The 57,671-nt window shown below is 32.9% G+C and carries 57 protein-coding genes and 1 tRNA gene (2 of these 58 cut by a window edge); 18 read left to right on the top strand and 40 right to left on the bottom strand.

Annotated elements, in window-relative coordinates; translation table 11 throughout:
* From KHA90_RS05180 to KHA90_RS05025, 32 genes are all read right to left on the bottom strand, one after another.
* On the bottom strand, positions 1–2,645 hold the 5' portion of the coding sequence (locus KHA90_RS05180; protein ID WP_213296094.1) for a 1-acyl-sn-glycerol-3-phosphate acyltransferase. It extends 1,036 nt beyond the left edge of the window; 2,645 of the gene's 3,681 nt are visible here — the first part of the coding sequence; the start codon lies at positions 2,643–2,645; the stop codon falls past the left edge of the window.
* Between the two features lie 193 nt (positions 2,646–2,838).
* Positions 2,839–4,026 (bottom strand): DUF2062 domain-containing protein, encoded by a 1,188-nt coding sequence (locus tag KHA90_RS05175; RefSeq protein WP_213296093.1) that lies wholly within the window; start codon positions 4,024–4,026, stop codon positions 2,839–2,841.
* 18 nt (positions 4,027–4,044) lie between these two features.
* Entirely contained in the window at positions 4,045–4,530 is a 486-nt protein-coding gene (locus KHA90_RS05170; RefSeq protein WP_213296091.1) for a hypothetical protein, read from the bottom strand.
* A gap of 2 nt (positions 4,531–4,532) precedes the next feature.
* Complete coding sequence (locus KHA90_RS05165) at positions 4,533–4,904, bottom strand: hotdog family protein (protein WP_213296089.1); 372 nt, start codon at positions 4,902–4,904, stop codon at positions 4,533–4,535.
* 6 nt (positions 4,905–4,910) lie between these two features.
* Positions 4,911–5,525: a porin family protein gene (locus tag KHA90_RS05160; protein WP_213296087.1), complete on the bottom strand. Its 615-nt coding sequence runs from the start codon at positions 5,523–5,525 to the stop codon at positions 4,911–4,913.
* A gap of 36 nt (positions 5,526–5,561) precedes the next feature.
* Entirely contained in the window at positions 5,562–6,197 is a 636-nt protein-coding gene (locus KHA90_RS05155; protein WP_213296084.1) for a hypothetical protein, read from the bottom strand.
* Complete coding sequence (locus KHA90_RS05150; protein WP_213296082.1) at positions 6,163–6,798, bottom strand: LolA family protein; 636 nt, start codon at positions 6,796–6,798, stop codon at positions 6,163–6,165. The genes KHA90_RS05155 and KHA90_RS05150 overlap by 35 nt, the downstream gene beginning before the upstream one ends.
* Before the next feature lie 150 nt (positions 6,799–6,948).
* A complete protein-coding gene (locus KHA90_RS05145; RefSeq protein ID WP_213296080.1) occupies positions 6,949–7,725 on the bottom strand; it encodes a polysaccharide deacetylase family protein in 777 nt (258 codons plus the stop codon).
* The gene (locus KHA90_RS05140) at positions 7,722–8,783 is read right to left on the bottom strand and encodes a beta-ketoacyl synthase N-terminal-like domain-containing protein (protein ID WP_213296078.1); all 1,062 of its coding nucleotides are present in this window, start codon (positions 8,781–8,783) and stop codon (positions 7,722–7,724) included. The genes KHA90_RS05145 and KHA90_RS05140 overlap by 4 nt, the downstream gene beginning before the upstream one ends.
* A gap of 1 nt (position 8,784) precedes the next feature.
* Complete coding sequence (locus KHA90_RS05135) at positions 8,785–9,981, bottom strand: beta-ketoacyl-[acyl-carrier-protein] synthase family protein (RefSeq protein WP_213296232.1); 1,197 nt, start codon at positions 9,979–9,981, stop codon at positions 8,785–8,787.
* A gap of 177 nt (positions 9,982–10,158) precedes the next feature.
* Positions 10,159–10,416: a phosphopantetheine-binding protein gene (locus KHA90_RS05130; RefSeq protein ID WP_012023174.1), complete on the bottom strand. Its 258-nt coding sequence runs from the start codon at positions 10,414–10,416 to the stop codon at positions 10,159–10,161.
* A 2-nt stretch (positions 10,417–10,418) separates the two neighbouring features.
* Positions 10,419–11,033 carry a beta-ketoacyl-[acyl-carrier-protein] synthase family protein gene (locus tag KHA90_RS05125; RefSeq protein ID WP_213296077.1) on the bottom strand — a complete coding sequence of 205 codons (615 nt, stop codon included), beginning with the start codon at positions 11,031–11,033 and terminating at the stop codon, positions 10,419–10,421.
* Positions 11,034–11,042: 9 nt separating this feature from the next.
* Positions 11,043–11,573, bottom strand: a complete 531-nt coding sequence (locus tag KHA90_RS05120; RefSeq protein ID WP_213296076.1) for a hypothetical protein — start codon at positions 11,571–11,573, stop codon at positions 11,043–11,045.
* Positions 11,574–11,595: 22 nt separating this feature from the next.
* Positions 11,596–12,279, bottom strand: a complete 684-nt coding sequence (locus KHA90_RS05115; RefSeq protein ID WP_213296074.1) for a hypothetical protein — start codon at positions 12,277–12,279, stop codon at positions 11,596–11,598.
* A gap of 124 nt (positions 12,280–12,403) precedes the next feature.
* Positions 12,404–13,546, bottom strand: coding sequence for a beta-ketoacyl-[acyl-carrier-protein] synthase family protein (locus KHA90_RS05110; RefSeq protein WP_213296072.1), 1,143 nt, complete (start codon positions 13,544–13,546; stop codon positions 12,404–12,406).
* 108 nt (positions 13,547–13,654) lie between these two features.
* On the bottom strand, positions 13,655–14,104 hold the full coding sequence (locus KHA90_RS05105) for an acyl-CoA thioesterase (RefSeq protein WP_213296070.1): 450 nt from the start codon (positions 14,102–14,104) through the stop codon (positions 13,655–13,657).
* Positions 14,079–15,368, bottom strand: coding sequence for an ABC transporter permease (locus KHA90_RS05100; protein ID WP_213296068.1), 1,290 nt, complete (start codon positions 15,366–15,368; stop codon positions 14,079–14,081). Before KHA90_RS05100 ends, KHA90_RS05105 begins: the two co-directional genes overlap by 26 nt.
* Entirely contained in the window at positions 15,358–16,056 is a 699-nt protein-coding gene (locus tag KHA90_RS05095) for an ABC transporter ATP-binding protein (protein ID WP_213296231.1), read from the bottom strand. Before KHA90_RS05095 ends, KHA90_RS05100 begins: the two co-directional genes overlap by 11 nt.
* 60 nt (positions 16,057–16,116) lie before the next feature.
* Positions 16,117–17,115, bottom strand: coding sequence for a BtrH N-terminal domain-containing protein (locus KHA90_RS05090; protein WP_213296066.1), 999 nt, complete (start codon positions 17,113–17,115; stop codon positions 16,117–16,119).
* Positions 17,115–17,519 (bottom strand): hypothetical protein, encoded by a 405-nt coding sequence (locus KHA90_RS05085; protein WP_213296064.1) that lies wholly within the window; start codon positions 17,517–17,519, stop codon positions 17,115–17,117. Before KHA90_RS05085 ends, KHA90_RS05090 begins: the two co-directional genes overlap by 1 nt.
* Before the next feature lie 15 nt (positions 17,520–17,534).
* The gene (locus KHA90_RS05080) at positions 17,535–17,843 is read right to left on the bottom strand and encodes a hypothetical protein (RefSeq protein WP_213296062.1); all 309 of its coding nucleotides are present in this window, start codon (positions 17,841–17,843) and stop codon (positions 17,535–17,537) included.
* On the bottom strand, positions 17,844–18,302 hold the full coding sequence (locus KHA90_RS05075; protein WP_213296060.1) for an ABC transporter permease: 459 nt from the start codon (positions 18,300–18,302) through the stop codon (positions 17,844–17,846).
* 8 nt (positions 18,303–18,310) lie between these two features.
* On the bottom strand, positions 18,311–18,742 hold the full coding sequence (locus tag KHA90_RS05070) for a hypothetical protein (protein ID WP_213296058.1): 432 nt from the start codon (positions 18,740–18,742) through the stop codon (positions 18,311–18,313).
* Positions 18,742–19,875, bottom strand: a complete 1,134-nt coding sequence (locus KHA90_RS05065) for a beta-ketoacyl-ACP synthase III (protein ID WP_213296055.1) — start codon at positions 19,873–19,875, stop codon at positions 18,742–18,744. Before KHA90_RS05065 ends, KHA90_RS05070 begins: the two co-directional genes overlap by 1 nt.
* A gap of 16 nt (positions 19,876–19,891) precedes the next feature.
* Positions 19,892–20,794, bottom strand: a complete 903-nt coding sequence (locus tag KHA90_RS05060; RefSeq protein WP_213296052.1) for an NADPH-dependent FMN reductase family protein — start codon at positions 20,792–20,794, stop codon at positions 19,892–19,894.
* A 44-nt stretch (positions 20,795–20,838) separates the two neighbouring features.
* Positions 20,839–22,479 carry a phytoene desaturase family protein gene (locus KHA90_RS05055; RefSeq protein ID WP_213296050.1) on the bottom strand — a complete coding sequence of 547 codons (1,641 nt, stop codon included), beginning with the start codon at positions 22,477–22,479 and terminating at the stop codon, positions 20,839–20,841.
* Between the two features lie 400 nt (positions 22,480–22,879).
* Entirely contained in the window at positions 22,880–23,758 is an 879-nt protein-coding gene (locus tag KHA90_RS05050) for an LpxL/LpxP family acyltransferase (protein ID WP_213296049.1), read from the bottom strand.
* The gene (locus KHA90_RS05045) at positions 23,758–24,012 is read right to left on the bottom strand and encodes an acyl carrier protein (protein ID WP_213296048.1); all 255 of its coding nucleotides are present in this window, start codon (positions 24,010–24,012) and stop codon (positions 23,758–23,760) included. Before KHA90_RS05045 ends, KHA90_RS05050 begins: the two co-directional genes overlap by 1 nt.
* Positions 24,005–25,240: a beta-ketoacyl-[acyl-carrier-protein] synthase family protein gene (locus KHA90_RS05040; protein WP_213296047.1), complete on the bottom strand. Its 1,236-nt coding sequence runs from the start codon at positions 25,238–25,240 to the stop codon at positions 24,005–24,007. Before KHA90_RS05040 ends, KHA90_RS05045 begins: the two co-directional genes overlap by 8 nt.
* Before the next feature lie 192 nt (positions 25,241–25,432).
* Positions 25,433–26,164, bottom strand: a complete 732-nt coding sequence (gene fabG / locus KHA90_RS05035; protein WP_213296046.1) for a 3-oxoacyl-ACP reductase FabG — start codon at positions 26,162–26,164, stop codon at positions 25,433–25,435.
* 123 nt (positions 26,165–26,287) lie between these two features.
* Entirely contained in the window at positions 26,288–27,514 is a 1,227-nt protein-coding gene (locus KHA90_RS05030; protein ID WP_213296045.1) for a WG repeat-containing protein, read from the bottom strand.
* A gap of 39 nt (positions 27,515–27,553) precedes the next feature.
* Entirely contained in the window at positions 27,554–29,074 is a 1,521-nt protein-coding gene (locus KHA90_RS05025) for an HAL/PAL/TAL family ammonia-lyase (protein WP_213296041.1), read from the bottom strand.
* A gap of 101 nt (positions 29,075–29,175) precedes the next feature.
* Here KHA90_RS05025 and KHA90_RS05020 point away from each other — a divergent pair, with 101 nt between their 5' ends.
* Complete coding sequence (locus tag KHA90_RS05020; RefSeq protein WP_213296039.1) at positions 29,176–30,435, top strand: NAD(P)/FAD-dependent oxidoreductase; 1,260 nt, start codon at positions 29,176–29,178, stop codon at positions 30,433–30,435.
* 42 nt (positions 30,436–30,477) lie between these two features.
* Here KHA90_RS05020 and KHA90_RS05015 read toward each other — a convergent pair whose 3' ends face one another.
* From KHA90_RS05015 to KHA90_RS04995, 5 genes are all read right to left on the bottom strand, one after another.
* Positions 30,478–31,083 (bottom strand): hypothetical protein, encoded by a 606-nt coding sequence (locus tag KHA90_RS05015; protein ID WP_213296037.1) that lies wholly within the window; start codon positions 31,081–31,083, stop codon positions 30,478–30,480.
* A gap of 407 nt (positions 31,084–31,490) precedes the next feature.
* On the bottom strand, positions 31,491–33,176 hold the full coding sequence (locus tag KHA90_RS05010) for a sodium/sugar symporter (protein ID WP_213296034.1): 1,686 nt from the start codon (positions 33,174–33,176) through the stop codon (positions 31,491–31,493).
* 132 nt (positions 33,177–33,308) lie between these two features.
* Positions 33,309–34,364, bottom strand: a complete 1,056-nt coding sequence (locus KHA90_RS05005; RefSeq protein ID WP_213296032.1) for a UDP-glucose--hexose-1-phosphate uridylyltransferase — start codon at positions 34,362–34,364, stop codon at positions 33,309–33,311.
* Between the two features lie 15 nt (positions 34,365–34,379).
* Complete coding sequence (galK, locus tag KHA90_RS05000) at positions 34,380–35,540, bottom strand: galactokinase (protein WP_213296030.1); 1,161 nt, start codon at positions 35,538–35,540, stop codon at positions 34,380–34,382.
* Between the two features lie 54 nt (positions 35,541–35,594).
* Entirely contained in the window at positions 35,595–36,650 is a 1,056-nt protein-coding gene (locus tag KHA90_RS04995; RefSeq protein ID WP_213296028.1) for an aldose epimerase family protein, read from the bottom strand.
* Between the two features lie 101 nt (positions 36,651–36,751).
* On the opposite strand from KHA90_RS04995, the gene KHA90_RS04990 reads away from it, so the two are divergent.
* Complete coding sequence (locus tag KHA90_RS04990; RefSeq protein WP_213296025.1) at positions 36,752–37,750, top strand: GntR family transcriptional regulator; 999 nt, start codon at positions 36,752–36,754, stop codon at positions 37,748–37,750.
* A 312-nt stretch (positions 37,751–38,062) separates the two neighbouring features.
* On the opposite strand, the gene KHA90_RS04985 is transcribed toward KHA90_RS04990, so the two are convergent.
* Entirely contained in the window at positions 38,063–38,752 is a 690-nt protein-coding gene (locus KHA90_RS04985; RefSeq protein ID WP_213296024.1) for an NUDIX hydrolase, read from the bottom strand.
* A 635-nt stretch (positions 38,753–39,387) separates the two neighbouring features.
* Here KHA90_RS04985 and KHA90_RS04980 point away from each other — a divergent pair.
* The 15 genes from KHA90_RS04980 (at position 39,388) to KHA90_RS04915 (ending at position 56,223) form a co-directional block, all read left to right on the top strand.
* Positions 39,388–40,935: an alpha-N-arabinofuranosidase gene (locus KHA90_RS04980; RefSeq protein ID WP_213296022.1), complete on the top strand. Its 1,548-nt coding sequence runs from the start codon at positions 39,388–39,390 to the stop codon at positions 40,933–40,935.
* A gap of 320 nt (positions 40,936–41,255) precedes the next feature.
* On the top strand, positions 41,256–42,947 hold the full coding sequence (locus KHA90_RS04975; RefSeq protein ID WP_213296021.1) for a ribulokinase: 1,692 nt from the start codon (positions 41,256–41,258) through the stop codon (positions 42,945–42,947).
* The gene (locus tag KHA90_RS04970) at positions 42,931–43,632 is read left to right on the top strand and encodes an L-ribulose-5-phosphate 4-epimerase (RefSeq protein ID WP_072957886.1); all 702 of its coding nucleotides are present in this window, start codon (positions 42,931–42,933) and stop codon (positions 43,630–43,632) included. Before KHA90_RS04975 ends, KHA90_RS04970 begins: the two co-directional genes overlap by 17 nt.
* 98 nt (positions 43,633–43,730) lie before the next feature.
* Entirely contained in the window at positions 43,731–45,239 is a 1,509-nt protein-coding gene (gene araA, locus KHA90_RS04965; protein WP_213296020.1) for an L-arabinose isomerase, read from the top strand.
* A gap of 105 nt (positions 45,240–45,344) precedes the next feature.
* Positions 45,345–46,529 (top strand): aldose epimerase family protein, encoded by a 1,185-nt coding sequence (locus tag KHA90_RS04960; protein ID WP_213296019.1) that lies wholly within the window; start codon positions 45,345–45,347, stop codon positions 46,527–46,529.
* Between the two features lie 225 nt (positions 46,530–46,754).
* Complete coding sequence (locus tag KHA90_RS04955) at positions 46,755–47,216, top strand: OsmC family protein (protein WP_213296018.1); 462 nt, start codon at positions 46,755–46,757, stop codon at positions 47,214–47,216.
* Between the two features lie 316 nt (positions 47,217–47,532).
* On the top strand, positions 47,533–48,858 hold the full coding sequence (locus KHA90_RS04950; RefSeq protein WP_213296017.1) for a phage integrase SAM-like domain-containing protein: 1,326 nt from the start codon (positions 47,533–47,535) through the stop codon (positions 48,856–48,858).
* Positions 48,842–49,090, top strand: a complete 249-nt coding sequence (locus KHA90_RS04945) for a hypothetical protein (protein WP_213296015.1) — start codon at positions 48,842–48,844, stop codon at positions 49,088–49,090. Before KHA90_RS04950 ends, KHA90_RS04945 begins: the two co-directional genes overlap by 17 nt.
* A gap of 148 nt (positions 49,091–49,238) precedes the next feature.
* The gene (locus KHA90_RS04940; protein ID WP_213296013.1) at positions 49,239–49,526 is read left to right on the top strand and encodes a helix-turn-helix domain-containing protein; all 288 of its coding nucleotides are present in this window, start codon (positions 49,239–49,241) and stop codon (positions 49,524–49,526) included.
* Between the two features lie 185 nt (positions 49,527–49,711).
* Positions 49,712–49,951: a hypothetical protein gene (locus tag KHA90_RS04935; RefSeq protein WP_213296011.1), complete on the top strand. Its 240-nt coding sequence runs from the start codon at positions 49,712–49,714 to the stop codon at positions 49,949–49,951.
* Positions 49,952–50,165: 214 nt separating this feature from the next.
* Positions 50,166–50,297: a hypothetical protein gene (locus tag KHA90_RS25610; protein ID WP_262899353.1), complete on the top strand. Its 132-nt coding sequence runs from the start codon at positions 50,166–50,168 to the stop codon at positions 50,295–50,297.
* Positions 50,298–50,727: 430 nt separating this feature from the next.
* Positions 50,728–53,571: a CHC2 zinc finger domain-containing protein gene (locus KHA90_RS04930; protein ID WP_213296009.1), complete on the top strand. Its 2,844-nt coding sequence runs from the start codon at positions 50,728–50,730 to the stop codon at positions 53,569–53,571.
* Between the two features lie 759 nt (positions 53,572–54,330).
* Positions 54,331–54,984, top strand: coding sequence for a type VI secretion system tube protein TssD (tssD, locus tag KHA90_RS04925; RefSeq protein WP_213296006.1), 654 nt, complete (start codon positions 54,331–54,333; stop codon positions 54,982–54,984).
* Positions 54,985–54,994: 10 nt separating this feature from the next.
* Entirely contained in the window at positions 54,995–55,771 is a 777-nt protein-coding gene (locus tag KHA90_RS04920; RefSeq protein WP_213296003.1) for a hypothetical protein, read from the top strand.
* Positions 55,772–55,773: 2 nt separating this feature from the next.
* Positions 55,774–56,223 (top strand): hypothetical protein, encoded by a 450-nt coding sequence (locus tag KHA90_RS04915; RefSeq protein ID WP_213296001.1) that lies wholly within the window; start codon positions 55,774–55,776, stop codon positions 56,221–56,223.
* Positions 56,224–56,264: 41 nt separating this feature from the next.
* On the opposite strand, the gene KHA90_RS04910 is transcribed toward KHA90_RS04915, so the two are convergent.
* Entirely contained in the window at positions 56,265–56,924 is a 660-nt protein-coding gene (locus tag KHA90_RS04910) for a hypothetical protein (protein WP_213295998.1), read from the bottom strand.
* A gap of 270 nt (positions 56,925–57,194) precedes the next feature.
* Positions 57,195–57,274 (bottom strand) — tRNA-Leu (locus tag KHA90_RS04905).
* 303 nt (positions 57,275–57,577) lie between these two features.
* Between KHA90_RS04905 and KHA90_RS04900 the strand changes: the two genes are divergently transcribed.
* A protein-coding gene (locus KHA90_RS04900) for a ribose-phosphate pyrophosphokinase (RefSeq protein ID WP_213295997.1) crosses the window boundary here: on the top strand, positions 57,578–57,671 show its beginning. Its footprint extends 848 nt past the window's final position; the window shows 94 of its 942 coding nt (coding positions 1–94); the start codon lies at positions 57,578–57,580; its stop codon lies off the right edge, out of view.

Here is a 57,671-nt window from a genome sequence, read left to right as displayed (position 1 = left end):
ACTTTTTTATGCAAAAACGGATTCGAATACAATACGGAATTCATGAATCTTGAAATGCAATAACGGAATGCTTTCATTTTCGTTTTTTCCTTTATCGGAAGAATTGGCATAATTGTCATACTAAAAATCGACATCAAAATTCCGCCAAGTCCGTAATAGGTAAATGAAATTACACCGTGAATAAAAGTTCGCAATACAAAAGGCGGATTTCCTTTTTTCGAACGATTTGATATGAATAATTTAAACAGAATTGGATAAAATATAAACGTAATTATCAACGCTGCAAAAACCCCAATTAATGAAACCGAAGAAATAGATCGCAACGCCGGATGACGTGCAAATATCATTGCGCCAATTCCTAAAATCGTGGTGATTACAGCTAAAATTATTGAAGTTCTATAAATCGCAATTTCGTTTTTTCCGGTTGTATATTCTTTTTGAAGCGCGCTCGTCATGAAAATACTAAAATCGACACCATGACCAAAAATCAGCGTACAAACAATCATGCTGAAAATGTTCATTTGAATACCAAAGATTCCCATAATTCCTGCCGTTACAATTCCCGTTAAAGCAATTGGGATACAACTTACAATGACCAATTCCAGTCTTCTGAAAAAGAAAAATAAAATCAGAATCACGGCAACAAATGAATAATTGACAAGCGAATTAAAATCGGTTTTTAAAGTACTAAAAAACGTTTCATTCATTTGCTGACGGTCAATTGCAATCAGATTATTTTTGGCTGAAGCCAATTTTACAAAAGCGTCACGTTGTTCCGATGTAACTTTTACTAAAGTAGAGATTGTAAAAAATCCATTCTTTTCCGTCACAAATTCTTTCAATTGTAAAGCCTGAATTTTTAAATATTCCTGTGCTGAAATAGGTTTGAAATCAAAATTTAAATGATCGAAAAAAGCATTATACGTTGTAGGTTTGAAACCGAGTTTTGAACCTTCGGCAATTAACTGCGATTCTAAAAGTTGCTTTTTATTAGAATCCCAAAACGAATTCCATTTGTCGATTTTTTGTTTTTGTTCCTTCTGCGAAAGCATAATTCCTCCAACGGAACTGAAATTTAATATTTTATTCGTTTGTTTTTCCTTCGATAAATCAGCAAAAAGCTGAGAGTTATTTTGCAAAACTTCCTCCATACTTTTCCCGTACGAAGCCACATAAATGGTTTTGGATGTTAAACTGGTACTTTCTTCCAAATCTTTTTCTGCTGCTTGGATCTCTTTTGGAACAAAATTCAATTGCGATAAATCATTATTGAACCCAACATTATTATAAGTGAAACAGCAAATGATGGTAATTAAAACACAAAAACCAATCAGATATTTATTGTTGTGAAACGAGAAATGAGCCAGTTTGTCAATTACATTTTTCTTGTGATCAAAATTATTTTCTTTCGGTTTATACAAATGCGGAACGATCAAAAGCGAGAAAAATGCCGAAGCCATTACAATTACGGCAGCAAAAATTCCTAAGTCGTTCAGCGCATCTGATTTTACAAAAAGCAAACATAAAAATGCAACCGCCGTTGTTGAGCTGCTCATAATGACGGGCATTGTAATGTCTTTGTACAACGTTTTTACATCGCTATTATGTTTGTAGTGCGTGAGAATATGTATGGAATAATCAATCGTGATCCCTAATAAAATGGAACCAATTCCGAGAGAAATCGCTGAAATTTGCTCCTTCACAAAATATAAAAAGGCTACGGCAAACAAAGCTCCAAATACTGTGGGAAGAAAAATGATTAACGGAATCCATACTTTTCGATAAAACAAAATCAAAATCAACATTAGCGTAATCATCGCAATTGTTGTCGTTAAGATAATATCACTTTTGATTTGATTTGCATTTGCAACCGCAATCAAAGCCGAACCAAAATAACTAATAGAAGTTTTGCTTTTGAATTTTTGATTTAGATTATCCTGAATCGATTTTAGTTTATTGGCAAAAATCGTGTTTTTTTCTGTTTCGCTTGATGGAATATTTGAGGTGATAAAAAGCAATAATTTCTTTTTGTCCTTTGTCATTACAAAACCATTATCAAGCGTAAAATCGTCACCAATATTCAGTTGCTGTAATTTTTTTAAGGCGATAAATGAAATCCCAAGCGGATCCTGCAGTATAAAATCTTTGGTAATAAATCCGGAAGGAGAAATAATCGATTTGTAATTTCCCTGAACCGTCGCTGCAATACTATCTTTTTGGAGTTTGTTTTCAATGGCAGCATAATCTTTATTCTCTAAAAAAAGCGGTAGATTATTGTAAACAAAATCAATAGTTTCCTGAATGTTTTCTTCGTCAATTTTTCCCTGAATTCCGGTGATATAAGGTTTGCAGGATTTGGCAACGCTGTCTGAAAAAATAGTTGCCATTTCTTTCAAATCTTCGTCAGTTCCGTTTTTATCGAGTTTGAAAATAACGGTGATTTTATCAGCAAAGTTGAGTTGTTTCAAAACTTTTGCAGTAACGTCAGATTTATCGTTTGTTGGGATAAGCTTGGTAATATCTTCTTCAAATTTTATTTGAGAAGCGAAAAAACCAAAAATAAAAAGCATTAAAACAGCCAAAACAACCGATAAAGTTTTTCGTCGGTTAACAAATAAGTGAATGGCGTAGAAGTATTGATGCATAATTATTTATTGTTGTTTTGTGCTATAGTTTTTTTTCGCCACGAATTTCACTAATTAATTCGTGCTAATTCGTGAAATTCGTTGCAACTTGACACAGATTGAAAAATCATTTAATCCTTTAATCTGTGGCATTTTTTCAGCAATTTATTTAAAAAAATAATTCGTGAAAATTCGTGAAATTCGTGGCAAAATTTTATTCAATATTCGTTTTATTCTTAGAACTAAAAGCCGTTAAAAGTAAATAACTCAAAAGACCAAAAGTCATCGCCAAAACGGATGCTAAAATAAGACTTCCCACGATATATTGTGTAGCATTTTTTTGAATATCATCAAGTGTTACCGAACTATCTAAAATTAAAGGAGCTTCATTAGATACAAAGTAACTTCCCATTTTTAAAGAACCATAAATAACAAAGGGAATAAAAGGCGGAAAACTCACATTTGAAGCCAGATAAGCGATTACTTTATTGAGCCTGAATAAAGCTGCAAACGTAAAAAGCAAGACAGTTTGAAATCCCCAAAAAGGAGAAATGCCTATAAAAATTCCCAAAGCAATGGCAGCAGATTTTTTAAAATTAGAATCTGAACTTTCTAAAATATCTTCGAGAAAGAATTTTTTAAATCCTTTTTTTTTTGCCCGCCTAAAGAAATCTCTTGGCTTGATATACAACAAAGCATTAATAACCAAAACGGTATTTAGAATACTGATTCGGGTAAAATCTTTGAAAGGGCGAAAATGGGAAACACGTTCTGCAGGATCGTACAAAATCTGAATTGGAATGTTTTTTACCACAATACCTTTCCAGGCAGAACGAACAATGACTTCAATTTCGAACTCAAATTTATTGGTATAAAATTGTTTCGGAATTAATTGTAAAGGATATAATCTAAATCCGGATTGTGTATCTTCTAATACAATTCCAGTTTCGAATTTAAACCAGAAATTCGAAAATTTATTTCCAAAACTACTTTTCTTCGGCACATTTTCCTGTGTCATATTTCGGCTTCCAATCAAAAGGCAATTCGGTTCTTTTTGAATTTCTTCGATAAAAACAGGGATATCGTCAGCAAAATGTTGTCCGTCAGAATCGATTGTGATGGCGTATTCAAAATTCAGTTCAATAGCTTTTCTAAAACCATTTCGGAGCGCTCTTCCTTTTCCTAAATTCTTAAGATGGTGAATTTGAGTCAGCTCCGAATATTGTTTTAAAATTTCGCTCGTCGAATCGGTTGAACCGTCATTAACGATAATAATATTTTGGGTGAAATCTAAAATAGAATCCAAGACTCTTTTGAGCGTTTTGTGATTATTGTACGTGGGAACAATTACACAAAAAGAGGTTGAATTAAGCAGATTCTGCTGTGATAAAGTAGGTTTCATTTAGTGTTTTTCGTGAGCTTATTTCACAAACTGTTTTTCTTTTTCAGAGAAACTTTTAGATTGTAAAACAAAGTCTTTTAGGTATTCTTTTAAAACACCGGTTTGTTCAGCGTAATGATCAGTAATGAACTTTTTATCTTCTTTAATATTTTTTTTGTAACCCGTAATTCCCGGAACATCTTCCTGAATACTCAATCGAATCATTCTGATTTCGATATTGTTTGGATCACTTTTTAAAGTAGCTTCAAGCAATTTTGCGCCTTCTTTAAAGCGGGAAATTTTGCTTCCTATTAAATTTTCAAATTTAGAATCGACTAAAATTGAAGCTGCTTTGTAAGCCACTAAAATTTTATCGTCGGTATTTGAAATTCCAACAAGTTTATCCGTAAATTCTTTTGCGTTCGCTTCTGATTTTGCAACATCAGGATACATTTTTCGGATAGCTGCCAAATCTGGATTTGCGGCAAAATTTATCCATAGAAGTAGTGAGAATAGTAATTTCATAATTATAATTTTTTGTACACATTGCTTAATTTCAAAGCAACCGTATCGTTAAAATATGTGGTGTTTTTCACCTTTACCAAATCATCTTCTGTGGTTGTAATGTCAAGTTCTAAACGCAACTCCGGATTCGTTTCCGGATTGATCAATGCCATGAATTTTACGTTCGTCAGTGTTTGTATCATCAACGAACTTTTAGTAATCGACTCTGTAAGTTCTTTAATAATCTGAATCATGCAAACGCCCGGCATAATTGGGTTTCCTGGAAAATGACCTTGAAAAACCTCATGATTGGCATTAACTAATATACGAAAATTAAATTTAGCATCTCCTGTTTTTTCTTCTGAAAGAACTTTATAAAAGTCTTTTAAAACCATATTTTTTTATTTTACTTTGAAAGTGTAACTAATACCAATCTGGAAAACCTGATTTAAAATTAGATCATTATAGTAATAATCATCGTTATCATATTCGATTCCGTCGTAGCCATAAATATCAATTAAACCTTGTTTAAATCTTGCTTCAAAAGTCAAACCGTTTGGCAATGAATAACCAACTCCGGCAACTATTGAAAAGTCAAAATCAATTGGGTCAAAACCATATCGACCAAAATTATCACTCGTTTTAAAATCAGCTGAAGGTCCGGCTAGAATATGAAAACCTTTTCCGCCAAAGTTGAATTTAGCAACAGCTCCAAGCGATAAATAATCCAGTTCATATTTTGCAGGCGTGCCAAAATCCGGGTTTTGAGCGCTATAATATCTTCCTTCAGAACCTTGTCTCGAATAAGTTAATTCTGGCTGAAGCGTAAAATATTTATTGAATTTTATCTCAACTAATCCACCAACATAAAAATCTGATTTCATGCCATTATCATCAATATTACTTAAACTCGACAGCGTTAAACCTCCACGAAGTCCAGGACTAACCGTCACTTGTGCATTTGACGTTACAATACCTATAAATAAAACAAAAGCAATTACGGTTAATTTTTTCATCTTGGTTTAATTTAAAGTTTATGATTAGTTTAAATTTTATTCTGATTTAAAATAATTCAGCTCAATTTTCAACTTAATATTTTGATGAACAATCTCGATCTTCTCGGCAAAAATATTGTTTTCTGAACTAAATGTCAGCGTAAATTTTTCTTTTGTTTGAGAAGAATGAATGACTTTTTCTAATTTATGATCCTTTTTTGACACAAAAAGATAATTGTCGCGTTTTCCATCTTTCGATTTATAAATATCAGCCGAATCATTTCCAAATTGTTCCTGAATCAGATATTCTTTTTTCAGAAGTAATCGAAAATCTTCTTTTAAAGTATTGATCAGAATCTTTCGGTCTAATTCTGAAACAATCGAATTGACTTTGAAATCAGTATCAGAAATTTCAAAATCTAACAATTTGTTGCCAAATTCTGTTGTAAAAACGATACGATGTGTTGTGTCATTTATTTTTTTAGCTATAAAAATCCCGCTGATTTCATTTCCATAAACCGTGATATTTGTTTTGTAAACATAATCGGTTTTTGAATCTGAAAAATAGGGAACCTGATAAGACGTTTTGTCTAATTTTTTAGGAGTATAATTTTTTGTGACCGAGCCACAAGAAACTAAAACAATCGCCAGAAAGCAATTAATTATTAAAAACTGAATCGTCGATTTTTGCATTGATCACTTTATTTTTAAGTACAATTCTAGTATAATCTTCAGATGATTCTAAAAGTTTTACCTGAACAACGGTTGCTTCTTCTTTATCAAAAGTCAGTTCAATTTGTTTGATGTGTTTTTTTAATGTAGCATCTTTCGGAACAAATTTCGCCAGATTTTGTCCCTTTATTTTAAAGTACGAAATTGTAAATTCTTTGTCATCAAACATATTTCCGCTCACGCTTCCAACGATTAATTTATTGATGCGGCCAAAGATTTTGCTGTTGCCAATATCAACCGCGCTTTTCTTTCCTTCGTCGTTAATCAGGATTTTTCCGTTTTTAAAAACAATACTGTAATTATATGGTTTTTTGTATTGCCATTGCAATAGACTTGGTTCCTTAAAAATCATTTTACCCGAAGTTTCAATGTCTTTCGATAAAAAATCCAAATGTTTGTATTGAACAAAATCAGTACTTAAGGTTTTGATTTTTTTTGAAACTACATTTACATCTTGTTTGAAAGCTGCAATTTCTGCGTCAGACATTTTTTGTTCCTGAGCAAATAAAGAAATGCCGGAAATGTTAAGTAAAAAAAAGAGAATATATATTTTAGTTTTCATAGATTGTTAAAAATTGTGCTTTAAAATATTTTTTGCCACTCCCGATAGCTATCGGGATAAAATGATTTGCACAGATTATTATTTAATTAAGCATTTGATAAAAATCCGTTTTTATCCGCGTCTTCGCTTTAGCGAATCAGTTTATCCGCGTCAAATTTCATAAGCATTAAGACTCAAAAGCTCTTCAATCGAAATCACTTCATAATTGTTTTGCTGTAAAAATTGCAAAAACTGTTCCAATACCAAAACTGAGTGTGATGCCGTATCATGCAAAAGTACGATTCCGCCGGGAGAAACACGTTTTATAATGCGATTGAAAATTAAACTTTGATTTTTTGTTCCGCCATCAAGCGACCGAATATTCCAGCCAATAACTTTATGTCCGGTTATTTTTAAAGCTCTCCTAATCGAAGGCGTTGTAACACCATAAGGCGGACGAAAGAAGTTTATTTTTTTTGAAGTAAATTTTTCAAGAAGGTCATCTGTTTTCTGAATTTCGGTTTTTATTTTTTTCGCATTATAAAAATCAAAAAAAGGTGAATGACTGTATGAATGATTTCCAACCAAATGACCTTCTAAAATAATTTGTTTTAGGATTTCAGGATGCGCTTCAATATTTTTTCCGATGCAAAAGAAAGTCGCTTTTACATCGTATTTTTTTAATAATGCTAAAACTTCTAAAGTAAATTCACTTGGTCCGTCATCAAAAGTAATCGCAATTTTTTTCTCTGTTTCTAAAGGATTATTGCAGAAAGCTTTTACATGATAATTTGAAGAAATTTGGGCAGAACCAAAAGCGTTAATTCCTAACCAAATCAAAACAATTGCGATAAACCATAATAAATTAATTGCTGTATAAAAGTTCAGAAGAACGAGTAATAGCAATAAAAAGATAAAGAATAACGAAATGTTTTTATGCGTTATCATTTTGAGATCAAAGTAAAACTATGATTTTTTCCGTTCAATTGATTGTACAATAAAATGGTATTATAAACTGGTTTTTCAACCGAATTTGCTTTAATGATTTCAGGAATTTCCTGAGTTTTGATAACTTTTGATGCCATCCATAAAGCAAAAGCCGAAGCTGTATCATATTCGCCGCTTAAATGTTTATAATACAATTGAGGTGTTGCTGCGAAAGCATTTTTAGCAATATCTTTATAATAAATATCCGAATCTACATTTCCGTTAAAACCTAAAATCAAAGCATCAATATTTGAAATTTGTAAATTATTTGCTTTTAAAAAGGCAACAATTTCAGTTTCAACTTCATTTGGATCTAAAGTATTTATAATCGCAACATCCAGAATTTCAGCATACGTACTTTCTTTTTTTTCATTTTCCAAAACAAAAAAACTAGCCCCTTCTCCGTAAATTGCGCCCGAAGTTTTTGAATTTAAAATGTTTGATGTTAAATTACTTTCGTCTTTTACGCGACCTGCCAATTTAAAAAGTGAGATGGTATAATCTCCGGTTTCATCAATTCCGCCCACTAAAATAGAGTTTGCTTCGTCTTCTTCAATTTGCATTTTAGCATCTAAAAGCGCCGATTCAAAAGAGACAACTCCGTTTACATACGTAAAATTATAGCCTTTACATTGTAATGTCAAAGCAATTTGAGCTCCAACCGTATTATGTGTTGACTGAATAAAAGAAGTTGGCGTTAAAAATTCTTCGTTATTATCCAGGATATTTTTCAGGAATTTTTCAGAATCTTCGATACATCCCAAGCCTGTTCCGGTAATAATGGCATCAATGTTTTCGACATTTGCGTCTTTCAACGCTAAAGCCGAAGCTACGATTCCGTTTTTCACGCCTTTTGCCATTCTTCTGCTGGCAGCGGGAGAAATGTAGTCTTTATAAACAGGCGAAATTACGGTAAGGACCGTTTCGTCTGTGTGTGGAATTGCTTCTTCTAAAAAAACAGTATCAAATGTTTTTTGAGTCGAAATACAGCCTACTCCATTTATATATGTTTTTTTCATTTTAACTTTTTGAAAATATAAGGGTGGAACAATTTCCTCCAAAACCAAAAGAGTTGGATAAAACGTGTTCAATGTTTTTATTTTTTGCGGCAGTTTGTGGTTGCAAATCGAATTCTTCCATTGGATTTTCGAAATTCAAATTGGGATAAACCACATTATTCTGAATCGACAAAACACTGTAAACAGCTTCAATTGCTGCTGCTGCAGCCAAAGTATGTCCGGTAAAAGGTTTTGTAGAACTAAAATCCGGAACTTTTTCATCCTGATAAATTCGCAACAAAGCTCTTCCTTCAGATAAATCATTGTTGGGAGTTGCGGTTCCGTGTACGTTGATATAGTCGATTTGAGAAGGTTTTAAACCTGAAACTTCAAACGCTTTTTTCATGGCTAAATAAGCGCCATCTCCGTTTTCTGAAGAAGCAGTTTGATGAAAAGCGTCATTTGCATTTCCGTAACCGGAAACACGAGCCAGTACTTTTTTGTTTTGTTTCGCTACAATTTCATCCGATTCTAAAACCAAATATGCCGCTGCTTCACCCAGGTTTAATCCTTTGCGTTCGTTGTCAAAAGGTTTGTTGAAATCATCTGATAAAATCATCAAAGTCTTAAATCCATTGATCGTAAATTTTGCCAAACCATCGGCTCCGCCAACAATAACTCGGTCTAATTTTCCGGTTTTGATCAATCTCGCACCCAACATAATCGAGTTTGCTGCAGACGAACAAGCCGTACTAATAGTCGTAACCATTCCTTTTAAACCTAATTCTTCGGCAATTTTTTCAGCCACATCGCCGCCGTCATGGCAGGCAATATATTTTACCAGTTCAGTATGTTTGAAATAATCGTAATAATGTTTTTCAGTCATGTCCATTCCGCCTACACTTGTAGCCGAAATAAGCCCGGTTCTGAATTCGTTTATCGATGTAATTCCGGCATTTTCGACAGCTTGTTTCGCTGCCAAAGTACCAATCATCGCCGTTCTCGAAAAGTTGTTATCTTCAGTAAGGTTCAATTCACTAACCAATTCTTCGTTGGTTTTTTTAATTTCTCCTACTTTAATAACATCTGCGTGAATTGTCGAAATATTTGTAATACGCGAAATGCCAATTTTATTTTCGATCAACGAAATATAATTTTCTTCGACTGAATTTCCAATCGAAGAGATAATTCCCATTCCCGTTATTGCAACACCTTTCATTTTAGACATGCTTAGATTTTTAGACTTTCTTAGACTTCTTAGATTGTTGGATTGTTGGATTTTTAGACTATTCTTTTTTACTTCGTAAAAGTTTTAAAAAACTATTTTGAAATTGATTTTTGAATATTCTTTTATCTAAGAAATCTAAAAATCTAAGAAGTCTAACGATCTAAAAATCTATTTAGTTCTGTTAGCGCTAATATAAGCCGCCATAGTTTCAATAGATTGGAAAATGGTTTTTCCTTCTTTCGGGTCAACCAGTTTAATTCCGTAATCTTTATCTAAAATCACAATTAATTCAAGTGCATCAATGGAGTCTAAACCTAAACCATCTCCAAACAAAGGATCGTTATCAGCAATGTCTTCGATTGTGATATCTTCAAGGTTTAATGTAGTAATGATTTTGTTTTTTAATTCTTCTTTTAATGCTTCCATGATTATTTATTATATAATGTATTGATATTTTCGTTTTTATATTTTGTGTTTTCTTCTTTGCTAATGGTGCAAAGAAAAGCTTTATAACTGTCATTAAAAAATTCTACCCAGCCACAAAGGACTGTATCAGCTTTATTTGTGTTTAACAGAATACCTGAATAGTTAAACAGAAATTCAGTATTGAAAGCATCAAATATAAAGAAAGAATTCTCACTTTTAAGCTGATGACGAATACTTATTTCGCCTAAACAAATATTTGGCAGCGTATACACAAAAACCGCCGGACTCGGAAAGTAGTTTTCTTTGTCGGAAATTGATTCCTGATACTTAACATCCGTATCTAAACTTGATGATTTATTAGCCAAAACCAACGCGATATTGTTTTCTTTTTCATCTGAAGTTATCGGGCTCAAAAGTAATTCAGATCCTAAAAAAGCCAGTTTGCTTAAAGCATCCATTTTGAAAAACTTTGGGTATTGAATGTCAAAATTACGATAGGCTTGTTTCGAGAAATCGCTGAAATCTGTTGAGTCTATTTTGAATACAGAAGTTCCGTTCAAAACAATTTCGTTGTTTTGGATGGTGATGTAGGATTGTATGTGAGTTTTTTGAGTCATTTATTTAATTTAACAGAGATTTTTAATATCTCTCTTTAAACTTATTTGAGAAAAAAGAACAGGTGTATTTAATTTGTTTTCTCTTATAATTGTGAAATAAATAATATTTTCTTTTAAAAGAAAAATTCTACTTATTTTATAATTTGGATTAAAATTGTACGTCATTTCTGTGTTGTAAATTATAACATTGTTTGAATTTCTATACTTTTCAAAGCCTTTTTTTTTACAATATTCATTAATTAATAATTTGTTTTCTTCGACATCGTGTTTACTTACAATTTTTATAAGTCTCTTTTCAGTTGCTTTTCTATAAAAAGAAAACACAAAGAAAATGCTTAAAATAAAAACCATATAATATTCAAATCCTGTTCTTGAATGATCACGATAAGGATCATAAAAAATTAAAAAAGGGCCAATAAAACCAGAAAAACAAAATAAATAAAAAACGAATGACCCAAATTTATCTAGCCAGCTTTCAGAATAAAATAATTTATTCTGTTCTATACTTTTTTTAACATTTAGGTTTTTTAAACTTCTCATTTTTAATCTATTTTGATTCAATTTAAGAAACCCAAGTACGAATAACTTTTTCAATTTTCAATTTTCCGGATTTCTTTTCAATTATAATTACAAATCCTCTTCCACATTTTCCGCCACCACAAGAAGCGCCAGCAGCTAAAATTCCTCTCTTTTTTGTTTTATTAAACTGAATTCTTGATACCCAAATAGTTCCAACGGGAAAGAGGACATTGCTTACATCATTTAAATTCCAATCTTTTTCATGAGGATATTTTGATGCTTTTTGAAAGTTAAACTTTTTATTATTTTCAAAAGCTTTTAAATCAAATTTGTATTCGTCTGTTCCTTTTGAAATATCATAGGTATATTCAGAAATATCAAGTTTTTTGATAATCATTTCAGTTTCAAAAGGACTGATTTTTGTTACATCATCATAAACACCAATTAAAATTCTTGTTTTATCATTTTTGATGCTGTCTCGATTACGCCAATATTCTTTTAATTCTTTATTAAATCCAATAGTATCTTCTTTATTAGTTTTAAAATCAATCCTTGGTGTTGGTGGGGGAAAAATAATTCTTCTATCCATATAAATAGAATCTACAATTTCAACAAAGACATTATTTAAGACATCTTTTTCAAATTGTAGTTCGTCAATTTTCTCCTTTTTACATCCAAAAGATGAAAGTAGGACAAGAACTATAAATATGACTTGAGATAATTTCATTTATTGCTTTTAGATACATTGAACTTGTAAGATTTACTTACAAGTTGGGTTTTTTCATTTGAACTGTTCGGATTTTCCGACAGTTCAAACTTTATCATATCTTAATCCGTGAAAATTTGTGTAATTAGTGTTTCATCTTTTCAAAAACCACAGCCGTATTACAACCTCCAAATCCTGAAGCTGTCTTCAAAAAATAATCAATATTTCTTTCTTCGTTTTTCTCAATAACATTTATAGATTCGCTTACGCCAATTTCATCAAAACCTTTCGATTCAAAAAGCATGTTTTGGTTTACTGATTCTATCGCAATTACCGTTTCCAGTAATCCCGAGGCGCCTAAGGTATGACCGTAAAATCCTTTTAAACTATTTATGGGAACGTTTTGTAAGCCTAAACGATTTAATGCAATCGCTTCCATTTCGTCGTTGAATGGCGTTGCGGTTCCGTGCGCTGAAATAAAATCAAGTTTATCAGGATCAATTTGAGCTTCTTTCAAAGCATTTTGAATACTTCTAAACAAACCTTCACCTGTTCTTGACGGACCTGAAATATGATTGGCATCGTTTATCGAACTGTCTCCAATCACTTTTATTTTAGCATTTTTGGCTTCCGCCGAAAGTAAAACAGCAGCTGTAGCTTCTCCTAAACTTACACCTGTTCTGTTTTTAGAATAGGGTTTACAAGGCAATTCGCTCATCGCCTGAAAAGAATTAAAACCCGATAAAACAAATTCTGAAACTTCATCTCCGGCAACAACAAAAATGTTATCATAAAGCTCGGACTGAATCATTCTTTTAGCAACTGAAACGGCTAAAATTCCAGAAACGCAAGCATTTGAAACGACAATAGGTTGTGTTTGAAATTTGAAGAAATTGGCAACATTTTGAGCTAAAACATCTAAATATGCATTATTGAAATTGTCGCCTGAATAGTCTTTTAAAGCCGTAATATTTCCTTTTGTGGTCGAAAGTATAAAAGCAGTTTTCGAATTTAATTCAACTCCCGAATTTTTGATAGTTGGCTCTAAAGCCAAAATCATCATTTTCTCTAAACGCGAATATTTTGTTTCAGTGCTAATTTTTTCAAAAGCACTGTTTATTTTTTCATTACTAATAATCGAAGCATAAAATGAATTTGGCATTAAAGAAATATCGTTATGCAATTGAATACCTGAATCACCACGAAGAATTGACTCAACGTTCGATTCAACATCAAATCCTAAGGGTGTGATGCAATTGGTTTCGGTGATATATACTTCTCTTATCATTTTATCTTTTTTGATGGGTGAAAAATGGCCCACAGATTTTACGGATTAAACGAATTAACGCGGATTTTTTTAAAATTTTAATTCGTGAAAATTGGTGTAATTCGTGTTTTACTTTAACAATCCCACTTTTCGTTTCCACTCTTCGTAGAAAGGAGGATTCGTCAGCATTAAATTTCCATCGCCGTCTAAAAATACCTGAACAGTTTCTCCAGTGCACGCAACTTCGCCTTTTGCATCGATTATTCTAAAACGATAAATCATTTTTGCCGCTGGAGTATCTACAACAGTCGTTTCGATAGTTACGACATCACCATAACGTAGGGACAATTTATGTTCGCATTTTGATTTTACAATTGGCGTTGTATAACCTGTGTTCCCAATATCGAGATAGGTAAGTCCGTGTTGGCGGCCAAACGCTTCTCGTCCATCTTCAAAATAGGTGATATAATTGCCATGCCAAACGATTCCAAGCGGATCAGTTTCGTTAAAACGAATTCTGATTTCATGTGAAACGGTTAAGTCAGTGGCTTCGTTATACTGTTCTTTTCTTTTTGTCATAAAATAAGGCAATGGATGTTGTGATAATAAAGAACAAAAATAACAAACTTATTTTTGGGATGATTTCAAGGAAAGAAACGTTACGCAATAATACATCGTAAAAAGCTTCTAATCCCCAATTCATGGGTGATGATTTAGCGATATATTGCATGATGGTTGGCATTGCAAAAACAGGCACCCAAACACCGCCAACGGCAGCCAGAATAAGTACACTTGTTGCGCCAAATGGAGCCGATTGTTCTTGGGTATTGGCAACAGTTCCTAATAAAATACCGAAACCAATGGCTGCAAAACCTGAAAATAAAGCCACGACACTCATTAAAAACAAATGTCCTTCGATGTTTAAGGAAGGCAAACCAATATGCGGAAATAAAAATACCGCCACGGCAACCATCATATAAAACTGAATCATACAAATGGCAGAGTAGGTAATCGTTTTCCCGATAATCACGACTAAATTAGAAACCGGATTGGTCAATAAGCGAACGAATGTTCCTTGTGATTTTTCTTTAACAATATTAATAGATAACGGAATCACGATAAAAAATATCGCAAAAAGTGTCCACGCTGGAACATTATGCTGTACCGAATTTGGACGTACTTCTTTGTTGTTAATTCTTGGAATTATTTCTTTGAAAGTAATGAAACTCTTTTGATCGAATTCAACAGTTCCTTCTCCCAATTGATTTTGAAAAGTAGTGTAAATTGATTTGGTTTCGATTTGAGAAATCATTTTATCAATCGAATTCATCACGGCATTTTTGAAACTCATTTGAACCGCTGGGTCAAAATACAGTTTCACCTCTTTTTCCTTGATTACTTTAGTTTTTCCTGTCTGAGCAGTTGTATCAGTTTCTGTTAATCCCATTTTACTGATAATGTTCTCGACATTCTGATCGATTTTGGTTTGTAAATCAATACTTAGATTTTTCGGAATTATAATCGCCAACTGAAATTTCCCTTTATAAACGGCTTCTTTAGCGACTTCTTCGGTAATTGTTTTATTGTCGATTTGCGTAACAACACTAAACAAATTGCTTTTTTCAAGATTATCAAACACCGCTTTAGATACAGAACCGTTGTCATTATCAACCAATAAAATCGGAATTTTATTATCACTGATAGTTTTAAAAGTACTGTCCTGAATTAAAGTTACCGTGATGACCAATACCAGCGGCATGATAAATAGAATTATTAATCCGCCTAAATCTCGTTTAAGCAGCAAAAATTCTTTTACGACTGACATCCAAATTTTATATACCATCTCTAAAATCTTTACCGGTTAATGAAATAAAAACTTCTTCGAGATTTTGTGCTTCATCTGTAGAGTTAATTAGACTTGATGGCGTTCCCTGGGCGTAAATTCTACCTCGGTCCAAAATGGCAATATGGGTACAAAAATCTTCAGCTTCAGCCAAATGATGTGACGTATATATAATCGTAGTTCCGTTTTTGTTGAGAACTTTCAAATAATCTATAATGGCATTTTTCGATTGAACGTCAACACCAACGGTTGGTTCATCTAAAAATAAAACTTTAGGATTGTGCAGAATTCCGGCAATCAAATTGACTCTGCGTTTCATTCCGCCTGAAAAAGTTTCGATGCGTTTATCAGCGAATTTTAGTAAACCCAAAAGATCTAAAGTTTCAACGACTTTATCTTTTAAGTAAGCGCCTTTTAAACCGTACATACTTCCAAAATAATGTAAATTTTCTCTTGCGGTCAAAGTAGGGTACAAGGCATATTCCTGAGGAACAACGCCAATGATTTTTTTGATTTTTGAAGAATGATTGGTGTAGTTCAGCTCATCAATTGTAAAATGCCCTGAGGTTGGTTTGATCAATCCGCATAGCATGGAAATTAATGTTGTTTTTCCGGCACCATTTGGACCCAATAATCCAAAAATCTGACCTTCGTTGATATCCAGCGAAACGTCGTTCAAAGAATACATATCTGCATCTTTGTACTTTTTCGAAAGGGATTCTATTTTTATAATCGTTTGCAAGATATATTAGCTAATCGCTTTTTTTAGTTTTTTGAAAAAGATTTCTTCTCTATTGGCAATGTCCAAAAGTTCATCGGCAATGGCATTGTAAGCATCATCTTTGGCACTTCGGTTTTTGTAAATTCTTGAAGCTTCAACAGCAAAATTACGCCATGAATCTCCAATTAATGTCATTTCTTTAGAAAGCGTTTTTAATTCTTCATTATTTAAAATTACCGAAGCTTCTTGTAAAAATGCCGCATAAATAAATCTAAATCCGCCGCCGCCGGTTCCAATTTCTTCCTGCATACGAACCATTTGCGCCAAGTAATGATTGGCTTTTTTGGCGCCGTGTTTTATAGGCCATTTACGAATTTGTCTGGAAACAAATTTTATTCCGCGTACACCAATAATTGGCATTGGCGCCAACATATCGCGACAAGTATTTTTGATTCCTTTTATGATGGCACTTTTCAAGTCAACATTTTCCGGAATTTGAATTGGATAATACATTTGTCCTCTTGGCGCAAAAGCACCTTTGGCAAAACGTACTTTGTCTAATTCGTCATGTGTTAAAGTCGTAACCGTTTCCATAACAGGATCGCTGACTAAATAATCGGTTTCGGTTTTTCCATAAACAACTAAATTGTGTGCATTAAAATGAAAGCGATATTCATCTGGAAAATAACTCAAATGATAAACGCCAACTTGTAATCCGGTTGGAATATTGTTTTTTAAATTTTCGTCTAATGCTTTGTTTGCATTTACTGTAGAAGAGAATTTTTGTCTTTTTATTTTTAAATTTAAACGGCTTGCCAGTTTATTGAAAATTTGTCCCGGCAAAGTTCTATAGCTAATTGCGGGTGCGTGATTTACTTTTATAAAAGGCAAATACACGAAAAAAAGTCCAGAACCAATACCAAAAACCATCGGTTCGCTGATGTTCAGTCCGTTGTTTTTTAACAAATTCGAAGCTACTCCGTTCTCACAATGAGCAGATTGATGATGTGTAAAATTGATTTGCATTAGTCTGTTTTAATATTTTTTAATTCGGCGATTGAAATTTCAAAAGCGTCGGCATATTTTTTTAGAATAGAATCATTTAATTTGGCAAAAACAGTTGGTTTAAAATGTCTTTTTACGCGCCATTTCCACATGCCAACATAACTTGCTAAAATAGTAAGATCCATTTTAGAGCGTTCCATATAATAACAAATCGGGCTTACTTCGCCAATTTCGACTTGCATTTTTGCTTCAGCAATTCGTTCGTTTATTTCGTCTATTGAATTGGATAGTGCAATACTTTTAGGTTCCCAGCCGGTACTTAAGGTTGTAGTATATTCTCCGTTTTCATCTGTAGCATACAAAAGTTCTTTTACGTTGTTTTTTGTTAAGTTGCTCTTGTCTTGTGGTACTTTTTCTTTTTCCATTTCATTATTAATTTATTAGATACATAAGGCTAATGCGATACATAAACTAATTATTAAAAACCCCAGATTTGTGAATCCTAAATTTTGTTTTTTCTTCACAAATAAATAAATCATTTCTATCAACATTCCCAAACAAAATGCCTGGATTGCCATAAATTCCATAATAAAGAATCCTAAACCAGTATCAAAATGTTTGTGATCGTCTCCTTGACTATGTTTATGACGATCGACGGTAAGATACCAAAGTAAAAAAACAGATCCGACCAGAAGAACTAAAATCCCAATTCGGATTAATAAATGCAAAACGATTTTTTTAGCATTCATTTACACCGAAACTATCTTTTGAATGAACAAATTAATTTCGCATTCTAATAGTAATTTATGTCCCCATATACTTTCGCAGCGCATGGTACACAAAGTATAATCGTCACCTTCGAATTTTGAAACCAAAGTAGCTTTGGTAATAATCGTATCGCCTACTTTTGGAAGCAAATGTATTTTAAGGTTTTTTATTGCACTGATGAAACCCAATACATTTATGTTTTCGTTTTCTGTTCCGTCTTCTTCAAAAAAATATTTTTTACCTACAATAGACGAACATGTTTGTGCTGTGTTTTCGATTAAACCCGCTTCGATAAAAATGTTGTTGTCGATAAAAATGTTATCCTTTTTTATCAAAAAGGTGGTTTCTACAAAGTTTGCATCTATATCCAAAATTAAATCCACCATAAGCATTGGCGCTCGGTGCGGTAAGTAATTTTGTATATCAACTCCGGTTTTCATTGTTGTAATCATTTTGCTAAAACAGTTTTCATTTGTCCGTTTGCAATTTCTTCGTTGTTCAAAGTTGTTACAATATCAACTAGCGTAATTCCGGCAAACTCTTGTAAAATAGTTACCGTTGATTGAATTGTATCGTTAATTTTTGGCAATCTTTTAATCACAATTTCCTTGATAGAACCTATGTAGCCAGTTGGAGCTATTTCGTTTTTCAGAAAAAATTGATAACCTGTGTGTAACGCAACAGATTGTGCCATATGTTCGATTAAACCTGCTTCCAGAAAAGTATCATTGTCAAAAAATATATTATCGTTTTTAATTTTAAAACCTGAAACCAATGAAGTTTCGGTAAACGAATACATTTTATCTACCATAACAAAAGGAAACTTTTGCGGCAGTAAATTTTCGACAGCTTCTTTTTCTAAAAGTAAAGTCGTTTCCATTAGCAAACGGTTAAATACGCATATGCAAAAGAAAATCTTCCACTTTCAGGAACTGATAAAAGAATACGATCTCCTTTTTTTAAATTTCCTGAATTCATCAATTCTTCAACAGCTAGGTAAATAGAGGCCGAACCTACATTTCCAACTCTTGAAAGATTCATGAACCATTTTTCATCTGCCATTCCAATTCCTTTTTCAGTTAATCCTTTCTTTAATCCTTCGACAAAAAAGTTTGAAGAAACGTGAGGAATAAAATAATCGACCTGATCTGAACTAATATTATTTTTAGACATGGCATCGCTCATACTTTCAGCTCCTTTAGAAAGTATAAATTCATCCAGTAATTTTACATCTTGTTTAATTGCAAAAACGGATTCGTTTAACCATTGTTCTGGAGGATAATCGCTCCATGATTTTATTTCGCCATTTTCTTGTTTGTCCCCACCGGCGTACATGCAGGTTTCTAATTCATAAGCATATGAAAAAGCTTCCATCCATTCGATTTTTAAAGAAATAGCACCGCTTGGTTTATTTTCTAATAAAAAAGCTCCTGCGCCGTCAGATAACATCCAGCGTAAAAAATCTTTTTTGAAGGCAATAATTGGCTGCTCTTCAAGGCTTTTTAAATTTGCTGCTTCATGATTGTACATTTGGGCATTTAACCATGATGAAACTTTTTCTGATCCTGTGCAAATTGCATTTTGAGAATTTCCTGACTTTATCGAAAGGAAACCAAATTTTAATGAATTCATTCCGGCACAGCAAACTCCGGTGGATGAATTTAATTCTACCGATTTATTTTTTAACAAACCATGAACCATCGCGGCATGCGAAGGCAGAAAAACATCTGGAGTTGAGGTTCCGCATGAAAGTACTTCTAAATCCTGTGCTGTAAAGTTTTCATCAAATAATTGAGCAATTGCATTATGGGTTAACTCAGCATTATTATGCGTGCTTTTTCCGGTTTTGTCAATGGCGTAATAACGGCTTGTAATTTTATTATTGCGCAAAATAATGCGTCTTGCTTTAGAAGCAGCATCATTTATGAGTCCTAAATACTCTTCCATTTCGTCATTAGAAACAGCTTCATTTGGCAAATACTTTGCGGCTCTGGTAATATATACTTCAAACATAATCTAATTTCGTCTTCTAAACTCCTTGATAATATCGAGTTTCTTTTTTTATGGTTTTTAACTTAAACGGGTAGGTAATAAGGTGCAATATATATACTATTGGTGAGATTAACCATATCGCGAGGAATAAATAAACATTAAATACTTTAAGAAGCTGTTTTCTGTTTTTTTGATGTTTATAAATCAAATTTGACCATTTATTGAAAATTTTATTTGCGGTTCTGTCAACCGTAACTAAATATGGGCTAATTTTTACTGCTCCAATAGCAAGTAATTTTGGCTGTAAATCGTTCAGATTATTGTCTTTTAATGCCGAAAACATTACTTCTCCAAACTTATCCGACTCCTGAATATCTTTGTCAGAAACTCCCGGTAACGGAAAAATTCCCAAATATTTTTTCTTAACTCCGGAGAACATCCATTCTACAATCGTGATTACGCTGATTAAATTTCCAACGCGATCTACTAAAGCAACATTTCCTACCAATTTTGCATTTGCGTCTTTTAATAAATTTTTGATTTTTTCCTGCGCCATAATCCACATATTGCGAGAACCGCTAATGGTAATAACTGGCGTATCGTTTAATATTTTTTTAGCATCATTACTTTTCAAAAATGAATTTATAGGAATCGATGGCGACAAATACCAAACCTGATAATGAAATAAAACCAAGTCAAATTTTGTATTTAAAATTGCTTCAGAAACAGGTTTTAATTCTCTTGGAATTTGCAGAAAAGATTCCGGGAAAGCGCCGAAAAAAGAATCTTTATCCCAGGGAAAAGGAAAAGGGTTTTCTAATTTTATTTCGTGAAACGTTACATTTATTTCTTCTGAATTCAGGAAAGGCTTTGCAATGTTTCGCGCAATCTCTTCTAATTGTCCTGATTGGGAATAATAAATAACAAGAACATTTTTCATTTGGATTGTTGGCTTTGGTGGTTGCGCAAAAATAAGTATTTTTTTTAAACGAATTTCCTTATTTTGTCTGATCGTTTTGTGTGAACCCAATCCGGCCATGTTGATGAATCTTCGGCATCATAAATTCTGATTTTTTGATTTTTATCTTCAATTATTAAATCATCAGATGTACATCCCAGAATTGCCGCTGCCGCCGAAACTCCGGAATAAGTTGCTCCTGCAACGCCATGAGATAAAGTACAGGCACCGCAAAGAAATAGATTTTCGATCTCGGTTTTGTTTTTATAAGCAAAAGGCCCAACCTGATTTAAGGTTTTCTCGGTTCCGTAAACATTTCCTTTTGTTGAATTAATATAGAATTCATTGGTTTTAGGAGTTCCTAATTCTGCCTGGATAATATACTGCTTCGCGTTCGGAATTATTTTTTCGACATTATTCATCAGTTTGTCGATGACTTTTTCTTTGAATTTTTTATAATCCTCGTTGTGATAATCTTCTAAACCATTAAAATCTTTTAAATGATCATAATTGACATAAGTGACAATTTCGAAATTATGATAACGTCCGTTAAAACTCGCCGGATCTTTAAGTGTTGTACAACTTATAAATACCGAAGGAAATGAATCTCCGGAATCGATTGTATCACTCATTAAATGTTCAAAATTAGCATCGTCATTTTCATCTTTCATCATCCAGATATTTCCGGAATCTATATTATATAGGGTAACATCAACATCAAGCGTTAAAAATAAAATTAGAGAAGTAACGGAATATTTAGTTTTGTCAAGTTTTTTGAGAAGTGATTTACTGAGATGTTCTTTATCAATTAATTTTAAATAAGTGATGGAAGGATCAGCATTTGAAACAATATTTTTAGCCCGTATTTCTTCGCCATTTTCAAGATGAATCCCAACGGCTTTTTTATTTTCGATAATGATTTTGCGAACATTTTGTTTTACCCTGATTTCTCCGCCTTGTCTTTTTATGCCGTTTGTCATTGCTTTTACGATTCCACCGCCGCCGCCCATGGGATAAAATCCTCCATCAAAATAATGATTCATAACAGAGCAATGAACAGGAAAACAAGCGCGATTGGGAGAAAGTCCATGATCACCACACTGAATATTTAAGACTGCTTTTAGTTTAGGATCTTTTACATGCCAGCCAATTACTTTTTTTAATGGAAATAAAGCAAATTTGCCAAAATGTTTGGTACGAAACGGAACGGTAATATTTTGCCAAAAGCCTTTTAGTTTTGGAATTAACTGCAATTCGTAGCTTACTTTTTTTACAAGTGAAAGGTATTCGTGTATGTTTTTTTCTTCGTGCGGAAAGTGATCCGAAAGTGTTTTCTTAAGATTATCAAGTCCTGCCGGCAAATCGAAAGTTTCATCGCCAATCAAACAATGTTCGTAAGCGTTTTTATTCATTCTAAAAAAAACCATATCATTGGCAATTCCTAAACCTCTATACAATTCGTTTGTTGATTGTCCTTCTTCAAGCAATCCTACATAATGAACGCCGGGACTAAAACGCTGTCCGTTTAAGGTAAAACTATGGCTCCATCCTCCGGGAACATAATGTTGTTCGAGTACCAAAACTTTTTGCCCTGCTCTTGCGAGACAAATTGCAGTTGATAATCCTCCTACTCCTGAACCTATGATAATCGTGTCAAATTCCTGCATATCTTACTTTAAGAATTGTAAAGTATAAAAGAACGACATTTAATTAGATAATTTTAGGTCTTTGGGTTGTAATTGATAAAAAATATTAGATTGTCTTTTTTAAACTTTGTATTTAATTTAAACACATAGAAACATAGATTTTAGGGAACGTAAAAAGGCATTTCATTTTAAAATATTAGCGCATAGCTCGGGTCGTACTAATATGTGTTTTAAATCAAATCCATAAGTCCAAAGAATTAAAAAATCTGCTCAATCTGCAAAATCTGCGTGACAAAATATTTAACACGTAAAAAACACATTTTTTTCCATATCAGCTGATGTGTATTAAACAAGTGAAACGTCTTTTTTTAAGTAAAGAATCTATGTTTCTATGTGTTTAAAAAATTTTACACACAAAGATTTATTTCAATTGATTCCAAAAATCAAAGTAGTTGAACCATTGCAAAGGATATTTTGCCAGCATAGATTCTACGCTTTCAATATACGCCTTCAATAATCCCTTTTCATCACGATGTTTGACAACTGCTTCTCGTGCGTATAAATGATAATGCAGGTTAGGTTCCTTCATTACATAAACAAAAACTACAGGCACTTTTAATCTTGAAGCGATTAAAAATGGACCGGCAGGAAAATGTGCTTCCTGACCTAAAATAGTATCAGAAAGTGATTTTGTGCCTTCAAAATAACGATCGCCGGTAAAACAGACCAATTCATTATTTGCAAGTGCGGCATTGATCTCAAAAATATGAGAAAGATCATCGCTGATAATAATAAACTTTACGGTAGGTTTTTGAGCAAAGCTTTCGAGATAATTTTTAATTGCCGAATGTTCTAAATCTGTAGTAACAAGATTAATTTGAAAGTCAATATCGATATCACCCAAAAAGTGTTCGGCGATTTCAAAATTTCCAATATGCGCACTAATTAAAACGCCGCCTTTTTTTTCTGCCAGAAGATTTTTCAGGATTTCGATTCCGTCAAATTCATAGGTGAATTTATTTCGCATTCCTGCCGAAATGGAAATTTTATCAATAATGGTTTGTCCAAAAGTGTAGTAACTTTTAAAAACCATTCTTTTAGATTGAAACAAGGAGTAGTTGAGCCTTTCTTTAAAATAATAAGAAATGGCTTTGTTGCTTTTTTTTAGAAATAAGAAATAATAAGACGCAACAAAATAAAGTAAAACGTAAGCAGATTTGACACCCGCTTTTTGTATTAAAAAAACGAATATTCTATACCCTAAAACAGTTCCTTTTGATTTGCCATCCCATTTGCTCATTAAGCAGTTTTGGCTTTTAATTTGTTTTCGATAAGATCATAAAAACTTTGAAAAGAGGCGATTCCTACGAAATCAACTTCTACCAGCTTTACGCCAAAGTTAGCTTCAATGGAAACTACTAAATCAACATAGTCCAAACTATCTAACCCAAGTGTGTCTTTTAAATTAGCATCTGGTTCAATATCATCATTATCTACTTCAAATTCATCAACTAAAAAACCATTAATTTTTGCTATAATCTCTTCTTTATTCATCGTCTAATTTAAACTTTTTAACCACCAACGCAGAGTTGGTTCCTCCGAATCCGAAGGAATTGGACAAAAATATGTCAAATTTTTTGTTTAAAGTAGTTTTGACCAAATTTAATTTGGCAGCATCTTCGTCAGGATTGTCTAAATTTATGTTTGGAGCAATGAAATCGTTCTGCATCATTAAGATAGAATAGATTACTTCGCTGGCTCCCGCCATCCAACATTCGTGCCCAGTCATTGATTTTGTTGAACTTACATACGGATTTTTCTCACCAAAAACTTCAAAAATGGCTTTGGCTTCATTGCCGTCTCCAACAGGCGTTGAGGTTGCGTGAGCATTTATATAATCAATATCACTTGCTTTTAATTGTGCTTCGTCAAGCGCTCGTTGCATGGCTATAGATGGACCTTCGACATTTGGGGTAGAGATATGTCCGCCGTTTGATGAGAATCCGTAACCTACAACTTCGGCAATAATAGTAGCGCCTCTTGCAATGGCAGATTCGTAACTTTCAAGAATTAAAGTTGCACCGCCGCCACTAGGGATTAATCCGTCGCGATCAGCATCAAAAGGTCTTGAGGCTTTTTCAGGTTCATTTTCTCTGTTTGAAAAAACGCCCAAACCATCAAAACTGCTCATGGCAAATTTGTTGATTTCCTGCGCGCCTCCGGTAATTATAATATCCTGAAATCCGCTTTTTATTAAAAAATAAGCCAGTCCAATAGAATGTGAACCACTTGCACAAGCCGCACTTATGGTGAGATTGATCCCTCGGAGTTTAAAAATCGTAGACAAATTCATCGTTACCGTAGAATTCATCGATTTAAAAATCGCTCCGGAACCTATTAATGCGGTATCTTTTTTTTCACGGACAATATCTGTGGCGTCAATAATAGCTTTTGAGACGCTGTCATTTCCGTACATGATTCCTACTTCGCGATTGTCGAAAAAAGCGTCATCGATATTCGCATTTTTCAATGCTTCGATTGTTGCCATATAAGCATATTCGGTTTCTTCACCAATGCTCATACGTTGTCTTCGGGTCAATAAATTTTTTAGATCCGCTTTTGGAACCATTCCTGTTAAGGCTGATTGAAAACCAAATTCTTTTCTTTCAGCATCAAACTGAATACCAGATTTTCCGTTGTATAACGATTCCTTTACTTCATCTAAAGAAGTTCCGATACAAGAATAAATTCCCATCCCAGTAATTACAACTCTCTTATTCATCGTCTTTCAAAGTAATTTTAATTCGTTAGGCGTAATTGTTTTAACACATAGAAACATAGTTTTGTAAATTCAAAAAAGGCGTTTCACTTATTTTGAAATACATATAGCGAATCTATGTGAATGAAATATATTTCCGTTTTTGTATTCTTTTAGCACAAAGAAATCTATGTTTCTATGTGTTTAAATATAATTTTACGAATATATTCCTCCGTTTATATTGATAATTTCTCCTGTGATGTAGCTTGATTTTTTTGAAATCAAAAAGCTTACCAAATCTGCTACTTCTTCGGCTTCGCCAAAACGATTTACGGGAATTAGTTTTAATAATTCTTTTTCGTCTAATTGGCTTGTCATATCAGTTTTGATAAAACCCGGAGCTACAGCATTTACAGTAATATTTCGTTTGGCAACTTCCTGAGCCAGAGCTTTTGTAGCTGCAACAATTGCACCTTTTGCTGCCGAATAATTGGTTTGTCCGGCCGTTCCTTTCATGCCCGAAACCGAAACTATATTTACAATTCGGCCATATTTATTGCGCAGCATTTTTTGAATGAAAAATTGCGTCACATTAAAAAAACCGTTAACACTTGTGTTTACAACTCCGTTCCAGTCTTCGGGAGTCATCCACATAAAAAGACCGTCTTTTGTAATTCCGGCGTTGTTTACAATTGCTTCTACAATCGCTTCAGGATTTCCTTCTTGCCATTGCGTTAATGTTTTTTGTACTTCTTCAAAATTAGAAACATCAAAACCTAAAATTTCTCCGGTTGCTCCTAATGTTTGTATTTCCTGAAGTGTTGCTTCGGCAGCTGTTTTGTTTGAATGATAATTGATCAGAATATGATAACTGGATTCAACGGCTAATTTTTTACAAATAGCACTTCCAATTCCTCTTGAACCGCCTGTTACTAATACACATTTCATTTATGTAGATTTTATTTTTTATAGGTCATAAATGGTATCGCCTTTTATTTATTGGTTTGTTGGCACAATTTTTTTAGTGGCGATTTCATTATGTGAATTTTATTTTTTATAGAAATAAAAATATTATTTCTTCTTTTTAGTTGCTGATTTTGCTGCAGGTTTCGTTACCGGTTTTACTTCTGTTTTTGGTTTTTCAACAGCAACTTCAGTTACGACTTTTTCTTTTTCTGCTGATTTTGAGAATAATTCAGCGTTTTCAAACCATTGGTTGCCTAATACAGTTCCGTCAGGTTTAAGAAAACCCCATTTTCCTTCGTTTTTTACTCTTGCAAGACCATCAATAAATCCCTTGTCCTGTTGTACAAATAATGCAATAACGAATCCGTTTGAAGTTATGCCGTATTGTGTAGGAATTATTAATTTTCCCGATTCATTGATAAATCCCCAGTTTTTTTCTTTTACAGGAGCGATTCCGTTTGCACTAAAAACTTCTGCATCACTATATGTTGGCGGAATAACAAATTCAGCTTTTGGATTAATATATCCCCATTTAGAACCTACACAAACCGGAGCCAGATTTTTTGAGAATGCTTTTGCTTTATCATAAATAGGTAAAATTGTCCAGTTTCCTTTTAAGTCAATAAAACCAATTTTTCCGTTCTTTTTGGCATAAGTCAAATCCTGAGTTTCAAAATCCCAGATTTTTTCGGCACCATCAACCGGAATAAATTTTCCTGCGCTAACAATTCCAAAAGTTTTGTCTTTTCTTGCCCAGGTTGTATTTTTAAAATAGTTTCCTATTTCGTCATAAACAGGTTCTACAACTTCTTTACCATCGGCACTTATAATTCCCCATTTTTTATTGCTTTCAACTCTTGCAAAACCATTTTCAAAAGATTTGATTTGGTCGTATTTTGGTTGTAAAACAATTGCCATTTTTGAATTGATTAATCCAACTTTGTCTGATTGTCTTATAAAAGCAACTCCGTTATTAAAATCAAATAATTTTTCGGTTGGCGGCGGAGTCTGAATTTCTCCTTTAGTATTAATATAAACCCAATCCTTATCTTTTTTTACAATTGCAATTCCGCTGTTAAAATCTTTTGAATCAACAAAAGATGCCGGAATTATCCAGGTTCCTTTTGTATCAATAAACCCCCATTTTCCTCCGTTTTCTACAGCAGCCAAACCTTCAGAAAAGCTTTTTGCCGATTTGTATTGAGGCTCGATTTTAAAATTTCCGTCTTTGGAAATATATCCAATTTTAGAATTTTTCTTAACCAAAGCCAGATCTTGACTATTAACAAATTGAATACATAATACGAATAAAAAAATAAGTGGTTTTTTCATGATTTTTAAGGTTCAATATTAATAATGTGAAAAAAGGTATTAACTGTTAATCAAATAATCTTTTACTTTTTGAACAAAAGGATACATTACCTGATCTTCTGAAAATACAGGAATTATGTTTCTGATATCATCGTACCATTTTCGGGTAACCGATGAAATTTTATCTTTTTGTACCAAATAATCAATTGCCTGAACAATTGTAATTAATTCTATCGCTAAAACTTCAAAAGAGTTTTCGATTACTTTTGATGTAATTACCGCAGCATTTGTTCCCATACTTACAATATCCTGATTGTCATTGTTGTTCGGGATACTATGAACATACATTGGGTTGGATAACATCTGGCTTTCGGCAGTTGTTGAGGTTGCAACGAATTGAACTCCCTGCATTCCGAAATTAAATCCTAAAGTTCCTAAGTTTACGAACGGAGGAAGGATTTCGTTGATTTTTGAATTCAATAAATAATTCAATTGGCGTTCTGCCAACATGGTTAATTTTGTAATAACAATTTTTAGTTTATCCATTTCAAGCGAAATATAATCGCCGTGAAAGTTTCCTCCGTGATAAACGTGTTTGTTTTTTACATCTATAATAGGATTGTCGTTTGCCGAATTAAATTCGTCTTCAAGAATCGAAGCAACGTTATTTATCGTTTCTAAAACCGGACCTAAAATTTGAGGTACACATCTTAAAGAATAATATTCCTGAACTTTTTCCTTGAAAATTTCTTCGGTATTTTCACCAGAATATAAATGGTCTTCTCTTTTACGGATCAAAGTACTGTCAGAAAGATTTTGTCTCATTCTTAAAGCCACTTCCTGTTGTCCTTTATGACGTTTTGTTTGGTTTAATTCTTCAGAAAAGTGATCGTCATACGCCTGAACTAATTCATTAATGGCGCAAGAAGCTTTTAATGACCAGTCTAATAATTTATTAGCGTGGTGCACATTTACAACTCCAATTCCTGTCATTACAGATGTTCCGTTGATTAGCGCAAGACCTTCTCTAATCTCTACCTGAATTGGTTTTAAACCTTCAATTTCAAAAACTTCCGGAGTTGGTCTTCTGTCACCTTTATAAAAAACTTCGCCTTCGCCTATTAAAACTAAAGCTAAATGTGATAATTGTACTAAATCTCCGCTGGCACCAACACCACCATGTTCAAAGATTAAAGGGGTAATATCTCTGTTGATTAATTCTGCCATCAAGTGGATAACTGACGGATGAACGCCGGAATTACCTAATGATAAAGTATTTAATCGTGCTAAAATTGCTGCTTTTGCACAAACAGGGCTAAGTGGTTTTCCTGTTCCTGAAGAGTGGCTTCTGATTAAATTGTATTGTAACTGAATTTGGTCAGACTCTTTAATGCGGTATTGAGCCATTGGTCCAAAACCAGTATTTACGCCATATATTACTTTGTTTCCGGAAAATTCTTTCAGGAAATTGAAGCTTTCATTTACCCGGTTTAAGACAGCATCGCTTATCGAAACTTTGTTATTTCCAAAGATTATGGATTCGAATTCTGCTAAACTTAAATATTCATTAATTGTATTCATTAAATTGTTTTTGGTTGTGCTAATTTAATTTTATTTATTAAAATAATTGTAGTTATTTTGATGATGGCAAATGTAGGCTAATAATTGATAATATTTTTAATATGATACAGGAGTTTGTTGATGTTTTAGTGATTGGTGCAGGACCTTCGGGATGTGTATCAGCATCTTATCTTCATAAAAACAATGTTAAGGTAAAAGTTGTTGAAAAAACAAAGTTTCCCAGACTTGTGGTTGGCGAAAGTTTGATACCGCGGGTTATGGATCATTTTGCTGAGGCTGAGCTTTTTGAGAGCTTAGATGCAATGAATTTTGAAAAAAAATTAGGCGCTCGTTTTATAAGAGGAGAAGAAATATGCGTTTTTGATTTCAGTAAAAAATTTGGAGAAGGCTGGGATTGGACCTGGCAAGTGCCAAGAGCTGATTTTGACAATACTATGGCACAGGAAGTGGTTCGAAAAGGGATTGATCTTGAATTTGAATCAGAAGTATTGGAGGTTTCCTTTGAAGGGAAAAAATCAAAAACAATCGTAAAAGATAAGGACGGAAATTTAAAAGAAATTCACGCTAATTTTATTGTGGATTCCAGCGGATACGGTCGCGTTTTACCAAGACTTTTAGATCTTGATACGCCATCGCAATTAGATCCGCACTCGTCGATATTTACACACGTAAAAGACATTAACAGACCGGAAGGCGAGGAAGGAACTCAAATTTCATTTGACATTCTGGAAACCGAAGTTTGGTTATGGGTGATTCCGTTCTCAAACGGAAACACGAGTTTAGGAGTTGTGGGTCCAACGGATTTTATCAATTCACTTTCTGAAAATAAAGACAATGCCGAAGCTTTGCGAAATGCAATTCAGAAGTCAGATTATTATATCAAAAGGTTTAAAGGAACGGAGTTTTTATTTGAACCTGTAAAACTCGAAAATTATTCAAGAGCAGTAAAAAGAATGTACGGAGATGGTTTTGCCTTGACCGGAAATAGTTCTGAATTTTTAGATCCTGTTTTTTCATCCGGAGTTGCTTTTGCTACGGAATCAGGAATGCTGGCAGCAAAATTATATCTTAAAGAATCACAAGGAATTGAAGTAGACTGGGAAGTTGAATTTACGGAATACATGAAACGCGGAATCGCGGTTTTTACCACTTACGTGAAAGAATGGTACACAGGAAATCTTCAGACTTTATTTTTCCACCAACCTGAAAATCCTGATGTAAAAGAGAAAATATGTTCGGTTTTGGCGGGTTATGTCTGGAACGAAGAAAATCCGTTTGTAAAGAAACACGATCATGTGATTAAAAATATGGCGTATTTACTGAATATGCAGAAGGAAGAAAAAGAAAATCAAGGTTCTTAAAAGAATAAAAAAAAGCCCGAATAAGTTCGGGCTTTTCTCATACTATTTATATGCTTTTTTCAATATCATTTTTGAAAGGGATTTTGCTGTTTTAGCGTATCCTTCTCCAATTCTTGATTCATTACTAAAGTTATTTCCCCATTGATCTCCTGGCGATTCTTCGCTTGTAATTTCTAATAAAACATTTGATTTATTGGCAGTTTCAACAAATTTTAAATTGGTAGTAACTTTTGCTGGTTGTTTCATGATTCCTGCATCCCAACCAGGATAAATCCAAACGGTTTGTACAATTAATGTATAAGGTGTATTTAATCCTTCCTGAAAATTTAAATCTTTTTTTCCTTTAGATAATACAATGTTTCCTATTTCTAAAAATTTTGGTGTCCATATTAGTTCTTTGGCTGAGATCCATTTTTTTTGCCAAAGGTTTCCGTTTCCTTTTGCTTTTTTATCTAAATCGGCTTGATGTTCTTCAACATATTGCGATTCGGGTTTGTTTTCTTTCATCATAGTAAAATTACTATAATCAAATTCGGTGTTGATTTCCTTTTGATCTTTAAGGAAATCAAAATTGCCCTGAACAATATTCATGTCTTGAGAAAATACAGCTCCCGAAATAAGGAACAATGCAAATACTAGTTTTTTCATTTTTTAATTATGAGTTAATTACTTGGTTGTAAATGTAAGTGAAATCTTTCTAAATTAAAAGAATCCAAAAATAGGCTGAAAGCCTAAAAAAGCATTAGCATAGTTTACCGCACTACTAAATGTGTGCCGTTAGGCACTAAATATTGGTAGTTAATATGAATCGGAATAAATATAGCGTGCCGTAGGTACGCAATATTTATCATTTTGTTGCGTACCTACGGCACGCCAATGTATTTTTAATCTACATTAACTACCAATATTTAGTGCCTAACGGCACATTTCAACTCTCTTTAATCTCTGGCAATTTCTTTGAATAAAATGTAAATCAAATCTTCGGAAACAAAAAAAAGACTACCAAAAAATGATAGTCTTTAATTCTTCAAAAAATAATATAGTAAAAAATAATACTACCAGAATTTTACATATAAAGCCACGATAATCAATAATGTAATTACGATTAAAACTGTAGTTTGTGGTTTTACTTTAAACATTTCAGAATCTATATCAAACGCTTTAGGATTAATTTTTGGTCCTGCAAAACTCATTGCAACCATTACTAAAGTGGTGAATAAGAATGATAATCCCATACAAATATGAAACGGAATTTCATAAGCTCCTTTTCCGTTAGGATAAGCAGTATATAATAAAGTCTCGTTTCCAAAAAGCATTGGAGCATATTCGTTGAATAAAACCGAAAGTACAAATCCTAAAATTACACCCACAATTGCAGCTGCACCCGTAGTTCTTTTCCAGAACATACCTAAAACGAACATTGCGAAAACTCCCGGGCTAATGAAACCTGTATATTTTTGGATATAGGTAAATCCACCAACTCCACCAATTCCTAAAATATCATTCCATGTAAATAAAACAGCTAAAAGCATTGCAGCAAAAACGGCAATTCGACCAATGTTTACCTGTTGCTTTTCTCCAGCTTCTTTCTGGATGTATTTTTTATGAATATCTAAAGTATAAATTGTTGAAATACTATTTACTTTTCCGGCTAACGAAGCCACAATTGCAGCTGTTAATGCCGCTACCGAAAGTCCTTTTAAACCCGTTGGTAAGAAAGTCAATACAGCAGAATAAGCACCGTCTTTTCCTCCAACTAATTGAGGTAAATGTCCGTTTTGATATAAAACGTAAGCAGCAATACCAGGTAACATTACGATTACAGGCATTAATAATTTTAGTATTCCGGCAAATAAAATACCTGTACGGGCAGTTTGCAAATCAGCACCCAAAGCTCTTTGAGTGATGTATTGGTTACAACCCCAGTAGTTTAAGTTGATGATCCAGATACCGGCAAGGTATGACATCAAACCCGGGAAAGTCAAATATTTATCAATATCAAGCTGAGAAGATGTTGCAGTAGGTTTTGGGATAATCATTTTGAAATGCTCAGGAGCTTCTCTCATTAAAACTTTGAAACCTGCAATGGCATTTTCACCAACTCCAAAATATTGTCCTACAGTTGTTAGTGCAATGTAAGAAGTTACTAAACCTCCAATAATTAAAACCGCAACCTGAATAACATCAGTATAAGCCACCACTTTCATACCTCCCAAAGAGATAAATAAAGCAAATACAGCTAAACCAATCATGATAACATGCAAATATTCTCCTCCGGCTAAACCATTAATAGCAACGGCTCCTAAATATAGGATAGAAGTTAAATTTACAAATACATACAAAAACAACCAGAAAACAGCCATAATCAATGCAGTCGATTCATTATAACGTGTTTTTAAGAATTGTGGCATTGTATAAATCTTATTTTTAAGATATACCGGAATAAACCAGACAGCCACGATAATCAGCGCAATAGCAGCGATCCATTCGTAAGCAGCAACAGCAATTCCTAAAAAGAAACCTTCACCACTCATTCCGATGAATTGTTCAGCCGAAATATTTGAGGCAATTAAAGATGCTCCAATAGCCCACCAGGTTAAGTTTCCTTCGGCCAAAAAATATGCTTTAGCATCTTGTTCGTCCTGTTTACGTTTGCGGTAAACGGTATAACCGTAAGTAGAAACTACGATGAAATAAATAATAAATACCGCATAATCTGCGAAAGCAAGGTTCTGGTTCATTGTTAGTAGTATTTTAAAAATTAATATAAGTGATTGTTTGTTTTCATTGGGGTTTTAAAAATCTTAGTTTAAAAAATAATCCAAACTAAGATTGTGTTATGTAATGGTTTAAAATAGGTATCTTTTATTTTATTATTTTTTCTTCAATTTATAATGAATGTCTGATTGTTGTCTTAAAGTTTCGGCACTTCTTTCAGCTGTAATATCACGTTGGGATTCGCCTAACATTTCATATCCAACCATGAATTTTTTAACGGTTGCTGAACGCAATAATGGCGGATAAAAATGCATGTGAAAATGCCATTCCGGATGTTCTAAACCATCTGTTGGCGCTTGGTGAATTCCTGATGAATAGGGGAAAGAAGTACTAAATAAATTATCGTACTTAATTGTCAATTGCTTTAAAATTACCGCAAAAGCATTCGTTTCTTCGGCAGTGAAATCAGTAATTTTATTTAGCGCTCTTTTGCTGATAATCATAGTTTCGTATGGCCAGATTGCCCAAAACGGAACTAATGCCACAAAATGATCATTTTCGATTACAACACGTTCTCCAGTTCTTAATTCGGCTTGAAGATAATCCTGTAAAAGTGTTCTTTGGTTTTTATCAAAATAAGATTTCAGGCTGTTTTGTGTTTTCTCGACCTGAGTTGGTAATGATGATTGCGCCCATATTTGTCCATGCGGATGCGGATTACTACAACCCATCACGCTTCCTTTATTCTCAAAAATCTGAACGTGATTGATGTATTTTATATTTCCTAAATCAGTGTATTCTTTTTGCCAGGTTTTGATGATGTTTTCAATTCCTTCAATTTCCATTTCCGGTAACGTAAGATCGTGTCTTGGAGAAAAACAGACAACTCTTGAAATTCCCTGTTCCGGTTTTGCCTTAAAAAAAGTATGTTTAATATCTTCTTCAAAAATAATCTCATCCTGCTTCATTGCAGCAAAATCATTTTCAAACACAAAACTTTCTTCATAGTTGGGGTTGTTCTCCCCGTTAGCACGAACATTTCCCGGACATAAATAACAGGTGGGGTCGTGTTTTGGTAATGTTTCGGTTGTAATGGTTTCGTTTTGTCCTTGCCACGGGCGTTTTGCACGATGAGGTGATACTAAAACCCACTCATTAAGTAAGGGATTAAAACGTCTGTGAGGGTCTTCGTTAATGTCAAAATTTTTCATTTTAATTTTTTGGTATTAAAGTAGTGTTGTTCCGTTTGCGATTTTTACATCATAGAATTTTAATTCAATCCCAAATGTATCTAAATAAAGATTCGAAAACTTACGCTTTACCTCATTTTCATGACCTTTTTTAATCAAATTGATTGTACAGCCGCCAAAACCACCTCCCATTAATCGTGAACCAACAATTGCATCGTCAGATTTTGCGGTATCTACCAGCATATCCAGCTCCTCGCAACTCACTTCATACTCTTGTGATAACCCATAATGCGTTTCAAAAAGCAATTGTCCTAAAAGTTTTATATTTCCATTATCAAGAGCTTCACAAGCCTTTATTACGCGGTTAATTTCTTTCACAACAAAGTGAACTCTTTTAAAAACAGTTTCATTTATTTTATCCTGAATGCTCAAAAGTTGTTCTTCGGTACAATCCCGAAAACTTTTTACTTCAGGAAAATTATTCTTAATAATTGCTAAACCTTGTTCACATTCAATTCTACGGGTATTATATTCAGATGTAAAAAGCGAATGTTTAACATTACTATCAAATAAAACGAGCGAATAATCTTTAAAATCAGCATTATGATATTCATAATCCAGCGTATTGCAATCCAGTTTTATTACTTTGTTTTCAAGACCGTGAACGCTTGAAAACTGATCCATAATTCCGCAATTAATTCCTACCCAATGTTCTGCTTTTTGTCCTAATAAGGCAATGTCAACCTTTTCAATTTTTAACTCAAAAAGTTCTTTTATTCCGAAAATCATTCCGCATTCTAAAGCCGCCGAAGATGATAATCCAGAACCAACCGGAATATTACTGCTAAAAACACAATTGAAACCTTCAAACAAAAAACCGTTATCCTGCAATTGTTTGATAACCCCGCGTACATAATTTGTCCAGACAATATCACTTAATTCGACTTTGTCTGACAAATCAATTTCAAACTCTTCGTTTAAATCAATCGCAATTATTTTCGATTTTTTAGTATTATTTTTTTCGAAAGCAAAACAAATAACCTTATCAATTGCCGCCGGTAAAACATAACCGTCATTATAATCAATATGTTCACCAATAATGTTGATTCTTCCCGGAGAAAGAACCACTTTTTGAGGAACTGATCCAAATGATTTTTCAAAAAAAGCAGTCGTATTCTGTATTAAAATGTCATTCATTATATTTAATTCAATGGTAATATCTTGTGATTCCGAAATTTTATCCAAAAAAATTTAGTTTATATTCTCAAATTTATAAATCGTTTTTTGATGATATTCCTCTCCTTTTTTCAAAACCGAATTTGGAAAATCTTCGTGATTTGGCGCATCAGGGAAATTTTGAGTTTCAAAACAAATTCCGCTTGACGGATGATAATTAGTATTTTCTTTTCCTTTTAAAATATCAAAACAATTTCCGCCCACATAAACATGAACGCTTGGCTGATTTGTGTAAACGGTCATTTGCAAATTATTTTTTGAACTCAATAATTTCGCCACAGCATTATTTGTGGGTTCAATTACAAATGAATTATCAATTTCAGCAGGACATTTTTTCGTCGTTCTAAAATCAAAATCATGATTAGAAAGCTCCGTAAAATTTCCGGTTGGGATATTCTCTGCATTTGTTTCTAATATTTTTTCGGCATCAATAAACATAGTTTGATCCAGAACACTTGCATCATGACCGTCGAGATTAAAATAACTATGATGCGTTAAATTGATAATCGTATCTTCTGTAGTTGTTGCTTTATATTCAAGCTTCAATTCATTGTCTTCGGTTAAAGTATAAGTCAAATCGACGTGTAATTCACCCGGAAAATTTTCGTCAAGATTTTCACTCGAAAGACTTAAAGTTATGGATGGATTATTGCCGGAAGTTAAATTGATAACGTTCCATGCTTTTTTTCCAAAACCAACATTTCCGCCATGCAAAGTGTTTCCGTTATTATTGGTATTTAACTGGTATGTTTTTTCGTTTAATGTAAAAGTTCCTTTATTTATTCGTCCTGCGTAACGACCAACAGTAGTTCCAAAATACGGAGGACTTAGCAAATTATAAGAAGCGATGTAAGATTCTAAATTATCAAAACCTAAAACAACATCCACAAGATGACCATTTGAAACCGGAATTTGTAAAGAAGTTACAGTTGCACCATAATTAATGATTTGAACTTTCATTCCGTTTTTATTTGACAATTCAAAAGAAAGAATTTCTTCATTATCTGGCATTAAACCAAATGATTTAGGAGTAGATTCGTTTTGAAAATGCGATATGTGTTTTATTTCCATACAATTTTTACCAAATATGAAATCCAAAAATAGAAACATTCTTTAGCTTTGCATACCGGTACCTACCAGTTTTTTGTATATTGCTCAAAAATCTATTTTTTATGAATATTATTTCCATTCAAAATAACATTGGATTGCCAAAATATAAGCAGATTATTCTTTCAATAGAAAAAGCAATCGAAGAAGAAAAATTGGTAAAAGGCGACAGGCTTCCGTCTGTGAATAAAGTTTGTCTGGCGTTTTCATTATCGCGTGATACGGTTTTATTGGGTTATGATGAACTAAAAAAAAGAGGCATTATTTATGCCATTCCAGGTAAAGGATATTACGTTAAAAGCGTTGAAACCACTATAAAACAAAAGATTTTTTTATTATTTGATGAATTAAACAGTTTTAAGGAAGACATCTATAATTCGTTTTTAAAAAACATTGGAAAAAATGTTCAGGTCGATATTTTCTTTCATCATTTTAATGTTCCCGTTTTTCAAAAGCTAATAAATGACAGTAACGGGAATTATACAAAATACATCATTATGCCAACTAACTTAAACGATGTAGTTAAATTTATAAAAACCCTACCAGTAAGCGAAGTTATCATACTGGATCAGACCAATCCGGACTTGAAATTGTATCCCGCCATTTATCAAAATCACGAAAAAGATATTTTTGAAGGTTTACTAAAAGGGAAATCTAAATTAGGAAAATATAAAAAACTAATTTTAATTTTTCCCGGATTCCGGGAACCACTGGGGATGAAAATTGGATTTGAAAATTTTTGTACCAATTACAATTTTGAATATGAAATCATAACTGAATTTACAGATAGGGAAATTACTTCGGGAGATTTATATATTATCCCGAATGATCGTGATTTAGTGCGTGTAATCGAAAATGCACGAGGTCAAAACCTGAAATTAGGAATTGATTTTGGCATTATATCGTACAATGAAACGCCGTTAAAAAAGATTGTAGCAAACGGAATCACCACCATTTCAACCCATTTTGAAACCATGGGCAAAATTTTGGCAGATATGGTCATCAAAGGAAGGAAAGAACAAATAGAAAATAAATCATCCTTAACGATCCGCAACTCCTTATAAATTGTAGACTATTTAGGTTTGCTTTTGACTAAATTTTTTATTTGTTTTTGTGAAATTATTTTGCTTATATTTGTAAATTTATATTTAACACTTATTTTTTTTATGTAAGTGAAAACAACAAAAATTTTAGGTTAGATTAATTAGTTAGTTTTTTAATAGTAGTTTTATTGAAGAAAAAACCCTGAGAGTTTGTGGCTTTCAGGGTTTTGTTTTTATTCGATATTTTTCTCGCAGATTTGGCAGATTTGATATTTTAAAAAATAAAAAGCTGTGCAAATCACTTTTAATACGTAAAATCTGTGGGCAAAATTTTTATAAATTCAATACAAAATCGTTCAGTAATTTTTCTTCGTATTTCTCCTTATTAAAAGTGTAGAGATAAGATCCTTTTCTGGAAGACTGCATGTCTTTTTCTTCTAATTTGTTTAAAATTTCTAAGGAGTTAATTTTACTGATAAAATTTCGTTTGTCTAATTCCTTACTCAAAATTGCTTCATATAATTCTAACAATTGACGCATAGTAAATTTTTCCGGCAGTAATTCAAAACCAATTGGTTTAATCGAAGTTCTGTAGCGTAATCTTTTAATAGCATTTTGTACCATTTCGTTATGGTCAAAAATTAAATGAGGAGCTTCGGCAATACTAAACCATTGCGCGTGATAATTTTTAATCAGTTCAGCATTATGATTTTCGATATTGATCAAAGCATAATATGAAACCGAAATGGTTCTTTCGACAGGATCACGATCAATTTCACTATAAGCATATAACTGCTCCATATAAATGTCGTTTAAACCCGTGTAGGTATTTAAAATTCTAATTGCAGCATTATCTAATACTTCATCTCTTTTTAAAAAACCTCCAATCAAAGACCATTTTCCTTTTTCAGGCTCAAAGTCTCTTTTGATCAAAAGTATTTTCAACCCCTCATGGTCAAATCCAAAAATGATACAATCAACCGCCAATAAAACTTTATCAGCAGAGCTATAACTGTTTAGCATACTCAATATTTTAGCTGTAAATATATAAACTTCCCAATTCGTTTCACAACTTATTAATGTTGTTTTTACACTTAATTTTTATAACTCTTTTATAAAAAGTTATAACCTAAGTTTCGATTTCAATTCTAGTGACAAAAGTAATAGTTTTTTTATGCTAAAATCACTATTAAACCTCTCCTTTTTAACTTTTTTTGATATTTATTTTAGTGCAGAACATATGGTATCAAATTGTCATTTTAACCATTTGCCATCGTTATAAAAAATTTATTTAATAAAATAAAAAGCATTTTTCTACTATCTGTTCAGTATTCTAATTTGCGAAATACTCTTTTTTTCCTCTTAATTTATCATTTATTTGTTTTTGCATGTTAATTTTAATTAGATTTACAAATGTGCAATCAACACTTATGATTTTTGTATTCGTTTATTGAATAAGCTTTAAAACGTGAGAATAAAGCTTGTGTCTAATTAGAATTATAAGGGAATTGATTCTGAGATTTCTCTTTTGTTACTTTAATTGAAAATCGGCGTTATTCAATTATTACAGCGATTCATTTTTTTATTAGAATTATCACAACCAAATATCATAACCAGATTTCTGAGCTTCTGGCTGATATTACAACCAAACCAATATTATGAAAAAAGTACTTTTCATCACTTTTCTTTTTACAATTTGTAATCAGTTGAGTTTTGCTCAAAACCAGACTACTATTATCAGTATAAAAAATACTACTGATGCACCAATAATCAATAAGAACATCTACGGACATTTTGCTGAGCATTTAGGACGATCTATTTATGGAGGGTTTTTTGTGGGCGACACATCCAAAATTCCAAATACAAATGGAGTTAGAAATGATATTATTAAAGCTTTGAAAGAATTAAAAATTCCAAATTTAAGATGGCCCGGTGGTTGTTTTGCCGATACTTATCATTGGAAAGATGGCATTGGACCAAAACCAGAACGACCAACAATTGTAAACAAATGGTGGGGTGGTGTAACCGAAGATAATAGTTTTGGCACGCATGACTTTTTGAATATGTGCGAATTGCTTGGTGCAGAACCTTATTTGTCAGGAAATGTGGGAAGCGGAACTGTTCAGGAATTGGCAGATTGGGTACAATACACCAATTTTAGCGGCAGAAGTCCGATGAGTGATTTACGCAAAAAGAACGGCAGAACAGAGCCGTGGAAAGTTAAATTTTGGGGAATTGGAAATGAAGCCTGGGGATGTGGAGGAAATATGACAGCAGAATATTATGCAGGAGAATACCGCAAATTTGCCACATTTATGTCGGATTGGGAAAATACCGGAGGATTTACAAGAATCGCTTCAGGATCAAATAGCGCCGATTATAATTGGACAGAAGTCCTTATGAAAAACATTCCATTAAATATGTTAGGCGGAGTTGGCGTACATCATTATGCCGTAATCGATTGGGCTAAAAAAGGTGATGGCGTTGATTATACCGAAGATCAATATTTTAAAACCATGAAAGAAGCTTTGAAAATGGAAGAACTCGTTACCAGACACAGTGCGGTAATGGATAAATACGATCCTGAGAAAAAAGTAGCCATAATGGTTGATGAATGGGGCGCGTGGTATGATGTTGAAAAAGGCACAAATCCCGGTTTTTTATACCAGCAAAATACAATGAGAGATGCTGTTTTGGCAGGATCGACATTAAACATTTTTAACAACCACGCTGACAGGGTTCGTATGGCAAATTTAGCTCAATGCGTCAATGTTTTGCAAGCGGTGATTTTAACAGATAAAGCAAAAATGATTACGACGCCAACATATTATGTCATGAAAATGTATAATGTACATCAGGACGCTACATTATTGCCAGTTAATTTTCAATCTCCATTGTATAATTTTAGTGGAGAAACACTTCCGGCTGTTTCAGCATCAGCTTCTAAAGATAAAAGCGGATTGGTTCATATTTCATTAGTAAATATTGATTCGAAAAATAAAAATAAAGTAGAAATTGACATAAAAGAGCTGGGAGTTAAAAACTTTACCGCCACTATTTTAACAGCTTCAAAACTGCAGGATTATAATTCATTTGATACTCCAAATAAAATTGTACCAATAAATTTTAAAGGTTTTGAAAATAAAAAAGGAAAATTAGAAATTACCATTCCTCCATTCTCCGTAATTGTTTTAGAAGGAAAATAGAAAGCAATATTCTCTATTAATAAAAATTTTTAAGAATTGATTTTGAATCAAAATCCATCCCAAATAGAATGAATTGAAAGTAAAATAAAGTAATACCAAAACTGATTATATAAGATTGGCTTTTTAGAGTTTTGAAGATAATCATGAAATAATCGCAACATAATAAATGTAAAATCAACGTTTGTTTTCTGTTTTAATGCTAAAGTTCTGTTTTTATGCATTATCTGTAAAAATTAAAACGATAATTTTTGTTAAGTGTTTTTTATACACTTATGAATTAATTATATTTATATTTGTCATTATTTTAAAATGACTTTCGAATGAAAAATTACGTTATAGGATTGGACTACGGAACAGATTCTGTTCGGGCGATGCTAATAGATACTGAAAATGGGCAAGAACTGGCATCAAATGTTTCTCATTATAAAAGATGGAAAAACAAACAATATTGTGACGCATCCATAAATCAGTTTCGTCAACATCCTTTAGATCATATTGAAGGATTGGAAATTACGATTCAAACCGTTATAAAAGAGAGTAAAGTTGATCCTTCGCTAGTACGAGGAATTTGTATCGATACAACAGGATCTTCACCTGTTCCTGTAACCAAAGACGGAATTCCATTGGCATTGACAAAAGGTTTTGAGGAAAATCCAAATGCGATGATGGTGCTTTGGAAAGATCATACTTCTATAAATGAAGCAAACGAAATAAATGAACTGGCAATAAGCTGGGGCGGAGAAAACGTTACCAAATATGTAGGCGGAATTTATTCATCAGAATGGTTTTGGGCAAAAATCCTGCACATCGCCAGAGAAGATGAAGCCGTTCGAAATGCAGCGCATACCTGGATGGAACACTGCGATTTAATGACCTATTTATTAATAGAAGACAAAGATTTAAAAACCTTTAAAAGAAGCCGTTGCGCCGCGGGTCATAAAGCAATGTGGCACGAAGACTGGAACGGACTTCCTCCGGTTGAATTCTTAGAAAAATTACATCCTTATTTAGCAACGCTTCGTGGCAATTTATATGATGAAACGTATACATCTGATTTAGTTGCCGGAAATTTAAGCAAAGAATGGGCAGATCGTTTAGGCCTTTCTACGGATACAGTTGTAGCCGTTGGAACTTTCGACGCGCATTCTGGGGCTGTTGGAGCAAAAATTGGCGAGAATACTTTGGTTCGCGTTATGGGAACTTCAACCTGTGATATTTTGGTTGGTTCTTATGATGAAGTTGGAACCAAAACCGTTCGCGGAATCTGCGGGCAAGTTGACGGATCTGTAATTCCGGGCTTTATTGGTTTAGAAGCAGGACAATCGGCTTTTGGAGATTTATTGGCTTGGTATAAAGAATTATTGCTTTGGCCAACCGATCATTTATTAACGGCTTCAACTGTTTTAAATGATGCTCAAAAAGAACAATTAAGAGAAGAATTCAGCGATAAATTAATTGTTGAATTGACAAAAGAAGCAGAGAAAATTCCGGTTTCAGAAAGTCTTCCAATCGCTTTAGACTGGATCAACGGACGAAGAACTCCAGATGCTAATCAGGAATTAAAAAGTGCTATTTCGAATTTATCTTTAGGAACAAAAGCACCACATATTTTTAAAGCTTTGGTAAACGCTATTTGCTTTGGAGCGAAAAAAATCGTCGATCGTTTTGAAGAGGAAGGTGTAAAAATCGACAGCGTAATCGGAATTGGAGGCGTTGCCCGTAAATCACCTTTTATCATGCAGACTTTGGCAAACGTATTGAACAAGCCAATTAAAATTGCAGCTTCAGACCAGACTCCAGCTTTAGGAGCGGCGATTTATGCAGCAGTTGCAGCAGGAATTTATCCGAATGTAATTGAAGCAAGCCAAAAAATAGGAAGCGATTTCGATGGAGAATATTTCCCTCAATTAGATAAAGTAGCAGCTTACAACAAATTGTTAATTGCTTACGATCAATTAAGTGCTTTTGAAGATCCAACTATAAAAAAATCAAAACATGAGTTCTCTTTATAAAGATTTAAAACAAGAATGTTACGAAGCCAACATGCAGTTAAATGCATTAAATTTGGTTGTATATACATTCGGGAATGTGAGTGCGGTGGATAGAAAAAATGGTGTCTTTGCCATAAAACCAAGCGGCGTTCCTTACGAAGATTTAAAACCTGAAGATATTGTGATTGTCGATTTTGATAATAATATTATCGAAGGTTCGATGCGTCCATCATCTGATACCAAAACACACGCTTACTTATATAAAAACTGGCCAAATATTGGAGGTGTTGCACATACACACGCAACTTATTCAGTTGCCTGGGCACAATCGCAACGCGATATTCCAATTTTCGGAACTACGCATGCCGATCATTTAACAGCTGATATTCCGTGTGCACCACCAATGGCAGATTCGCTTATTGAAGGAAACTACGAGCACAATACCGGAATTCAGATTTTGGATTGTTTTAAAGAAAAAAATCTTTCGTATGAAGAAGTCGAAATGGTTTTAATTGGAAATCACGGTCCATTCGCTTGGGGAAAAAACGCAGCAAAAGCAGTTTACAACAGCAAAGTTTTAGAAGTCGTTGCCGAAATGGCGTATCTGACTTTACAAATAAACCCAAACGCACCAAGATTAAAAGATTCCCTAATAAAAAAACATTACAATCGTAAACACGGAAAAGATTCGTATTACGGACAGTAATTGTTTATTTGGTGAATCGGTAAATCGTTTAATCGATTCCGCAGTTCACGATTAAACAATTCAACAAATAAATAGTTCAACAAATAAACGATTACACAATGATAGATATATCTCAAAAAGAAGTATGGTTTGTAGTAGGAAGCCAGGAATTATATGGTGAAGAAACACTAAGAAAAGTAGCGGAGCATTCGCAGATAATTGCAAAAGGATTAGGAGCTTCGTCTCAAATTCCTGTAAAAGTGGTTTATAAAGATGTGGTGAAATCGCCTTCTCAGATATTAGATGTTTGTTTAGCGGCAAATTCGGCTAAAAACTGTATTGGTCTTATTGCCTGGATGCACACTTTTTCGCCGGCCAAAATGTGGATTGGCGGATTAAGTATTCTAAAGAAACCATTGTGCCATTTACACACACAATACAACGCTGAAATTCCGTGGGGAACTATCGACATGGATTTCATGAACCTGAATCAATCAGCACACGGAGATCGTGAGTTTGGTTTTATCATGTCCAGAATGCGTAAAAAACGTAAAGTAGTGGTTGGACATTGGGAAGATTCTCGCGTTTTAAACAAATTGGGAGTTTGGACAAGAGTAGCTCTTGGTTGGGATGAACTTCAAAACTTAAAAGTTGCCCGTATTGGAGACAATATGCGTGAAGTTGCCGTTACAGAAGGTGATAAAGTTGAGGCTCAAATTCGTTTCGGAATGTCGGTTAACGGATATGATTCTTCAGATGTGACGAAACATATTGAGAAAGTTACAGACCAACAATTAAATGATTTATTAGCAGTTTATGAGTCTTCTTATTCTTTAACTGATTCTTTAAAAGAAGGCGGAGCGCAAAGAAGTTCATTAGTAGAAGCAGCAAAAATAGAGTTAGGTTTAAGAGCTTTCCTTGAAGAAGGGGGTTTTGGAGCCTTTACAGATACATTTGAAAACCTTGGAGTTTGGAAACAATTGCCAGGAATTGCAACACAAAGATTAATGGCCGATGGTTATGGTTTTGGTGGTGAAGGCGACTGGAAAACGGCTGCAATGGTTCGTGCCTTAAAAGTAATGAATGTGGGGCTTGAAGGAGGAACTTCTTTCATGGAAGATTATACGTATCATTTTACACCGCAAAAATCATATGTTTTAGGATCTCACATGTTAGAAATTTGTCCATCAATTGCAGACGCAAAACCTTCATGTGAAGTGCATCCTTTAGGAATTGGCGGAAAAGAAGATCCTGCACGTTTGGTATTTAATTCTCCAGCCGGAGCTGCAATTAATGTTTCGTTGATTGATATGGGGAATCGTTTCCGTTTGATTGTAAATGAAGTGGAAGCTATTAAACCATTGGCAGATTTACCAAAATTACCGGTTGCAAGAGTTTTATGGGATTGTAAACCAAACCTTGATATCGCAGCAACGGCCTGGATTTTAGCCGGAGGAGCACATCACACCGTTTATAGTCAAGCGATCACAACAGAATACATGGAAGATTTTGCGGATATCGCAGGAATCGAATTATTGGTGATTGATGAAAAAACTACCGTAAGAGACTTTAAAGATAAGATCAATGCGAATGAAGCATATTATCATTTGTTTCAACATGGACTATAAATTAGTCAAAAGTCGAAAGTCATAAAGTCCGAAACTTTTAGTTACTTTGAGAAAAGACTTTATGACTTTTGACTTTAAGACTTTACTAACTTAAAATAATTATTTATGAATGTATTAAAACGTTGCGTTTTCGGTTTAAGTCTTTTGAGTTTGGCTATAGTTTTTGTTCAATGCAAAAGCGATAAAAAAGCGGATACAGAAAAAGTTACTACAGAAGAAAAAGCTTTGGTTTCGATCGAAAAATCAGAATACGGAAAAACAGCAAAAGGAGAAAAAGTCGACAGTTATAAGCTGAAAAACCAAAATGGGATGGAAGTTGATATCATCACTTTTGGTGGAAGAATAACAGATTTGAAAGTGCCAAATAAAGAAGGTGTTTCTGAAAATGTTGTAATCGGATTTAATTCTTTGGAACAATATGAAAAAGAAAATCCATTCTTTGGAGCTTTGATTGGAAGATATGGAAACCGAATTGCAAAAGGAAAATTTACATTAGATGAAAAAGAGTATCAATTAGCAATAAATAATGCGCCAAATGCTTTGCACGGCGGTCCAAAAGGATATTTTAACGTTGTATGGAAAGCTGATGAGGTAAAATCTGGAGCTACAGCTTCTTTAAAATTATCATATTTAAGTAAAGATTTAGAAGAAGGTTATCCGGGAAATCTACAGGTTTTTGTAACCTATACTTTAACAAATGATAACGAATTAGAGGTTCTTTACGAAGCAACAACAGATAAAAAAACGGTTGTGAATTTAACGCAACATTCATATTTCAATTTATCAGGAGATTTTACAAAAACAATCTTAGATCACGAATTGACTTTGAATGCTGATAAATTAGTTCCGGTTGATGCAACTTTAATTCCGACAGGAAAATTAGAAGATGTTGCCAATACGCCTTTCGATTTCAGAAAACCAAAACTAATTGGAAAAGACATTGAAGCAAAAAACGAACAATTACAAAAAGGAAAAGGTTACGATCATTGCTGGGTATTGAACAATCCTGAAAAAGGAAAAACAATCATTGCAAAAGTATACCACGCTGCCAGCGGAAGAATCTTAGAAATAACAACGGATGAACCTGGAATTCAGTTTTACTCCGGAAATTTTCTTGACGGAACTTTACCAACACGTGATGGAAAAACATATGCTCACAGAACTGGTCTTTGTCTGGAAACAGAACATTATCCGGATTCTCCAAACCAGAAAAATTTCCCAACAACGGTTTTAAACCTGGGAGAAAATTATAGAACTAAAACTACTTTTAAATTTTCTGTACAAAAATAGTTTTAGGATTTGTTTTACTAGTTCAATTCTCTAAGAAACCTCGGAAGTTATGCTTTCGAGGTTTTTTATATGCCAAGTGCAATTTAATTGAAGTAATTTTTTTTATCGCGCAAAGTCGCAAAGAAAATTAAGAAAGCTTAAAAACTTTGCGTCTTTGCGACTTTGCGCGATTAATTCATTTGCATCTTATAAAGACTTAATTTAGCATTAGCAAACGAAAACAAAATGAAACATCTATTCAAGGCAGAAGCAAACTGGACTTCAAATCAAAAACCGGCAGATTCAACAACGAGATTTTACAGCAAAAGCCATCAAATTAAAATCGAAGGAAAACCTGTTTTAAATGTTTCTGCAGCAAAAGCTTTCAAAGGCGATCCGGAATTATACAATCCCGAAGATTTACTTTTAAGTAGTTTAGTTTCCTGCCACATGATGTCCTATCTATATGTCTGCTCTCAAAACGGAATAGAAGTTCTGGAATATTCAGACCATGCCGAAGCAACGCTCGAAGTTTCTCCTGACGGAAGCGGACGCTTTACAGAAGTTCAATTAAATCCAAAAGTAAAGATTTCAAATCCTGATAAAATAGAGTTGGCAATAGAATTGCACACAAAAGCAAATCAATTGTGCTTTATCGCTAACTCGTGCAATTTTCCCATTTCGCACAATGCAGCTTGTGAATTTTAAACCATATAAGTATATAAGTAAATATGACGTTGCGTTATAAAGCGCCAACTATTAAATGAACTTATATGGCTTATATGGTTTAAAAAAACCACATAAAACCAAAAAAACCTCTTCTTTCGAAGAGGTTTTTGTACCCGGAGCCGTTTTACAACCCTCTTAATTTGTAAGAATAAAAGAAATTAAAAAAACCATTGTTAACACCTTTATTTTAATAGTATTGCGCATTTTATTCTTACAAAAAAATTAAGACAGATTAAGGCAAAGTAGGATAAATTAAGATATTTTCGGCAATATTTCGGCAAAATGTTATCTTCGTATGATAACAATTAACTATATGAAAATTCGATATTTTATTATAAAAGGCAAATCTGAATTATCCAGCATTTATGTTAGGTTTTGGGATAGCAATAGAATAGATCAAAAATCACGAACGGGGCTAACTGTGAAATTTAATGAATGGAGCGATACTAAAGAACAGGTGAAAATTAGCGTTACAACTCCTCAAAAAGACTTCATTAATAGTAAACTTCGTAATCTTGAAAATTATCTTTTAGAAGAGTACAATATCGACTACAACACACAACAGAATATAAACAATATTTGGCTTAAAGAAAAAATAAAAAAGTTCTTTGGTCGAGCTGAAAAAGATGAGCTTTACAAAATTTATTTTATGGATTGGGTTAAAAAGTATATTGATGATTCGCCACAAAGACTTTATAAAGGCAATCCTATTTCTCCAAGGACAATCCAACATCATACAACTGCAAAAAACAAACTTTCCAATTATGAAAAACATTCAAGAAAAAAGCTTCGTTTTCAAGATGTTAATTTAGAGTTTTATAGAGATTTTTTATTTTACTGCAGAAATTTCGAAAAATTAAACGACAATACTTTTGGAACACAAGTTGCAATTTTAAAAACATGGTGTAAAAACATAGAAATTGAAGGATTACCTATAAATCAAGAATACAAACACTCTGAATTTAGAGTACTCACAAATCCAACCAAAGATGTTTATCTTACAGAAAATGAAATAAATGCAGTTTACAATCACGATTTTAGTTATTCAGAACGACTGGATAACGTGAGGGACAATTTTATTTTTGGTTTGCGTACAGGGTTGAGAATTTCGGACTTTTTAAAATTAGAAAAATTCAATTTTGTTGGAAATTTTATAGAAATTATTACCAAGAAAACATCTCATTCTGTTATTATACCAATGCACCAACAAATAAAAGACATCTTAACCAAAAGAGACGGCAATTTACCGCATCAAATTTCTGATGCAAAATTTAATGAATATGTTAAAGAGGTCTGCCAAGTTGTAGGGTTTACAGAAATGATTGAGGGCGCAAAAATGACAAATAAAAAAGACGAGAAAGGATTTTTCCCAAATATAGAAATAATTTCAAAAAACAAGAACCGAAAAGAATTTGGGACATTCCCAAAACATGAACTCATTACTTCGCATACGTGCAGGCGTTCCTTTGCTTCTAATCTATACGGAAAATTGCAAAATGGTACTATAATGGCAATTACAGGACACAAAACTGAAACGCAATTTTTGAAATATATTAAAATAACTCCAAGAGAAAATGCTGAGAAACTAAAAGAACATTGGGAAAATGAAAAGAATTCCTGAAAAAATAACCAAATCTTTTTTGTTCGAGGCATATAGCGACCAGCTACCTGAAAAAATAATTAGAGCCACTATTAACTATTACATTAAACTTTTAGGTGGTAATATTAGAAATAAAATAGTATCCGATATTGTTTTTGTTTCCTTTATAAAAACTTTCGGTATTCCTAATGGTTATGAAGCTTCAGAACAATTAAAAATAAAATGCAAAAAAATAAACATTACCTGCCTATAAATGTTAAAATTCACTCGTAGACTTCCCTAACTTAATCAATCCTGCTACATCTTAAGGTATCTTAAGGCATCATATCCAATCCTCATACGCTGAGCTTAATCTAACTTAAGTTTGTCCTATCAATCATCAATCAAAAAACGATTAAGTTATGACAAACGTACTTCAACTAGAAAACACCAACGCTCTTGATTTTAAAAACCAAATTGTAAAAGAGGTTATCGATGCTCTTAAGGGATTTGCAAACACTTTACAGCCCGACAATGAACAACTATTGACGAGGGAGGAAACAGCCAAAATGCTATCCGTTTCACTTGTGACATTGTGGGACTGGACACGTAAAGACCTTATTCCCGCATACCGCATTGGTAACAAAGTTCGCTACAAAAAAGGAGAGGTTTTCGAAGCTTTACAAAAAATGAATAAATTTCAATCTTAATTCATTTTAATTGAAATTAATTTGTACGTTTGCCTCGACACCGCATATCAGGGAGCAATCTCTAAAAAACTTATCGACAATAACGAAGTACCCCATGGGTATCATTTCCGAAAGGATTGTAACTTCATTCTCTGAATGTGGTGTCAACCCTAAAGGGTACTTCGCCTATAAAAAACTTTTTTCTTATGACACCAGAAAAAACACCCTATGAAGTTCTTAAAGAGAAACACGATTTTTTAAAAGAAAATTACGAAATTCTTATTTACCTTAAAAATCTGTACAAACAGGACTTAAAACATAAAGAAAAAGAAATTGAACGTTATAAACAGGGTTCGTCCTCTTTTATAGAATACACCTATCTTGATTTTGAAAAGGCAAAGGTTTATGTGAAGCCCGACTTTTTAGAATTGCAAATGCTTAATTGAAACCTTTGCAAAGGCATTGCAAAAGCCTTGCAATAAAAATTGGCAATCAAATCAATACTTAAAAAAAGTAGATTTTTTTTAGTTCCTGGACAAAGCTCCGGAGCAGATCCTTGTAAAATAAATCTACAATTTTAAAAACCTACTTCAATAGAATTAAGCATTTTAATAAACAAAACCGTAGTAAAATAGATTGCAACGAGTTAAATATTTGATTATGAAAAAAGTACAAAAAAGACCGAAAACAATTACCACTCAGGGCGTTGACAGGAAAAACAATAGAGAAATTAATAAAGTTTTCAAAAAAGTTTTTACTAAATATAACATTGAAAATTTTAAGACTAATTAATAATTGCAAAGCCTTTGCAAAGGCTTTGCAAAAACACACTAATCAAATTAAAAACAGAAATCCATTGCTGAACAATTGCAATTGATTCTAATATTTACGTCACATGAATCTAAAAGTATTACAAGCTATCAATAATAAAGCAGAGTTACAGAATTTATATATAAGTCAAATGTCCTGTGAATATATTCGAAAAGAAATAAACGGGATACTAAAAGAAACAAGGAAATCTATTACGATTGGGTCTATAATTCATGCTAAACGAATATCCTCTTTGGAAGTAATAATGTTTATTTCTAAACACGGGAAACCCGATGGTTATTTACTATCGGACAGATTAAGGAATGCTATCAATAATTACAAAGAAAACAATTCGTAAAAACAAATAGCCCATTGCTGATCAACTGCAATGGGCTACAAAATATATAATGATATGAGTTCAAATATATTGACCAAAGATATAATTTTTCGTCAAACTACGGCAGAAAATATTTATCTAAAATTTTTAAACCTTTCTGAATCTCCGAAAGGAAATATCTCAAGTCCTTTTTCGGAAGACAAAAATGCATCGTTCAAACTTTACAAAAATGGAACTTTTAAGTGTAATAGTTCAGGTAAACAAGGAGATGCATTCGAGTTTGTGGCTAATTTAAAGGATTTGGATTGTAAAACCCAATTCAATGAAGTTTTAAAAGTAGTGGCTAGGGAAATGAATTTACTTGCATTGATTCAAGCGGATAAAAAAAACGTTGCAAAGGAAAGTCAGTCCTTTGCAAAGCCTTTGCAACAAAATGAAAAAATCGTTGCAATGCAGGAAACCCCCTTTGTACTTAATGTTGTCAATACTCAAATGAGAGAAGATCATTTTGCTTTTTGGAATAATTTAGGAGTAGAAAAAGAACTGTTAGAAAAATACAATATTAGTGCCGTTGAAAAATATAGTTTTTTTAGCAATGCGAAGAACAAGAATTTCAATTTCACCATAAAAGAAAATGTTTTGGCTTTCAGTTATCAGGTTAATGGTAATTTTGAAGTTTATGCTCCCGCTCAACCTGATAAAAAGCAACCTAAGATATTTAGCAATGGTTTGCAAAATGGTGATATCTTCGGACTAGAGCAGTTAGGAACCGAAAAAATAGAAAATCTAATTATTTGTGCAGGAAAAAAAGATACTGTTGTAGCGATTTCCAGAGGTTTTAAAGCGATCACTTTTAGAAGTGAAACCCATAATCCTACCGCCTTACAGATAAAGACTTTGCAAAGCCTTTGCAAAAATCTTTTTATCTGTTATGATAATGATAAAGGGGGAGAAACAGGGCGAACTGCTATTACAAGTAAGTTTCCTAAAATCATACCATTGCAACTGCCAAAAAACGAAACTGTTAAAGGCTATGACCTTACGGACTATTTCCAAGAACATATTGCCAAAGACTTTCAAAAAATCATTGATTTGGCTTTAAAAGTCAAAAATGATGTTGTTGATATACAGGAGTATAAAGAAGAATATGCTCAATATGAACTGCCAAAAGAGGTAAAAAACCCTATTGCAGAACTAATTAGTGATATCGAAAAATATCGAATGTTTATGGCAAACAATCAAATTTGGATTATGCAGGGAGATACAAAAAAATATTTCAAATCTGTTTCTAATTTCGTTGTGAAAATCATTCAGCATATGCAGGACGAAAAATTCCCAATGAAACTAATCAAAATTAGAAATGTATATAAGCAAGAGAAAATATTTGATGTTCTTTCCGACAAACTAAATACACCTCAAAAATTTGATGATATAGTTACCTCACACGGAAATTACCTTTGGTCAGGAACTCCAAAGGATTTCCACACGTTAAAAACTTATCTGTTTGATAAAATGGGAAACGGAAAAAAAATTGATTGCTTAGGATGGCAAAAAGAGGATAATTTTTGGCTATGGAACAACAATGTAAACCTTTGTGATGGGAACAAAATTGAGATTGACGAAAATGGTATTTTTAAGCATAAAGAGGTTTCTTATTATGTACCGTCAGCAAACAAAGTTTATAAAGAAAATGCCTTTAAATATGAGCCACAAAAAAGAGTTTGTATAAAGACTTCAAATGTAACTATTGATGCTTATTTGTCTAAAATGTTTGAGGTTCACAGAAATAATTCGATTTCAGCAATACTTTTTACTATAGCCAGTATCTTTCAGGACATCGTAGTGGATGAATTAAAAGCATTTCCCATATTGTTTTTTCACGGTAAAGCATCATCGGGAAAAGACCAGTTAGCAAACTGTTGTCAAAGTTTTTTTGGCAAGCCACAATCTGCGATTAATATAGAGGGTGGTGCATCCACTTTAAAAGCTCATATTAGAGAGTTTGCGCAGTTTGTTAATATAATTTGTCAATTTTCGGAATACAAAAACGGAGACAAGCAACTCGATGGAATATTAAAAGGTATTTGGGATAGAAACGGATATAAAAGAGGAACATTAGACAGTCATGTAAGTACTGAAACCGTGCCTATATTATCATCATTAATCTTAACGGGAAATCATTCGCCGGATGATGAAGCTTTGATAACTCGTTTACTGTGGTTAGACATGAGTAAAAATACTTTTACAGATGATGAAGTAAAAAAGTATAATGAACTTGCAGATATGACAGAAAAAGGGATCAGTTCATTTACGGACGATTTATTAAAAGAAAGAAAAAGATTTTTTACGGATTTTAAAACCAAATTCAGGCTCTATAAAACAAGTATATCCGCAAAAATGCCTGTTGGTTCTCCAAGTAGGTTTTCTACAAATTTTGCGGTTTTGGGTGCTAGTTATGAAATTTTCAAAGACACTATCGTCTTTCCTTTTACCGATGCTGAAATGATGGATCACTTTGTAAAAATAAGCGAATTCCAAATGAATAAAATTAATTCTGCAAGTGCATCAAATAAATGGTGGGATTGTTTTTTGGTTTGTATAAGAACCAATGGAGATAACAAATTAGATTACGAAAGAGATATAAAAGTGGAGGGAACAACATTGTATTTTAATTTTTCTAACACTTATGACAAAATACAAAGACAATGGTACAATCAGTATAAAGAAATGATTCCGAGCAAAGCAACAATGCAGGACACAGTAAAAAAAGAAAGTGCATTTATTGAAATCAAAAGTAGCTACCGTTTTCGAGCAGGAAGAGACGGCTCGGTAACTTCGGCGTTTGTTGTAGATTTTAGCAAATTGAGCAATTTTAACGAAATAAATGAAGCGGTTCATTATATGAATACTATTCCATAAAATTGAAAACAGGAAAAATAAAAGGTTTTTTTGCCTATTGCCTATGCTTTTTTGAAAACTTCGTTTTTCTCAACCTACACAACCTACACATATTGTATTAGTTATTATTGTGTTTATAGTCAATGTATTAAGTTTAATAATTATATAAAAAGGTGTAGTATAAGTGTAGGTTTGTGTAGGTCGGTGTATTTTCGAAAAAACGTAAACCTACACAAACCTACACAATTTAGCTTGTTTTTGGAGTTAACTTGTTGATTTACAAAGTGTGTAGGTTGTGTAGGTTTGTAGGTTTGCGATTTTGCCCTTTTAAGATTTTTAAGCTTTTATTTTTTTCTGTTAAAAAAGTAGATTTTAGTGCTCGCCAGGAAATACTGAAGCTTGAAAATTTCTCAAAATAAATCTACATTTTGTTTTCTGAGTTTTTTTAATTGTCAATGAAGTAAAATAAAGCTTTTTAAGCAAGTTGTTAGAATCCATAAAGATCAAATCCTTTTTAAGTAAGAAACTGGCTTAAAATTGTTTTTCAATCAAAATAACAAAATGCTATCTATTAAAAACTAGCCCATTAGACAAAATCATTTGTTTAGTGGGTTTATTTTTACAATTTTATTTTGCTTGATATTTTTAATCATAAGAAATTACCTAAGTCTTAAATAATAGCGTTTTATTTTTTTGTATGAAAAACATTATTATATTTGAAAAAATGAATTTGATTTTAAATACTTTTTGACTTTAATAAATACTAGATATAATAAAAATATGGCTGCTTTAGGAATATTAAAATTAGACAATATCGAATACAGGTTAATTGAATTTGACTACAAGTCCACACAACGACTCGATAGCACTGGAAAACCTTTTGGAGAACCTACAGGATGGTTAATTGATTTAACAATTGAATCAGACAGCAGTAGCGCTATTTTGCAGTGGGCACTTGGCAATGAGGTAAAGGATGGTATCATTACGTTTTACAAGCCTGACGGCATGAGTAGATTTAAAGAGGTAAAATTTAAAAAATCGTATTGTATTTCACATCATGAAAAGTTTGAAGCTAACGGTACTTTGCCGATGCGTCAAATGATAACAATATCTGAACCTAGACAAGAAGTTGCAAAAGAAGTGATTGCACCGCCTAAAAAGGCAGTACAGCAAGAGCCTGAGAAAAAAATCACAGAGATAACTTGGATGTGCGCAAAAATGAAAGATTCTATAAAGGAAGCGGGCATTGGTGAAAGAGCAAGTCTTATGGTGAAAACCGAAAATTACAAACAGGGAGAGACAATTACTATAATAGTTGATGAAGCAAACGGCAAAGACCTTAAAACCGATACTAAAGAAATTACCTATAGTGGAGAAGTAAATGCTGAAGGTATTGCAGAACTAAAAGAAGAAGTAACAATACAAACCGTATAAAATCAATCAAATGGATAGAACTTTTAGAATTAAATCAGTTAACGGAGATACAAGTTTTCAACACGTAACATTGAAAATTACCCCAAATGTCGATGGCGATTATTTTGACATGCAAGGGAATTATTTAGGCTCAACTGCCAATAGCCAGAAAAAAATTTATATTTTAGGACTAGATCCTACGGGGATGCCCTATTCTAGTAGTAATATTCCAGAAGATTTTTTTGACGAACAAGTTTCATTTACCGGAATAGGTAATGTAGTAAATTTAAGAGCAGGAACAAAATACGGTACTATTGTAACTAATATATCAAGAGATATAAAGTTAATCGTTTCTAAAAAAATTCTAAGCCATTATTACACTGATGCGGGTTATGATTTGAATGAATTGAAATACAAGTCTATCACACAAGTTCCTGATAAAATTATCGGAGGTACATTTGCGATAGCGAGATTAGGAGGTACATCGCCAAACTCAGAAGAGTTAAGAGAAGGAGAAATAGATATAAGTGTTAATTTGTCGCGTTTTGGTTCTAGTATAAATACCGGTTGGGATGCAATAAATCTTTTTGCTCACGAAAGAGGGCAGCATATAAAAGATCTTTTGAAGTATAAAAAAACTCTTTGGGACGTGTTTCCGGGTCCTCATAAGGTTGAGCATCGAGCTTATATGTATCAGTTAAACCATCCAACTTGGGTAAAAACTTCTCCAGAGTTCAAAAAACAAATTTGGTATGTAATTTCAGCTTACGTACATAAAACAGAATATGAACCTTATTTTAAAGATTAATTATGAGAAAATGTATAATCTTAATTTTATTGTGTTTGTCATGCAATTTAAAAAATGAGAAAGAAGAACCTTGCGTGAAGAAAATGGAATATTTTGCTCTATTAAATATGTTAATTCCTGAATCTGCAATTGTAGTTCATGTTGAGGATAAAGATGAGTTTTTACAAAAAAAATTAAGTTTTAAAAAACTTAAGGAAGTAATATTGTACTCGATAAAAGAAGAAGACAGGAGGTATTTTCGTGTAGCGATACCAGAATCAATATTAGATAAGGTAGAGCATAATACTATAATTTTCACTATTTCTACTAACTATTTTCGACCAGACATTTTGATTGATGATGTAAGAAGAGAAAATAAATGGACACCTGAACAAATTCAAAAAGCTATAGAAGGAGATATTGGTTTTGTTTTTGAGAAAGATACTATAAGGGTGAAAATGTGTGGAAAATGAGTGGAATTATATAATGATAATATTTGTTAGCAGTGATTTTTTTAGCTTTTTAGATATGTAATTATTGAACCGATAATTATTCCGATGAATGTTGTAACAATTCCGAACAATATTTTGTCTTTATTTTTTTCATAAAAATTTAACTCATGTTTTCTTTCTAATTCTATTTTTGTATTTGAGTTTGGATTAAGTTCAGAAATCAAAAAGATTAAAGTCCATAATAAAATAATAGAGACCCAAATAGTATAATTAAAATTTTCTTTTGTTATAAATGTACATACTAAAAAAACAACGAAGCCAATTAGTAAAGTACAAAGCAAATTAATTTTAGCATTATAGCTATTAAAATAAGAATAAATAAGTTTACGTTTTTTTGAAATTAAAAGGTTTTCAATTTCATATGCAGGCTTTAAAAGAGTGTCGCTATTATGCACATATATCGTGGATGAAGATTCAGTTATTCTAATAGTTATATATTCTAAAAAACTACTTGTTAAAGTTCCCAGAATTTTGATGGTTTTTGGATTAGTCCCTGTAATAGATCTTAATTCAGCTATTGATTCGTAAACATTTTCATTATCTGAAATTTCTAGAATAATATTTTCATTTTCAATTTTTGAAATAATGTTTTCAATATCTTCTAAGTATAATTTAGTAGAATTAATTGTTGTGTTAAAATACTTATTTTCTTTTTTAATCATTCTTTTTGGTTTTTAAATTACTGCCAGCATATAATAGACGAAAATAATTTTTACTTAATAATACTTAAGCCAGACAAACAAGCAAAGTTAAATTACTATTGTTTTACAAATGACTAAAATAGTTTTTTTTATTTTAAGGTTGTTGTTTTTGTCCTTATATTCTTAATACTTAAAATTTTGGAATTGTTAAGTTTTCGGCAAAATTTCGGCAAAATTTCAAACAAAAAACTCCTAAATCCTTATAAAATAAAGGTTTAGGAGTTTTTAAAGTACCCGGAGCCGGAGTCGAACCGGCACGGTTTCCCACAGGTGTTTGAGACCAGCGCGTCTACCAATTCCGCCATCCGGGCTTAGCAGACGAAAAAATAATCAAATAAATCCAATTATTTTAACGCAATAGAATAAGTAATTATGATGTCATAACTGTGCTTATTCCTTTAACACGGTGCAAATGTAAAAAATAAAATTAAATGTTCTACTAAAAATACTTAAATTTTTCCTTTCAGTGTCCAATAAATTTTCTAAATTTGCACCTCGTTAAAACGAAGCACACACAACTAACTACACCCGAGGCATTTATACTGGTCTTGCTTTACTTAAAATTGTAAAGCCGAATCGTGCAGAGCGCAGCGGAGCAAAAACAACAAATTATAATGTCGCACCTAGAACCAGAAGCTAAAATTTTTGCTTGTTCACAAAGTGTTTATCTTGCAGAAAAAATTGCAGAGCAATACGGAATTCCGTTAG

Source organism: Flavobacterium psychroterrae (assembly GCF_018380615.1).
In the GTDB taxonomy this organism is placed as follows: Bacteria; Bacteroidota; Bacteroidia; order Flavobacteriales; family Flavobacteriaceae; genus Flavobacterium; species Flavobacterium psychroterrae.
Note: the sequence above shows the minus strand (reverse complement) of the source record. Positions and strands in the feature narration are given on the sequence as shown.

What these genes read in the sequence shown, in the direction of transcription:
- KHA90_RS05025 (WP_213296041.1), bottom strand. Translation starts at nt 29,074, where the DNA reads ATGAATACAATTAATGAATATTTAAGTTTAGCAGAATTCGAATCCATA.
- KHA90_RS05050 (WP_213296049.1), bottom strand. Translation starts at nt 23,758, where the DNA reads ATGAGCAAATGGGATGGCAAATCAAAAGGAACTGTTTTAGGGTATAGA.
- KHA90_RS05065 (WP_213296055.1), bottom strand. Translation starts at nt 19,875, where the DNA reads ATGTTTGAAGTATATATTACCAGAGCCGCAAAGTATTTGCCAAATGAA.
- KHA90_RS04930 (WP_213296009.1), top strand. Translation starts at nt 50,728, where the DNA reads ATGAGTTCAAATATATTGACCAAAGATATAATTTTTCGTCAAACTACG.
- KHA90_RS05015 (WP_213296037.1), bottom strand. Translation starts at nt 31,083, where the DNA reads ATGAAAAAACTAGTATTTGCATTGTTCCTTATTTCGGGAGCTGTATTT.
- KHA90_RS04935 (WP_213296011.1), top strand. Translation starts at nt 49,712, where the DNA reads ATGACACCAGAAAAAACACCCTATGAAGTTCTTAAAGAGAAACACGAT.
- KHA90_RS05010 (WP_213296034.1), bottom strand. Translation starts at nt 33,176, where the DNA reads ATGAACCAGAACCTTGCTTTCGCAGATTATGCGGTATTTATTATTTAT.
- KHA90_RS05005 (WP_213296032.1), bottom strand. Translation starts at nt 34,364, where the DNA reads ATGAAAAATTTTGACATTAACGAAGACCCTCACAGACGTTTTAATCCC.
- KHA90_RS05080 (WP_213296062.1), bottom strand. Translation starts at nt 17,843, where the DNA reads ATGAATGCTAAAAAAATCGTTTTGCATTTATTAATCCGAATTGGGATT.
- KHA90_RS05100 (WP_213296068.1), bottom strand. Translation starts at nt 15,368, where the DNA reads ATGGTATATAAAATTTGGATGTCAGTCGTAAAAGAATTTTTGCTGCTT.
- KHA90_RS05090 (WP_213296066.1), bottom strand. Translation starts at nt 17,115, where the DNA reads ATGCAAATCAATTTTACACATCATCAATCTGCTCATTGTGAGAACGGA.
- KHA90_RS05020 (WP_213296039.1), top strand. Translation starts at nt 29,176, where the DNA reads ATGATACAGGAGTTTGTTGATGTTTTAGTGATTGGTGCAGGACCTTCG.
- KHA90_RS04960 (WP_213296019.1), top strand. Translation starts at nt 45,345, where the DNA reads ATGAATGTATTAAAACGTTGCGTTTTCGGTTTAAGTCTTTTGAGTTTG.
- KHA90_RS05030 (WP_213296045.1), bottom strand. Translation starts at nt 27,514, where the DNA reads ATGAAAAAACCACTTATTTTTTTATTCGTATTATGTATTCAATTTGTT.
- KHA90_RS05135 (WP_213296232.1), bottom strand. Translation starts at nt 9,981, where the DNA reads ATGAAAGGTGTTGCAATAACGGGAATGGGAATTATCTCTTCGATTGGA.
- KHA90_RS05160 (WP_213296087.1), bottom strand. Translation starts at nt 5,525, where the DNA reads ATGAAAAAATTAACCGTAATTGCTTTTGTTTTATTTATAGGTATTGTA.
- KHA90_RS05045 (WP_213296048.1), bottom strand. Translation starts at nt 24,012, where the DNA reads ATGAATAAAGAAGAGATTATAGCAAAAATTAATGGTTTTTTAGTTGAT.
- KHA90_RS05155 (WP_213296084.1), bottom strand. Translation starts at nt 6,197, where the DNA reads ATGCAAAAATCGACGATTCAGTTTTTAATAATTAATTGCTTTCTGGCG.
- KHA90_RS04945 (WP_213296015.1), top strand. Translation starts at nt 48,842, where the DNA reads ATGAAAAGAATTCCTGAAAAAATAACCAAATCTTTTTTGTTCGAGGCA.
- KHA90_RS04970 (WP_072957886.1), top strand. Translation starts at nt 42,931, where the DNA reads ATGAGTTCTCTTTATAAAGATTTAAAACAAGAATGTTACGAAGCCAAC.
- KHA90_RS04995 (WP_213296028.1), bottom strand. Translation starts at nt 36,650, where the DNA reads ATGGAAATAAAACACATATCGCATTTTCAAAACGAATCTACTCCTAAA.
- KHA90_RS04990 (WP_213296025.1), top strand. Translation starts at nt 36,752, where the DNA reads ATGAATATTATTTCCATTCAAAATAACATTGGATTGCCAAAATATAAG.
- KHA90_RS04955 (WP_213296018.1), top strand. Translation starts at nt 46,755, where the DNA reads ATGAAACATCTATTCAAGGCAGAAGCAAACTGGACTTCAAATCAAAAA.
- KHA90_RS04975 (WP_213296021.1), top strand. Translation starts at nt 41,256, where the DNA reads ATGAAAAATTACGTTATAGGATTGGACTACGGAACAGATTCTGTTCGG.
- KHA90_RS05075 (WP_213296060.1), bottom strand. Translation starts at nt 18,302, where the DNA reads ATGAAAACCGGAGTTGATATACAAAATTACTTACCGCACCGAGCGCCA.
- KHA90_RS05150 (WP_213296082.1), bottom strand. Translation starts at nt 6,798, where the DNA reads ATGAAAACTAAAATATATATTCTCTTTTTTTTACTTAACATTTCCGGC.
- KHA90_RS05105 (WP_213296070.1), bottom strand. Translation starts at nt 14,104, where the DNA reads ATGACAAAAAGAAAAGAACAGTATAACGAAGCCACTGACTTAACCGTT.
- tssD (WP_213296006.1), top strand. Translation starts at nt 54,331, where the DNA reads ATGGCTGCTTTAGGAATATTAAAATTAGACAATATCGAATACAGGTTA.
- KHA90_RS05060 (WP_213296052.1), bottom strand. Translation starts at nt 20,794, where the DNA reads ATGAAAAATGTTCTTGTTATTTATTATTCCCAATCAGGACAATTAGAA.
- KHA90_RS04915 (WP_213296001.1), top strand. Translation starts at nt 55,774, where the DNA reads ATGAGAAAATGTATAATCTTAATTTTATTGTGTTTGTCATGCAATTTA.
- KHA90_RS05125 (WP_213296077.1), bottom strand. Translation starts at nt 11,033, where the DNA reads ATGACTCAAAAAACTCACATACAATCCTACATCACCATCCAAAACAAC.
- KHA90_RS25610 (WP_262899353.1), top strand. Translation starts at nt 50,166, where the DNA reads ATGAAAAAAGTACAAAAAAGACCGAAAACAATTACCACTCAGGGCGTT.
- KHA90_RS05110 (WP_213296072.1), bottom strand. Translation starts at nt 13,546, where the DNA reads ATGATAAGAGAAGTATATATCACCGAAACCAATTGCATCACACCCTTA.
- KHA90_RS04910 (WP_213295998.1), bottom strand. Translation starts at nt 56,924, where the DNA reads ATGATTAAAAAAGAAAATAAGTATTTTAACACAACAATTAATTCTACT.
- KHA90_RS05120 (WP_213296076.1), bottom strand. Translation starts at nt 11,573, where the DNA reads ATGAGAAGTTTAAAAAACCTAAATGTTAAAAAAAGTATAGAACAGAAT.
- KHA90_RS05165 (WP_213296089.1), bottom strand. Translation starts at nt 4,904, where the DNA reads ATGGTTTTAAAAGACTTTTATAAAGTTCTTTCAGAAGAAAAAACAGGA.
- KHA90_RS04950 (WP_213296017.1), top strand. Translation starts at nt 47,533, where the DNA reads ATGATAACAATTAACTATATGAAAATTCGATATTTTATTATAAAAGGC.
- KHA90_RS05175 (WP_213296093.1), bottom strand. Translation starts at nt 4,026, where the DNA reads ATGAAACCTACTTTATCACAGCAGAATCTGCTTAATTCAACCTCTTTT.
- KHA90_RS05055 (WP_213296050.1), bottom strand. Translation starts at nt 22,479, where the DNA reads ATGCAGGAATTTGACACGATTATCATAGGTTCAGGAGTAGGAGGATTA.
- KHA90_RS05085 (WP_213296064.1), bottom strand. Translation starts at nt 17,519, where the DNA reads ATGGAAAAAGAAAAAGTACCACAAGACAAGAGCAACTTAACAAAAAAC.
- KHA90_RS04940 (WP_213296013.1), top strand. Translation starts at nt 49,239, where the DNA reads ATGACAAACGTACTTCAACTAGAAAACACCAACGCTCTTGATTTTAAA.
- KHA90_RS05140 (WP_213296078.1), bottom strand. Translation starts at nt 8,783, where the DNA reads ATGAAAAAAACATATATAAATGGAGTAGGCTGTATTTCGACTCAAAAA.
- araA (WP_213296020.1), top strand. Translation starts at nt 43,731, where the DNA reads ATGATAGATATATCTCAAAAAGAAGTATGGTTTGTAGTAGGAAGCCAG.
- KHA90_RS05040 (WP_213296047.1), bottom strand. Translation starts at nt 25,240, where the DNA reads ATGAATAAGAGAGTTGTAATTACTGGGATGGGAATTTATTCTTGTATC.
- KHA90_RS05115 (WP_213296074.1), bottom strand. Translation starts at nt 12,279, where the DNA reads ATGAAATTATCTCAAGTCATATTTATAGTTCTTGTCCTACTTTCATCT.
- KHA90_RS04920 (WP_213296003.1), top strand. Translation starts at nt 54,995, where the DNA reads ATGGATAGAACTTTTAGAATTAAATCAGTTAACGGAGATACAAGTTTT.
- KHA90_RS05145 (WP_213296080.1), bottom strand. Translation starts at nt 7,725, where the DNA reads ATGATAACGCATAAAAACATTTCGTTATTCTTTATCTTTTTATTGCTA.
- galK (WP_213296030.1), bottom strand. Translation starts at nt 35,540, where the DNA reads ATGAATGACATTTTAATACAGAATACGACTGCTTTTTTTGAAAAATCA.
- KHA90_RS05070 (WP_213296058.1), bottom strand. Translation starts at nt 18,742, where the DNA reads ATGGAAACGACTTTACTTTTAGAAAAAGAAGCTGTCGAAAATTTACTG.
- KHA90_RS05170 (WP_213296091.1), bottom strand. Translation starts at nt 4,530, where the DNA reads ATGAAATTACTATTCTCACTACTTCTATGGATAAATTTTGCCGCAAAT.
- KHA90_RS04985 (WP_213296024.1), bottom strand. Translation starts at nt 38,752, where the DNA reads ATGCTAAACAGTTATAGCTCTGCTGATAAAGTTTTATTGGCGGTTGAT.
- KHA90_RS05130 (WP_012023174.1), bottom strand. Translation starts at nt 10,416, where the DNA reads ATGGAAGCATTAAAAGAAGAATTAAAAAACAAAATCATTACTACATTA.
- KHA90_RS04980 (WP_213296022.1), top strand. Translation starts at nt 39,388, where the DNA reads ATGAAAAAAGTACTTTTCATCACTTTTCTTTTTACAATTTGTAATCAG.
- fabG (WP_213296046.1), bottom strand. Translation starts at nt 26,164, where the DNA reads ATGAAATGTGTATTAGTAACAGGCGGTTCAAGAGGAATTGGAAGTGCT.
- KHA90_RS05095 (WP_213296231.1), bottom strand. Translation starts at nt 16,056, where the DNA reads ATGTATTCTTTGAACGACGTTTCGCTGGATATCAACGAAGGTCAGATT.